The organism is Acidithiobacillus sp. (assembly GCF_027322205.1).
Lineage (GTDB): Bacteria > Pseudomonadota > Gammaproteobacteria > Acidithiobacillales > Acidithiobacillaceae > Acidithiobacillus.
The window spans coordinates 1-57,671 of record NZ_DAHVHY010000004.1 but is presented as its reverse complement, the minus strand read 5'-3'; the positions used below and the strand labels follow the sequence as shown (position 1 = coordinate 57,671).

The 57,671-nt window shown below is 58.9% G+C and carries 54 protein-coding genes, 1 tRNA gene, 1 other RNA gene and 1 pseudogene (1 of these 57 running past the window's edge); 20 read left to right on the top strand and 37 right to left on the bottom strand.

What is annotated here, in order from left to right:
* The 13 genes from M7F93_RS01635 to M7F93_RS01575 all read right to left on the bottom strand — a co-directional run.
* Window positions 1-146: the beginning of an O-succinylhomoserine sulfhydrylase gene (locus tag M7F93_RS01635; RefSeq protein WP_298168036.1), read on the bottom strand. 1,069 nt of this gene lie to the left of the window's left edge; only the first 146 of its 1,215 coding nucleotides appear in the window; it begins with the start codon at window positions 144-146; its stop codon lies beyond the left edge, outside the window.
* Entirely contained in the window at window positions 143-1,570 is a 1,428-nt protein-coding gene (gene purF / locus M7F93_RS01630) for an amidophosphoribosyltransferase (protein WP_366144654.1), read from the bottom strand. The genes M7F93_RS01635 and purF overlap by 4 nt, the downstream gene beginning before the upstream one ends.
* A 7-nt stretch (window positions 1,571-1,577) precedes the next feature.
* Complete coding sequence (locus M7F93_RS01625) at window positions 1,578-2,075, bottom strand: CvpA family protein (protein ID WP_298168030.1); 498 nt, start codon at window positions 2,073-2,075, stop codon at window positions 1,578-1,580.
* A complete protein-coding gene (locus M7F93_RS01620) occupies window positions 2,072-3,403 on the bottom strand; it encodes a bifunctional folylpolyglutamate synthase/dihydrofolate synthase (RefSeq protein ID WP_298168028.1) in 1,332 nt (443 codons plus the stop codon). Before M7F93_RS01620 ends, M7F93_RS01625 begins: the two co-directional genes overlap by 4 nt.
* On the bottom strand, window positions 3,384-4,268 hold the full coding sequence (gene accD / locus M7F93_RS01615; RefSeq protein WP_298168025.1) for an acetyl-CoA carboxylase, carboxyltransferase subunit beta: 885 nt from the start codon (window positions 4,266-4,268) through the stop codon (window positions 3,384-3,386). Before accD ends, M7F93_RS01620 begins: the two co-directional genes overlap by 20 nt.
* Window positions 4,265-5,083 carry a tryptophan synthase subunit alpha gene (gene trpA / locus M7F93_RS01610; protein ID WP_298168023.1) on the bottom strand — a complete coding sequence of 273 codons (819 nt, stop codon included), beginning with the start codon at window positions 5,081-5,083 and terminating at the stop codon, window positions 4,265-4,267. Before trpA ends, accD begins: the two co-directional genes overlap by 4 nt.
* Entirely contained in the window at window positions 5,080-6,279 is a 1,200-nt protein-coding gene (gene trpB / locus M7F93_RS01605) for a tryptophan synthase subunit beta (protein ID WP_298168020.1), read from the bottom strand. Before trpB ends, trpA begins: the two co-directional genes overlap by 4 nt.
* Before the next feature lie 10 nt (window positions 6,280-6,289).
* The gene (locus M7F93_RS01600) at window positions 6,290-6,901 is read right to left on the bottom strand and encodes a phosphoribosylanthranilate isomerase (protein WP_298168017.1); all 612 of its coding nucleotides are present in this window, start codon (window positions 6,899-6,901) and stop codon (window positions 6,290-6,292) included.
* Between the two features lie 60 nt (window positions 6,902-6,961).
* On the bottom strand, window positions 6,962-7,777 hold the full coding sequence (gene truA / locus M7F93_RS01595; protein WP_298168014.1) for a tRNA pseudouridine(38-40) synthase TruA: 816 nt from the start codon (window positions 7,775-7,777) through the stop codon (window positions 6,962-6,964).
* Between the two features lie 12 nt (window positions 7,778-7,789).
* The gene (locus tag M7F93_RS01590; RefSeq protein ID WP_298168010.1) at window positions 7,790-10,093 is read right to left on the bottom strand and encodes a motility hub landmark protein FimV; all 2,304 of its coding nucleotides are present in this window, start codon (window positions 10,091-10,093) and stop codon (window positions 7,790-7,792) included.
* 62 nt (window positions 10,094-10,155) lie between these two features.
* Window positions 10,156-11,178, bottom strand: coding sequence for an aspartate-semialdehyde dehydrogenase (locus M7F93_RS01585; protein ID WP_298168008.1), 1,023 nt, complete (start codon window positions 11,176-11,178; stop codon window positions 10,156-10,158).
* Between the two features lie 7 nt (window positions 11,179-11,185).
* Window positions 11,186-12,262, bottom strand: coding sequence for a 3-isopropylmalate dehydrogenase (gene leuB / locus M7F93_RS01580; protein ID WP_298168005.1), 1,077 nt, complete (start codon window positions 12,260-12,262; stop codon window positions 11,186-11,188).
* A complete protein-coding gene (locus tag M7F93_RS01575; protein WP_298168002.1) occupies window positions 12,259-12,816 on the bottom strand; it encodes a hypothetical protein in 558 nt (185 codons plus the stop codon). The genes leuB and M7F93_RS01575 overlap by 4 nt, the downstream gene beginning before the upstream one ends.
* A 73-nt stretch (window positions 12,817-12,889) precedes the next feature.
* Here M7F93_RS01575 and mobA point away from each other — a divergent pair, with 73 nt between their 5' ends.
* The 3 genes from mobA to moeA are packed head-to-tail and all read left to right on the top strand — an operon-like array spanning window position 12,890 to window position 15,236.
* Window positions 12,890-13,504 carry a molybdenum cofactor guanylyltransferase MobA gene (gene mobA / locus M7F93_RS01570; protein ID WP_298167999.1) on the top strand — a complete coding sequence of 205 codons (615 nt, stop codon included), beginning with the start codon at window positions 12,890-12,892 and terminating at the stop codon, window positions 13,502-13,504.
* Window positions 13,501-13,995, top strand: a complete 495-nt coding sequence (gene mobB, locus M7F93_RS01565; protein ID WP_298167995.1) for a molybdopterin-guanine dinucleotide biosynthesis protein B — start codon at window positions 13,501-13,503, stop codon at window positions 13,993-13,995. The genes mobA and mobB overlap by 4 nt, the downstream gene beginning before the upstream one ends.
* Window positions 13,996-13,997: 2 nt before the next feature.
* The gene (gene moeA / locus M7F93_RS01560) at window positions 13,998-15,236 is read left to right on the top strand and encodes a molybdopterin molybdotransferase MoeA (RefSeq protein ID WP_298167992.1); all 1,239 of its coding nucleotides are present in this window, start codon (window positions 13,998-14,000) and stop codon (window positions 15,234-15,236) included.
* Between the two features lie 6 nt (window positions 15,237-15,242).
* Here moeA and M7F93_RS01555 read toward each other — a convergent pair whose 3' ends face one another.
* On the bottom strand, window positions 15,243-15,890 hold the full coding sequence (locus M7F93_RS01555) for a phospholipase D family nuclease (protein ID WP_298167989.1): 648 nt from the start codon (window positions 15,888-15,890) through the stop codon (window positions 15,243-15,245).
* Window positions 15,891-16,565: 675 nt separating this feature from the next.
* On the opposite strand from M7F93_RS01555, the gene M7F93_RS01550 reads away from it, so the two are divergent.
* The gene (locus tag M7F93_RS01550; protein ID WP_298167986.1) at window positions 16,566-17,060 is read left to right on the top strand and encodes an SCP2 sterol-binding domain-containing protein; all 495 of its coding nucleotides are present in this window, start codon (window positions 16,566-16,568) and stop codon (window positions 17,058-17,060) included.
* Between the two features lie 75 nt (window positions 17,061-17,135).
* Here the strand turns inward: M7F93_RS01550 and gatB are convergent, their stop codons facing one another.
* From gatB to secB, 17 genes are all read right to left on the bottom strand, one after another.
* Entirely contained in the window at window positions 17,136-18,566 is a 1,431-nt protein-coding gene (gene gatB / locus M7F93_RS01545; RefSeq protein ID WP_298167983.1) for an Asp-tRNA(Asn)/Glu-tRNA(Gln) amidotransferase subunit GatB, read from the bottom strand.
* A 2-nt stretch (window positions 18,567-18,568) separates the two neighbouring features.
* Window positions 18,569-20,041 carry an Asp-tRNA(Asn)/Glu-tRNA(Gln) amidotransferase subunit GatA gene (gene gatA / locus M7F93_RS01540; RefSeq protein ID WP_298167981.1) on the bottom strand — a complete coding sequence of 491 codons (1,473 nt, stop codon included), beginning with the start codon at window positions 20,039-20,041 and terminating at the stop codon, window positions 18,569-18,571.
* 10 nt (window positions 20,042-20,051) lie between these two features.
* Entirely contained in the window at window positions 20,052-20,339 is a 288-nt protein-coding gene (gatC, locus tag M7F93_RS01535; protein ID WP_298167978.1) for an Asp-tRNA(Asn)/Glu-tRNA(Gln) amidotransferase subunit GatC, read from the bottom strand.
* A 2-nt stretch (window positions 20,340-20,341) separates the two neighbouring features.
* Window positions 20,342-21,148 (bottom strand): MlaA family lipoprotein, encoded by an 807-nt coding sequence (locus M7F93_RS01530; RefSeq protein WP_298167975.1) that lies wholly within the window; start codon window positions 21,146-21,148, stop codon window positions 20,342-20,344.
* Entirely contained in the window at window positions 21,145-21,813 is a 669-nt protein-coding gene (locus tag M7F93_RS01525; protein ID WP_298167972.1) for an HpnM family protein, read from the bottom strand. The genes M7F93_RS01530 and M7F93_RS01525 overlap by 4 nt, the downstream gene beginning before the upstream one ends.
* Window positions 21,814-21,859: 46 nt before the next feature.
* On the bottom strand, window positions 21,860-22,963 hold the full coding sequence (hpnH, locus tag M7F93_RS01520) for an adenosyl-hopene transferase HpnH (protein WP_298167969.1): 1,104 nt from the start codon (window positions 22,961-22,963) through the stop codon (window positions 21,860-21,862).
* Between the two features lie 139 nt (window positions 22,964-23,102).
* Window positions 23,103-24,125 carry an HpnL family protein gene (locus tag M7F93_RS01515; protein ID WP_298167967.1) on the bottom strand — a complete coding sequence of 341 codons (1,023 nt, stop codon included), beginning with the start codon at window positions 24,123-24,125 and terminating at the stop codon, window positions 23,103-23,105.
* 1 nt (window position 24,126) lies between these two features.
* Entirely contained in the window at window positions 24,127-26,829 is a 2,703-nt protein-coding gene (locus M7F93_RS01510; RefSeq protein WP_298167964.1) for an MMPL family transporter, read from the bottom strand.
* Entirely contained in the window at window positions 26,810-27,733 is a 924-nt protein-coding gene (hpnK, locus tag M7F93_RS01505; protein ID WP_298167961.1) for a hopanoid biosynthesis-associated protein HpnK, read from the bottom strand. Before hpnK ends, M7F93_RS01510 begins: the two co-directional genes overlap by 20 nt.
* Complete coding sequence (gene hpnJ / locus M7F93_RS01500; protein ID WP_298167958.1) at window positions 27,687-29,117, bottom strand: hopanoid biosynthesis associated radical SAM protein HpnJ; 1,431 nt, start codon at window positions 29,115-29,117, stop codon at window positions 27,687-27,689. Before hpnJ ends, hpnK begins: the two co-directional genes overlap by 47 nt.
* Window positions 29,114-30,274 (bottom strand): bacteriohopanetetrol glucosamine biosynthesis glycosyltransferase HpnI, encoded by a 1,161-nt coding sequence (gene hpnI / locus M7F93_RS01495; RefSeq protein WP_298167953.1) that lies wholly within the window; start codon window positions 30,272-30,274, stop codon window positions 29,114-29,116. Before hpnI ends, hpnJ begins: the two co-directional genes overlap by 4 nt.
* Before the next feature lie 39 nt (window positions 30,275-30,313).
* Window positions 30,314-31,303: a hopanoid-associated sugar epimerase gene (gene hpnA / locus M7F93_RS01490; protein WP_298167950.1), complete on the bottom strand. Its 990-nt coding sequence runs from the start codon at window positions 31,301-31,303 to the stop codon at window positions 30,314-30,316.
* The gene (locus M7F93_RS01485) at window positions 31,300-32,007 is read right to left on the bottom strand and encodes a phosphorylase family protein (RefSeq protein WP_298167947.1); all 708 of its coding nucleotides are present in this window, start codon (window positions 32,005-32,007) and stop codon (window positions 31,300-31,302) included. The genes hpnA and M7F93_RS01485 overlap by 4 nt, the downstream gene beginning before the upstream one ends.
* On the bottom strand, window positions 31,989-33,920 hold the full coding sequence (gene shc / locus M7F93_RS01480; protein ID WP_298167945.1) for a squalene--hopene cyclase: 1,932 nt from the start codon (window positions 33,918-33,920) through the stop codon (window positions 31,989-31,991). The genes M7F93_RS01485 and shc overlap by 19 nt, the downstream gene beginning before the upstream one ends.
* Window positions 33,917-34,984, bottom strand: a complete 1,068-nt coding sequence (locus M7F93_RS01475; RefSeq protein ID WP_298167942.1) for a phytoene/squalene synthase family protein — start codon at window positions 34,982-34,984, stop codon at window positions 33,917-33,919. The genes shc and M7F93_RS01475 overlap by 4 nt, the downstream gene beginning before the upstream one ends.
* A 158-nt stretch (window positions 34,985-35,142) precedes the next feature.
* Entirely contained in the window at window positions 35,143-36,165 is a 1,023-nt protein-coding gene (locus tag M7F93_RS01470) for an NAD(P)H-dependent glycerol-3-phosphate dehydrogenase (protein WP_298167939.1), read from the bottom strand.
* A gap of 3 nt (window positions 36,166-36,168) precedes the next feature.
* Window positions 36,169-36,618, bottom strand: coding sequence for a protein-export chaperone SecB (secB, locus tag M7F93_RS01465; RefSeq protein ID WP_298167936.1), 450 nt, complete (start codon window positions 36,616-36,618; stop codon window positions 36,169-36,171).
* 149 nt (window positions 36,619-36,767) lie between these two features.
* On the opposite strand from secB, the gene M7F93_RS01460 reads away from it, so the two are divergent.
* The 4 genes from M7F93_RS01460 to M7F93_RS01445 all read left to right on the top strand — a co-directional run bounded on the left by M7F93_RS01460 (window position 36,768) and on the right by M7F93_RS01445 (window position 39,876).
* Window positions 36,768-36,843: transfer RNA gene (locus M7F93_RS01460), tRNA-Glu, on the top strand.
* A gap of 203 nt (window positions 36,844-37,046) precedes the next feature.
* Window positions 37,047-37,487, top strand: a complete 441-nt coding sequence (locus tag M7F93_RS01455) for a hypothetical protein (RefSeq protein ID WP_298167934.1) — start codon at window positions 37,047-37,049, stop codon at window positions 37,485-37,487.
* 207 nt (window positions 37,488-37,694) lie between these two features.
* A complete protein-coding gene (locus tag M7F93_RS01450) occupies window positions 37,695-39,407 on the top strand; it encodes a proline--tRNA ligase (RefSeq protein ID WP_298167931.1) in 1,713 nt (570 codons plus the stop codon).
* The gene (locus tag M7F93_RS01445) at window positions 39,400-39,876 is read left to right on the top strand and encodes a universal stress protein (protein WP_298167928.1); all 477 of its coding nucleotides are present in this window, start codon (window positions 39,400-39,402) and stop codon (window positions 39,874-39,876) included. The genes M7F93_RS01450 and M7F93_RS01445 overlap by 8 nt, the downstream gene beginning before the upstream one ends.
* A 9-nt stretch (window positions 39,877-39,885) precedes the next feature.
* Here the strand turns inward: M7F93_RS01445 and M7F93_RS01440 are convergent, their stop codons facing one another.
* Both M7F93_RS01440 and M7F93_RS01435 read right to left on the bottom strand, forming a co-directional pair.
* Window positions 39,886-40,506 carry an ABC-type transport auxiliary lipoprotein family protein gene (locus M7F93_RS01440; RefSeq protein ID WP_298167924.1) on the bottom strand — a complete coding sequence of 207 codons (621 nt, stop codon included), beginning with the start codon at window positions 40,504-40,506 and terminating at the stop codon, window positions 39,886-39,888.
* A gap of 49 nt (window positions 40,507-40,555) precedes the next feature.
* Window positions 40,556-41,494: an MlaD family protein gene (locus tag M7F93_RS01435; RefSeq protein WP_298167921.1), complete on the bottom strand. Its 939-nt coding sequence runs from the start codon at window positions 41,492-41,494 to the stop codon at window positions 40,556-40,558.
* Between the two features lie 111 nt (window positions 41,495-41,605).
* Here M7F93_RS01435 and M7F93_RS01430 point away from each other — a divergent pair, with 111 nt between their 5' ends.
* Window positions 41,606-42,301: a protein-L-isoaspartate O-methyltransferase family protein gene (locus M7F93_RS01430; RefSeq protein ID WP_298167917.1), complete on the top strand. Its 696-nt coding sequence runs from the start codon at window positions 41,606-41,608 to the stop codon at window positions 42,299-42,301.
* Window positions 42,302-42,407: 106 nt separating this feature from the next.
* Window positions 42,408-44,222, top strand: a complete 1,815-nt coding sequence (locus M7F93_RS01425) for a M61 family metallopeptidase (protein WP_298167914.1) — start codon at window positions 42,408-42,410, stop codon at window positions 44,220-44,222.
* Here the strand turns inward: M7F93_RS01425 and M7F93_RS01420 are convergent.
* The 4 genes from M7F93_RS01420 to M7F93_RS01405 form a co-directional block, all read right to left on the bottom strand.
* Window positions 44,217-44,780: a 5-formyltetrahydrofolate cyclo-ligase gene (locus M7F93_RS01420; RefSeq protein ID WP_298168064.1), complete on the bottom strand. Its 564-nt coding sequence runs from the start codon at window positions 44,778-44,780 to the stop codon at window positions 44,217-44,219. The two genes, M7F93_RS01425 and M7F93_RS01420, sit on opposite strands and share 6 nt — an antisense overlap.
* Window positions 44,781-44,833: 53 nt before the next feature.
* Window positions 44,834-45,014, bottom strand: a non-coding RNA gene (ssrS, locus tag M7F93_RS01415) — 6S RNA.
* Window positions 45,015-45,023: 9 nt separating this feature from the next.
* Window positions 45,024-45,344 (bottom strand): cell division protein ZapA, encoded by a 321-nt coding sequence (locus M7F93_RS01410; protein WP_298168061.1) that lies wholly within the window; start codon window positions 45,342-45,344, stop codon window positions 45,024-45,026.
* Between the two features lie 16 nt (window positions 45,345-45,360).
* Window positions 45,361-45,600: a hypothetical protein gene (locus M7F93_RS01405; RefSeq protein ID WP_298167911.1), complete on the bottom strand. Its 240-nt coding sequence runs from the start codon at window positions 45,598-45,600 to the stop codon at window positions 45,361-45,363.
* Window positions 45,601-45,687: 87 nt separating this feature from the next.
* Between M7F93_RS01405 and mrdA the strand changes: the two genes are divergently transcribed.
* From mrdA to M7F93_RS01355, 10 genes and pseudogenes are all read left to right on the top strand, one after another.
* On the top strand, window positions 45,688-47,598 hold the full coding sequence (gene mrdA, locus M7F93_RS01400; protein ID WP_298167908.1) for a penicillin-binding protein 2: 1,911 nt from the start codon (window positions 45,688-45,690) through the stop codon (window positions 47,596-47,598).
* A 12-nt stretch (window positions 47,599-47,610) separates the two neighbouring features.
* Window positions 47,611-48,219, top strand: coding sequence for a 50S ribosomal protein L25/general stress protein Ctc (locus M7F93_RS01395; RefSeq protein WP_298167905.1), 609 nt, complete (start codon window positions 47,611-47,613; stop codon window positions 48,217-48,219).
* Window positions 48,220-48,225: 6 nt separating this feature from the next.
* The gene (gene pth / locus M7F93_RS01390; protein WP_298167902.1) at window positions 48,226-48,795 is read left to right on the top strand and encodes an aminoacyl-tRNA hydrolase; all 570 of its coding nucleotides are present in this window, start codon (window positions 48,226-48,228) and stop codon (window positions 48,793-48,795) included.
* A gap of 9 nt (window positions 48,796-48,804) precedes the next feature.
* Window positions 48,805-49,896, top strand: a complete 1,092-nt coding sequence (gene ychF / locus M7F93_RS01385) for a redox-regulated ATPase YchF (RefSeq protein WP_298167900.1) — start codon at window positions 48,805-48,807, stop codon at window positions 49,894-49,896.
* A gap of 26 nt (window positions 49,897-49,922) precedes the next feature.
* A complete protein-coding gene (locus M7F93_RS01380) occupies window positions 49,923-51,371 on the top strand; it encodes a DUF3375 domain-containing protein (RefSeq protein ID WP_298167897.1) in 1,449 nt (482 codons plus the stop codon).
* Between the two features lie 2 nt (window positions 51,372-51,373).
* Entirely contained in the window at window positions 51,374-51,994 is a 621-nt protein-coding gene (locus tag M7F93_RS01375; protein ID WP_298167895.1) for a DUF4194 domain-containing protein, read from the top strand.
* A complete protein-coding gene (locus M7F93_RS01370; RefSeq protein WP_298167892.1) occupies window positions 51,987-55,355 on the top strand; it encodes an ATP-binding protein in 3,369 nt (1,122 codons plus the stop codon). Before M7F93_RS01375 ends, M7F93_RS01370 begins: the two co-directional genes overlap by 8 nt.
* Window positions 55,352-56,527 carry a DUF3322 domain-containing protein gene (locus tag M7F93_RS01365; RefSeq protein WP_298167890.1) on the top strand — a complete coding sequence of 392 codons (1,176 nt, stop codon included), beginning with the start codon at window positions 55,352-55,354 and terminating at the stop codon, window positions 56,525-56,527. Before M7F93_RS01370 ends, M7F93_RS01365 begins: the two co-directional genes overlap by 4 nt.
* A 69-nt stretch (window positions 56,528-56,596) precedes the next feature.
* Window positions 56,597-57,142, top strand: coding sequence for a helix-turn-helix domain-containing protein (locus M7F93_RS01360; protein WP_298167887.1), 546 nt, complete (start codon window positions 56,597-56,599; stop codon window positions 57,140-57,142).
* Window positions 57,139-57,671: pseudogene (locus M7F93_RS01355) on the top strand (hydrogenase 4 subunit B); the annotation flags it as partial. The gene M7F93_RS01360 and the pseudogene M7F93_RS01355, both read left to right, overlap by 4 nt.

The window sequence follows — 57,671 nt, the reverse complement described above, 5'->3', positions numbered from 1 at the left end:
TCTGCCGAGTCAAAAACAAAGCTGGAAGTCGGGAAGATGGCCTCGCTGTGCTCCTGTTCCTCGGTGCGGTGGATGCCGGCCCGGATGGCGAGGGTTTCCGGGCGCAGTTGCACTGCCCAGCCAGGGTTGGAATCCTTGGGGTTCATCGCAGCTCCTTGATCAGATGCAATTGCCGCGAGCCGTGTCCTTCCGGCGTCGGCAAGGGGTAGTCATCACTGAAACAGGCATCGCAAAAACCCTGTTCACGCCCGCCCACTGCCTCATACAGCGCCCCCAGACTGATGTAACCCAGGCTGTCGGCACCAATGATTTTGCGCACCTCTTCTATACTGTGCTGGGCGGCAATGAGCTGAGAGCGCTCCGGGGTATCAATGCCATAATAGCAAGGTCCGATGGTAGGCGGCGCGCTGACCACAAAATGCACCTCGCGCGCGCCGGCAGCCCGTACCAAACTGACAATCTTAGCGCTGGTCGTACCGCGCACAATAGAATCATCCACCAGGATCACTCGCTTGCCCCGCAGGATGTTGGGCTGGGCATTGAGCTTGACCTTCACCCCGAAATCGCGCCCGCGCTGTGCCGGTTGGATGAAAGTGCGTCCCACATAGTGGTTACGGATCAGACCCAACTCGAAGGGCAGACCGGAAGCCTCCGCGTAGCCCATAGCCGCGGCGACACCGGAATCAGGAACGGGCACCACCAGGTCTGCCTCCCGCGGATGCAGACGTGCCAGCGCCTGACCGATGCGTTTGCGCGCCGAGTACACATGGATACCATCGAGCACACTGTCCGGACGGGCGAAATAGATATATTCAAAGACGCACATGCGCCGACCGACGGGCACAAAAGGCTTGCGGCTCTCGATACCCTCTTTGGAAATAATGATCAGCTCGCCCGGCTCGATGTCGCGAACGAATTCCGCCCCCATGAGGTCAAGAGCGCAAGTCTCAGAGGCCAGCACAAAGCCACCCGAGTCAATCAGTCTTCCCAGTACCAGTGGCCGAAAGCCCATGGGATCCCGCACCCCAATCAGCCGGCTCTCCGTCAGACAGACCAGCGAATAGGCGCCGGAAACCTGCCGCAGTGCTGCTGCCAGGCGAGTACCCGTATCATCGCCCGGCACCCGTGCCAACAGATGCACGATAACCTCGGTGTCCATATCCGTGTGGAATATAGCCCCTTCCCGCTCCAAGCGGGTGCGGAGTTCAGCCGCATTAACCAGATTACCATTGTGACCGACGGCAAAGGCGCCATGGCGATAATTGATAAATACCGGCTGGGTATTCCGCAGTACGGAACCCCCTGCAGTGGAATAGCGCACATGACCGATTGCCTGTTCACCGGGCAGCTTGCTGATCTGCTCCAGCCCGAAGACATCGGCCACCCGCCCCATACCGCGCTGCACATAAAGCTTGCCCTGATCGCCAGAAACAATACCCGCCGACTCCTGCCCCCGGTGTTGCAGGGCATAGAGGCCGAGATAGGTCAGATTGGCGGCTTCCGGATGACCAAATACACCAATGACCCCGCATTCATCATGAAAATGATCGTCATCCACGATATGCTGCATCATATTGTCATTTTGCAATTTTTTGCGACTCCAAATAGGACACGGCAGGTGCCGTCAACAATTGCGACCAGTGTTTCACCGGCTCCTGTGCCAACCAGGAATTCTCCCACCAAGGAGACTGGGACAAAGCCGAGGACTGCACCAAGGTGACCACAATGGCAATCAGCACCAGTCCCCGCAAGAAACCAAAGAAAGCCCCCAAAAAGCGATCCGTCGCCCCGAAACCAATGCCATATAATAGCTTACGGACCAGGAAAGCGCACAGAGTACCAACGATCAGACAAGCAAAAAAAAGGATAAAAGAAGCCAGCGGCACCTTCCAACCTGCTGGGATCTGAGACGACAACCGGGGCGCCAGCCAACTTCCGCCCCAATTCCACGCCACATAAAATCCGCCAACCCATGCCACCAGTGAAAAAAACTCGCGCACCATTCCGCGGAAAAGCCCCCAAAGAGCGGACAGCACCACCAGACCCATGGTAGTGACATCTACCCAGAACATCATGCCGGGTCACTCTGCAGCCACGCCATGGGCAACTGCTTGACGAGGTGAAAGGAACCGAAACAGAGCAGAATATCGCCACCCGCCAGAGTCGTTTTCACCGCCTCCAGGGCCTGTTCCATGTCGACATCTACAGACACCATTATCGCATTCATTCCCTCCAGCATGTCGCAAAGCTGCGCCGCCGCAGCCGCACGTGGCGTATCGGTGATCTCCAGCACATGCCAGGCATCCACCCAGTGCAACAGTGGCGCGAGCGTCCCGGCCATATCTTTGTCAGCAAGCATACCGACAATGGCGTGACAACGCGCAGCACCTTTTCGCGCGGCCAGCAATGTCGCCAGTTGCCGCGCCGCTTGGGGGTTGTGGGCGACATCCACCAGCAGGTCAGGGCCGCCCTGACCCCAGGGCTGGCGCCACTGGCAGCGTCCCGGCAACTCCGGCGCCTGCGTCCATGCGGAGATCGCCGTATCGGGCACCGGCAGCTTCGCTTCCAACAAGGACAGTGCTGCCACCGCCAGAGCCAGATTAGCCCATTGTGCCGGCGCTGCCCACAAGGGCGCAGGCACCTGTTTCTCCTGCCCGAATCCTGACCACTTCCCGAGCAGAGGATCAATACGAAAGTCCCGCCCCAACTGCTGCAAGGGTACGTCAGCGCATATCGCCGCTTCCAATACCGAAGCGCAGGGGTCTTCCATATCCCCATAGAGGGCAGGCACCCCGCGACGGAAGATACCCGCCTTTTCCCGACCGATGGACGCGCGATCGGACCCCAGCCAGTCCTGATGATCCAGGTCCACGGTGGTTACGATGCTACAATCAGGGGTAAAGGCATTGACCGCATCCAGACGTCCCCCCAGGCCGACTTCCAGAATCGCCACATCGACTCCGGCAGCCAGCATCATCCGCACCGCAGCGAGGGTCGTTATCTCAAAATAGGTGAGCGGAATCTGGTGTGCTGCGTCGGCTATTTCTGTAAGTAGCTGATGCCATAGGAACTCGGGTGCAGGTCTACCATCCAGCCGCAGACGTTCGGTAAACTGCCAGAGGTGCGGACTGGTATAAGCGCCAACGCGATAGCCCGTCTGGCGATAGAAGGCCTCCAGATAAGCCACCGTGGAGCCCTTGCCATTGGTGCCCCCCACCAAAATCACCGGCATGGGCAAACGTGCGGGAATCTTCAGTGCCGCCAAAGCATCCAGCATCCGCTCCAGACCCATGGCGATTTGCTCGGGCGGCCCGGCAAGTTCAACGACCCGGTCACTGAGGGTATCCGGCAAAGACGCCATCGGTCGCCAGCGTGCCCGGCTCTTAATGCGCACTCTCGGCATGAGTCAGCATCCCCAGCATCTCGCTCACTACCGTGCGCATCTGGCGACGATCGACAATCTGGTCAATGGCGCCGTGCTCCAGCAAATACTCTGAGCGCTGAAAACCCTCCGGCAGCTTTTCACGGATGGTCTGCTCGATCACCCGTGGTCCGGCGAAGCCGATCAGTGCCTTGGGCTCCGCAATCAGGATATCCCCCAAGGTGGCCAGACTGGCAGAAACGCCGCCCATAGTCGGGTCGGTGAGCACCGAGATGAAGGGCACCCCTGCCTTGGCCAGTCGCTCTACGGCGGCGGAAGTCTTGGCCATCTGCATCAGCGAAAAGAGCCCCTCCTGCATCCTGGCCCCACCGCTGGCACTGAAGCAGACCAGTGGACAACGTTCCGTCAGCGCTGTCTCCGCCGCCTTGGCAAAACGGGCACCCACCACCGAGCCCATACTGCCACCCATAAACTCAAAGACAAAAGCGGCGACTACCACCGGACGCCCTTCGAGGAGTCCGCGCATCACCACCAGGGCATCTTTCTCCCCGGACTTGGCCTGGGCCTCCTGCAGACGATCCTTATAGCGCTTCTGATCCTTGAAACGCAGGGGATCCACGGGAACATATTCCTTCGCGATCTCCAGGCGGGGCTCCGTATCAAGGAAGAAATCCAGACGCTGCCGGGCACTGATCCGCTGATGGTGTCCGCAATGGGGACAGACGAACAGGTTCTCCTCCAACTCTGTACGATAGAGCACCGCCTGACAGGTGGGGCACTTGGACCACAGACCCTCGGGTACGGTGCGCTTATTTTCGGTTGCACTGGGGGTCTCTATGGACGCTTTTTTGATTTTGGGCGGCAGCACCCGATCAAACCAGCTCATGCACTTCTCCTTTCCGTTGTTCGCACGGCCTGGGCCAGGGGCTTGATGAAGCGGATGGCCGTCGCAACGGCTTCCTGATCCGTCGCACATTCCGCCAGTTGATCGACCAGTGCACTGCCTACGACCACCGCGTCGGCGCTGGCCGCCACCTGCGCCACCGTCGCCGCATCACGAATGCCAAAACCGATGGCGACAGGCAGGCCCAGTTGCTGACGCAGGTTCTGTACCCGTTGCAACACTGCTGCCCAGTCCGCCTGGGCTGCGCCGGTAATGCCGCGCAGAGAGACATAATACACAAAGCCACTGCCCATACTGCGGACAGTCACCATGCGTTCCTGGCCGCTGGTCGGCGCCAGCAGGAAAATGGGATCAATACCGCACTGCTGGAGGGCAACGGCTTCGCCGCGCCCCTCCTCCGGGGTCAGATCCACCAAAATGACCCCGTCCACCCCCGCCGTCGCGGCGGCCTCAGCGAACGGGGTGATGCCCATGGCTTCCACCGGATTCAAATACCCCATAAGGATGATGGGCGTGTAGCTGTTGGTCGTGCGGAATTCGCGCACCCACTCCAGAACCATACGCAGCTTCACTCCCCGCGCCAGCGCCCGCTCACTGGCGCGCTGGATGCTGGGACCATCGGCCATGGGGTCGGAAAAGGGCATCCCCAGTTCGATGGCATCGGCCCCGGCAGCGACCAGCGCGTGCATCAGGGGCACGGTCGCGGTCAGCGAGGGGTCACCCGCCGTCATAAAAGGAATGAGGGCGGCACGACCCGCATTCTGTAGTTGAGCAAACAGCCCGGCCAGACGACTCATAAATGAATACCCTCAAGAGCGGCGACGGTGTGAATATCCTTATCGCCTCGCCCGGACAGGTTAACAATAATGGTTTGATCAGAGCGCATGGTCGGCGCCAGACGGAAGGCATGGGCCAGTGCATGGGCGGTTTCCAGTGCCGGAATGATGCCCTCGGTGCGGCACAGGCGATGGAAGGCGGCCAGCGCTTCTGCATCGGTAGCGGCCACATATTCTGCCCGCCCGCTATCCTTCAGATAAGCATGTTCAGGCCCCACCCCCGGATAATCCAGCCCCGCCGAGATGGAGTGCGTCGGCAGTATCTGGCCGTCCTCATCTTCCATCAGGTAGGTCCGGTTACCATGCAGCACCCCTGGACGTCCGGTGGTCAGAGGGGCTGCGTGTTGTCCAGTGCTGAGACCCAGACCACCCGCTTCGACCCCGATCATCCGCACCGCCTTATCTTCGATAAAAGGATAAAATAGGCCGATGGCATTACTGCCTCCCCCCACGCAGGCGATCAAGCAATCGGGGAGTCGCCCCGTCAGTTCAAGGCACTGGACCCGCGCTTCGTCGCCGATGACCCGGTGGAAGTCCCGCACCATGACCGGATAAGGATGCGGTCCCGCCGCCGTTCCGATCACATAAAAAGTGCTTTCGACATTGGTTACCCAATCACGCAAAGCTTCGTTGAGCGCGTCTTTGAGGGTACGGGTACCACTGCTGACCGCCGTCACCTGCGCACCCAGCAAACGCATGCGAAACACATTGCTGGACTGGCGCTGGATATCCTCCTCGCCCATATACACTAGGCATTCCATGCCATAGCGAGTCGCGACCGTCGCGGTGGCGACGCCATGCTGTCCTGCGCCCGTCTCGGCGATTACCCGTTTTTTGCCCATGCGCCGGGCGAGCAAGGCCTGACCGACGGCATTATTGATTTTGTGCGCACCGGTGTGGTTGAGATCTTCCCGCTTGAGGTAAATCTGCGCACCACCCAGTTCCTTGGAGACGTGCTCCGCATGATAGAGCGGGTTGGGACGACCGACGAACTGGCGCAACTCACTGTGCAGCTCGGCACGAAACTCAGGATCCCGTTGCGCCTCCTGGTAGGCATGTTCCAGTTCCTCCAACGCCGGAATCAGGGTTTCTGCAACAAAACGCCCGCCATAAGGACCATAGTGCCCGGATGCGTCCGGCAAAGCATAAGTTCCCATGTTCTCTCCCTCAGATACTGCGCACCCGCGCGACAAACTGCGCCATTTTGTCATGATCTTTGCGTCCGGGCGACAGTTCCACCCCGCTGCTCACATCTACCGCATAAGGCCGGGCGATAGCGATAGCTTCGGCAACATTCCCGGCATTCAAACCGCCGGCTAAAATCCAGGGTTTACCCAAATCCGGCAGTTGCCACCAGTTGAAGCTCTGGCCCGATCCGCCCCACACTCCCGGCGCTGCACAGTCCAGCAGCAACCCTTGCGCGTCATGATAAGCATCCACCACTGGTCGCAAATCTTGCGCTGCCGTCACCCGCAGTACCTTAATATAAGGTCGGCCAAAATTGCGACAGAAGGATGGCGATTCATCACCATGAAATTGCAGGACATCCAAAGGGCACCACTGCAGAGTAGCTGCCACTTCAGCAGTATCCGCGTTGACAAAAAGGCCGACGCGCGTAATGAAGGGCGGCAAGGCCGTGAGAATTTCCTGGGTACACGCAGCATCCAAGGCCCGCGGACTTTTACGGTAGAACACCAGTCCGATGGCATCCGCACCGACGGCCGCCGCTGCGCGCGCGTCCTCTGCATTTGTGATACCGCATATCTTGATACGCACCATCGGTACATTCTAACACCGCGGCATGCAGAAAGCATGAGTGCAGCCATTCGGTCGCGCCCGTTACACCCCCATCAAGAAACCGGCATCCACCGCATCCACCGGCAGCCCGAACTCCGCAGGATAACGCGGCGCTACAAAATAGAGACCGCTCGGCGGGGCCGTAACGCCAGCTTGGCAGCGATCGCGGCGGGCCAGCACCTCCGCTGCCCAGTCCACGGGTCGGTCGCCTCTGCCAATGGCAATCAGCACCCCCGCAAGATTACGCACCATATGATGCAGGAAACCGTTAGCCTCGGCATCAATGGCAATCAGATCGCCCCGGCGAGTGACCTGAAGTTGACACAAATTCCGTATGGGACTTTTAGCCTGACAGGCAGAGGCGCGAAAGGCGGAAAAATCATGGATACCTACCAGAGTTTGCGCTGCTGCCTGCATGGCTTGCACATCCAAAGGGCTATATATCCAGGCGGTGTGATTCCGCCATAGTGCGGATTTTTCACGACGATTGAGAATCACATACCGATAACGCCGCGCCGTGGCGGAAAAACGGGCGTGGAAACGGTCCGGGACGATCCGGGCCCAACGCAGAGCCACCCCTTTGGGCAGGAAGGTATTGGCGCCACGTACCCAGGCCTCGGGGGGACGCACGACCGGGCTGTCAAAATGCACCACCTGACACAGGGCATGCACCCCCGTATCGGTACGCCCGGCGACGATAACGGTGACCGGACACTGGGCCACGCGACTCAGCGCTGTTTCCAGAACACCTTGTACGCTTTCCTGATTCAACTGCCGTTGCCAGCCACAGAATCCATTGCCATCATATTCAAGCCCCAAGGCCCAGCGAGTACCGGGCCTTGGCACGACTAATTCCACTTCCAAACCCGGTTAAAAACTTTTCAGCAACTGCCTGGCTTCTTCCTGTTGAGCGCTGCTACCTTCCTGAGTCACTTCTTCGAGCAGATCGCGCGCTGATTCGCTGTCTCCCATTTCCACATAGGCCTTGGCCAAGTCGAGCTTGGTGCCGACTGCATCCCAATCCGCAACATCCATGGTAGCAGATGGTTCCCCGGTATCAGGAAATTCCGCTGGTGTGGCGTTAGAAGCGGGCAGAGCGGGCGTGGATGGCTCATCATGCCGGGTCAAGCCGAACAGGGGCGCGACCGATGGAGATTCCCGCGCTGCAGACGATTCTTCTGATTTTGAATCGATATCCAGCGTCCCATTGGTTCCGTGTATCTCATCCATCAACCGGAACTGCTCGTCAATGTCTTGCAGAAGCCGGGCTTTTTCCTCCGGCGGGAATGCGCTTTCTTCTGCCGCTGCAGTCGGCTCCACAGGGGCATGGTCAAAGTGGAAATCCAGCATATCCAAGGGAGCGTGTGCCGCGGACTCTTCCACGGGCTCAGCAGGCAACGATATCTCAGTAACAGGCTCGGGAACTGTCGCCGTCGTCTCCGCGGAGGCGGCAAAGAGCGCATTACCGGGAAAGAGCCGGACCCCTTGTGCAGCCACTTCCTGCCACGCAGCATTATGCGGTCCGAAACGCCCCCGCATGCGCTCAGCGAGGTCCAGATACTCCTCATGGCGATCCAGGTTGGCATAAATATCGAGTAGTTTGACGTACAGTTCCTTACGCCGCGGATTCTCTTCGAGAGCTTCATTGAGTACGATGACTGCTTGTTCTGCCTTACCGTAGGTCAGGTAGAGATCGGCTTGTTCAAGCGGATCGACTTCGGCACCCGTGTATGCATTTTTGGCACTTTCCGGATACTCTGCAGATGGGGCAAGATCTGACAGAGCATCGAGTGCGGGTACGCCGACCACGGTAGACTGAACATTCGACGGCGGCGATACAACGAGAGGAGGCGCTGCACTAAGCACCGGCATGGGAGACTGGGGTTGGGACCCCGCCCCCTTAGGTGCAGGTGCCGCACTCAAAGTAGAAACCCGCTGCGAAATCTCGCGCTGACGCCGTTCCGCCTCTTTTTGACGACGCAGCATCCAGAGAAACAAAATCAACAGAAGAATATTGCCACCTAACGATATGAGCAACGGAATATTACTGAAAAGACTGCTGTTACCTGTCGCCGTCCGTGAAAGGGTCGCGAGTTGTGCCCCCTGACTGGCCAACAGACGCTCCTCTGCACTCAGACGCTGGCCCAGGCTGGCCACCTCCGCCATCAACTTTTGATTATCATCACGAAGCACAGCAACCGGCATCGGCACCTGCAACTGACCGGCGCTGGCAGCGGACACCACGCTGGCTACGGAAGCAGTCACCACTGCCGCAGGCGCACTGGAAAGCACCAGATGCGTCGCGTTACCAGCGGATTTTACCGCTGATACGACCGATGCAGAAACGGCACCTGATGAAGGTATTGCAGTCGGCGCAGCAGGCGTAGTAGCGACAACAGGCACGCCGCTCCCAGCACGCTGGGCGGACAACCAAGCGCTGGCCTGTGCCGGTGAAGCGGACTGCACCTGCGCCAGACCAGGCACCGTCAGGATGCTCCCGGCATAGAGGTACGCAGGATTACCACCCTTGAAGGCTTGCGGGTTAGCCTTCACCAGAGCGGCCATGACCTGGTCGAGGGTGACCGCATTATTGCGTGTAATATATTGGGCAATCTGGAACAGAGATCCATTGGCGGGCACCGGACCATAACGACTTACCTTGGACCAACCATGATAAATAGGTGCAGGTGCTGCATGACGGATGGGCTGCGACATTGTCGGAAATGCCGACGAGGTACCAGACGGAGGAACAGGTGCAACTGATCGCAGCGTGGGAGCCAAGCTATTCCCGGCACTATATGCAGCGTATTCGCGTACCATCTGTCCACCCGACCAATCGAGCTGCACCAGGAAATGCAGCGCAGGCTGGTTCAGCGGTAGTGGACTGCTGATCAATATAGACGGTCTGTTACCACTTCGCACCGTAAAATGCCAGTGATCCAGTGCGCCCGCCTTGGGAAGATTGATCATTGCGAAGGCGCTGGCAGGTGCCAGACCGGCACTGAGGCTAGCTTCACTTTGCGGGTTCAGCGACTGTATGGAAATTTCTGCACGGAAAGGCTCTCCCGGTGCCGAAAGCACTTGCAACTCGCCAAGTCCCAGCGCCTGCGCCATACCCGGCAAGAGGAGACCCATGCCAGCCATGGCCCACAACCAGTTCTTCTTGTCCATCATTATCTTCCTCATTTTGGTAACAGAAGCGCAGTTCGGCAAGCTTATGGTTGCCAATAACGTCTCTATAAATAGTCGCGAATCAGCAACTCTGCAATCTGTACACTGTTCAGCGCCGCCCCTTTGCGAATATTGTCAGCCACTACCCAGAAATTGATTCCACGTTCATGGGAACAATCGCCGCGAATGCGACCCACATAGGTGGCATCCTGCCCTGCCGCATCCAACGCTGAGGGCCAGGCAGCAGTGCTGCGATCATCGACAACAATGACGCCTGGTGCCTTTTCCAACAACGTGCGGACGGTCTCTGGCGTAATCAACTCGCGGGTTACTATGTTGACCGCTTCGGAATGACCGTAAAACACGGGTACCCGCACACAAGTGGCAGTCAGCGCAATGTCCGAAATCTCCAGGATCTTACGGGTCTCCCAAAGCATCTTCATCTCTTCCTTGGTGTAGCCGTTATCCTGAAAAACATCTATTTGCGGTAGGCAGTTGAAGGCGATCCGCTTGGAAAACACCTCGGCAACGCCCTCTTCATGACGGAAAATCGCCAGGGTTTGCTGCCCCAGTTCTTCAATAGCCCGCCGGCCCGCACCGCTGACCGCCTGATAAGTCGCCACCACCACCCGCTCGATACCTGCCGCATCGGCAATAGGCTTGAGCGCCAGCAGCATCTGGATAGTCGAACAATTGGGGTTGGCGATGATACCGTGGCGCCGGTAATCGGCAACCCGCTGCGGATTCACTTCGGGCACCACCAACGGGATTTCATCGTCATAGCGGAACTGAGAGGTGTTGTCGATGACTACACACCCCGCGGCCACCGCCTTTGGAGCATACTCTGCGCTGACCTTGGCACCGGCAGAAAACAGCCCGATATCGGCTTGCGACCAGTCGAAAGTCGCCGCATCTCGCACCAGAACCTGCTTGCCCGTGAAGGGCAGGCGCCCACCCGCCGAATGGCTGCTGGCCAGCAGATAGAGTTTATCCACCGGAAACTTCCGCTGCTCGAGAATCTGCAGCATGACCTCACCGACAGCTCCGGTAGCTCCCAGAATAGCCACGTTGTATCGTGATTTTTGCATCTGCGTATCAATCCTTCAGGTTCAGGGCGTTGACCACCGCGGCACCCATGGCTTTGGTGCCAATTACCGGCGTCCCCGGCGCTGCAATATCCGCCGTGCGCAAGCCCTGATCCAGCACTCGCTGCACCGCCGCTTCCACTCGCTGCGCCCAGGGTTCGGCGTTGAGGGAATGCCGCAGCATCATCGCCACCGACAGAATCGTGGCCAGGGGATTCGCCTTGTCCTGCCCGGCTATGTCCGGCGCCGAGCCATGAATAGGTTCATACATCGCCCGACCTTCACCCAGTGAAGCCGAGGGCAGCATCCCGATAGAACCGGTCAACTGACTGGCTTCGTCAGAAAGAATGTCACCGAACATATTGCCGGTCAGCAGCACGTCGAACTGTGCCGGGGCACGGATCAGTTGCATAGCGGCATTATCCACATACATGTGGCTGAGCTGCACATCGGGATAGTCCCGCGCCACTTCGGTGACCACCTCGCGCCACAGACGCGTGGCCTCCAGGACGTTGGCCTTGTCCACCGAGCACAGCTGCCTACGGCGTCCCTGGGCGGCGCGGAAGGCCACATGGGCGATACGGCGGATTTCATCCTCGTCATAGACCATGGTGTTAAAGCCGCGGCGCTTGCCGTCGACCACTTCCAGACCGCGCGGCTGACCGAAGTAGATGTCCCCGGTCAGCTCGCGCACCACCAGGATATCGACATCACGTACCAGCTCCGGGCGTAGCGGGGAAGCATCCAGCAACTGCGGAAAAATCTGCGCTGGGCGCAGGTTCGCATAGAGGTCCAGGCCTTTGCGCAGGCGCAGCAGTCCCTGTTCCGGACGTTTGGCGGGTGGATACGCGTCCCAGCGGGGGCCGCCCACCGCGCCCAAAATGACCGCATCCGCCTCCATGGCCAACTGCAAAGAGGCTGCCGGCAAGGGATCATCGCTGGCGTCCAGCGCGGCCCCGCCCACTGGGCCTTCGCTACAGCGCAGGCCCAGGTAGGCGGCCTGATCCACGGCATCCAACACTTGCCGGGCAGCCGCCACGATTTCCGGACCAATGCCGTCACCGGCGAAGATGGCTATTTTTTTCATACCAGATCCTTTTTCATCACGACGCGAATAATAAAAGGGTTTTCCGTCCCCGGATGGGGGTTTTCGGGAATATGGGTAAAGGGATAGACCCCGGCACCAAGGCCGTGGGCATCGGCATTGACGATGGCCTGGTCTTCCGGGGTGGCCGTTTCCGGCTTACGCAGAGTCAGGCGCAGCCCCGCCGCGCCTTCGCGCTCCCGGGCGGCTTCCACATACATGCGCCGAGTAATCTCGGCGTGCAGCACCCGAAAGAAACGCACCACGGTGTCGGCATCCACGCCAAAGCGCACCTGCAATCCGGCCCTTGCCGCCAATTGCTGGGCGCTGACGCGCGGCATGTCCCGGAGGAAGTCACCACCCCGCGCCGTCTCCAGCAGAATCCGACGCAGCTCGGGATTTTCCGGCAACAGACCGAATCCGTTGTAGTGCAGAACAAAAAGGGGCTCCGGTAAGGGGAGCTCCGCCACCCGATCCTGCGCCGGGATACCCGCATCTATCACGACTCCGCTGGACGGGGCGACAGGCTCCATCTTGCCCCGCAACCAATTCCACATAACCGCTCCGGGTTTTCCTCAGGAAAGAATTGTGGAAGGATAGCATAGGCATTGCCAGCAAGGCACGACACCCGTGAACCCGTCCATCAGCACCCCGGCACCCATATACACACCCAATGCGCGGAACGCACAACAACAGCTGCCGGTCACCGGAATCATTCTGGCCGGTGGCGCCGGTCGTCGCATGGGTGGTGCGGATAAAGGCTGGCTGAACTGGCAGGGAAATCCCCTGATCGAGCGGGCCATCGCCATCCTGCACGGGGATTGTACCGACATCGTCATCAGCGCCAACCGCAATCTGGAGCGTTATGCACAATGGGGGTATCCGGTCGTCTCTGATCTGACGGCAGATTTTCAGGGTCCGCTCATGGGCCTGGCCGCCGGAATGCATGCCGCGACGCAAGCCTGGGTAGCCAGCATCCCGGTAGACGGTCCCTATTTACCCCAGGATATCGTGCGCCGCATGTGGCAGGCCAAAGGCGGACATGACCTCGTGGTAGTGCGCAGCGCCAAGCATTGGCACGCTGTCATCTGCCTGTGCCGCTGCGATCTGCTGCCCCAGCTACAGCGTTATCTGGACGGCGGCGGGCGGCGAGCGCAAGGCTGGTTCCAGGACATTCCTTTTGCCGCTCTTACCCTGTCGGCCGACCTGCTGCGTAACTGCAATCATCCAGAGGATATGACATGAAAACGCTCGGTGTGGTAGGATATAGCGGTAGCGGTAAGACCACCCTGCTCTGCGCCCTGATTCCCCTGCTGCGCGGATATGGACTGAAGGTCGCCGTCGTCAAGTCGACCCATCATGATGTGGACTGGGATGTACCGGGAAAAGACAGTTACCGTTTACGGGAGGCAGGTGCAGATACCGTATTACTGCAGGGTCCGAAACGCTGGTTTATGAGCACACCTGCTCCGGCAGAAGTCAGCCTGGAGACCATCAGCGCCAGCCTGCAACCACTGCCAGACCTTCTCCTGATGGAGGGGAACAAGGCACTGGCGGTGCCGAAAATCGAAGTGCACCGGCCAGGTCTCGGGCGTCCCCTGCTTGCGGCAAATGACCCCTGCATCATGGCCGTGGCGACAGATAGCGTTCTGGACATTCCCGGCGTTCAACTGGACCTGAATGCGCCGTCCGCCATCGCGCAATTCATCCGGCAATGGATAAAAAAGGAAGATTAAACATGGCTCACTGTTGTGGTGGTAACGAACATGATTCCCTGGCTAAAAGCGTCGCCGATGCACGGGATGCCATCCTCGCGGCCAGCCTGCCGGTGCAAGGTACCGAAAATATCCATCTCGTCCATGCGCTGGGACGGGTACTGGCCACTAACATTCACGCCCCAGCCAACGTGCCTGCCTGGTCCAATTCGGCCATGGATGGCTACGCCCTGCGCAGCATGGACGGCGATGCCGTACGACGCATCATCGGCCAGTCTTTTGCCGGGCATCCCTTCAAGGGGCATGTCGGTGCCGACGAGTGTGTACGTATTATGACCGGCGCCGTGGTCCCGGAAGACGCGGATGCCGTACTCGTTCAAGAGCAGGCAGAAGTCCACGCTGATCAAGTCACTCCGCAGGCGATCAGCAGGACGGGAGCGAATATCCGCCAGTCCGGTGAGGACCTGCAGGCCGGAGCCCTGGCCCTTGAAGCCGGAACCTGGCTGCGTCCCGCCCAAATCGGGCTGCTCGCCAGTCTGGGCGTTGCTGAACTCGCCGTGTATCGCCGTCTGCGGGTCGCATTTTTCTCTACCGGCGATGAGTTACGCCCATTGGGCGGCGCGCTGGGTCCAGGACAAATCTACGACAGTAACCGTTATGCCCTGCACGGCATGCTGCAACGCCTCGGCTGTGAAATTCTCGATCTCGGCCGTATCGCCGACGATCCTGAGCAGCTCGAACAGGCACTGCACAACGCCGCAACCATGGCCGATATGGTGATCAGCACCGGCGGCGTCTCGGTGGGCGACGCCGACTACATCGCCGAACTCCTCGGCCGCTTCGGCACCATCAATTTCTGGAAAATAAACATGAAACCAGGGCGTCCTCTGGCCTTCGGACAACTGGGCGATGCCATATTTTTTGGTCTGCCCGGCAACCCTGTTGCCACCGTGGTGACGTTTTACCAGTTCGTACGTCCCAGCATCCTCAAGCGCATGGGCAAAACGACACCCTGGACCGCTCCGCTGCTACGGCTTCCTTTGGCAGAAGATCTCAAGAAGAAGGGGGGACGCACCGATTTCCAGCGCGGTCGGCTGCTGCAGACCCCCACTGGACTACAGGTGACGGGGATTGGTCAGCAGGCCTCGCATATTATGAGTGGACTGGCCCATGCCGACTGCCTGATCATTCTCGCGGCCGAAGCGGAGCATGCCAAGGCCGGCAGTCTGGTCGATGTACAGTTGCTGGAAGGGCTCGTCTAGGCTGGCCTAATCCAGGCCGTGGCGCGCCGTGTAGGGCGTCGAGTGGCTGAGATGAAAGCGGAAGTTGTCAGCGTAGAGCTGCTGTAGTGCAGGACTTCCGCGAAATATCAGGAGATTTTCGGCGTTGGCCTGCTCTGCCGCCTTACTGAAATTAAAGCTGCCCATGATCAGTGTTCCCGAATCGATCACCATCACCTTGTTATGGGCAATAGCGTGCTGGTCATCAATGTAAACGGACACACCCTGGTTAGCGAAAAAATCGGCCACCGAATATTTCTGGGTGCGCTGACTCTTGTCCAGCACCACCTTCACCTCGACGCCTCTTTTGGCGGCATTGAGCACGGCCTTGGCAATCGGCGCGCTGGTGAAACTATAGGCTTGCACCCAGACCCGTTGCTTCGCCTCGCCGACCGCCTGCACAATGGCCGCCGTCGCCCCGCCCGGCGGCGAGAAAGCCACTTCAATCGTCCCTTGCGCCGGCACCGTTACTGGCGTGTGCGGCAGTGCGGCGGTGGCCGCTGACCACTGATTTTGCCCCCAGCTTTTCAGCGATTGCCAGCCAGATCCAAGCACATCGGCCTGTGCCCCTGCGGCAAAAGACGCCAGCAACAGTCCACAAACCGGCACAATGCTTGACCACTTTAGACCACCCATGGACGCTCCTGCTTATTATTCTCTTGGCTCGATAGGATCTGAAGCAAGACGAGGCCGAATCGCCAAAAAAATCTCCTGAATATTCAGGGATCCCTGTCATTTAATGGCGGAGGCGGTGAGATTCGAACTCACGAGGGGTGTTAACCCCTGCCGGTTTTCCTTACCCGCTATGGTTTTCGCCACAGGGCCACAAGGACCCTTTTGGAGTCTGGATCATGCCTTCACCCTGGCCGCGAGGCTGTAGGTGGGAACCGTCTGATCTCTACACCTTCCGGAACAATCCCGGCTTGGCTCGGCGTTACCTCGGATATACCAGGGGCTTCGCCGAATTTGATTCCTGCCACCCTGCCCGTTTCCCGGCAAGGGCTCGATTTGGGGACAAGACCGGTGCAATCAACCACTCTGCCACACCTCCGTGGCCCAGTAGTTTAACGAAAGTGCTGCCCGATGGGAATGGAGGCAACACCCCCCCCACTAAAATCTTATATAATGATTTTCTGCTTATTTATCGAGCAATTAAAAATACCTTGGTACCAGCAACACCCACCAGAGGCTATACTACTTATGCGCTCATCTTGGAGCGCGGCGATAGTAATATGCAATATGGAGGAGAGGTCGATGTTCAAAAAAATGACAATAGCTACCATCTTGGGGCTTGGTTTGGCGGGGTCGACAATGGCTGTGGCAGCCGGCGCCCCCTCTGCGGCAACAAACAGCACTACCCAGGCCCCCGCCACTGCTCCGGCTTTTATGTCCCCTGCCTGGGCGCAAAATCTCTGCACTGCCTGGAACAACAGCCCAACATTAACCGACAAGCTGGCCGGTTCCTGGGCCAAAAACAATGGTGGCAAAGGTTACAAGGTAATGGAGGTTTCTGACTCCAACATGAAGACCACCCCGCCCGTGCAACTCGAAATCGCCCTGAAGGGGGGCAAAGCCGAATGCATCTATGGCGGCCCCATCAAAGTCACCAAACTTAACTACAATTACGACTACAAGATGTGGGCTACCACCCATAACTGGCACCACATGGGTTCACCCATGATGGCCATGATGTGGGGCGACTTGAATTTCAAGGGTCCGAAAATGGAAGCCATGGAGAACATGGGTCCATTCAGCGCCTTTCTGAAACTGGTCAAGGACGTACCGGCAACAGTTCCGGTCTCCTGATCGGCTGACTCAACAACAAAGGGGCACTCTGGCGGTTCCAGGGTGCCCCTTTCACATGAACAGATCTCGCTTGCACTAACCTTTCTGCAAACGCTCCAGCAAAATAGCGTTTACCTGATCAGGATTGGCTTTCCCCTGACTGGCTTTCATCACCTGACCCACAAAGAAACCCAGCAGTTTGTCCTTTCCGGCGCGGAAATCGGCCGCCTGTTGTGGATTGGCCGTCACAATGGTATCCACCATCGCCGCAATAGCCGCCCCATCGGTGATCTGCCGCAGACCCCGACTATCAATAATAGCGTCCACCTCGCCACCACGATAGAAAATCTCCTCAAAAACTTCTTTGGCGATTTTTCCAGAGATCGTCTGATCCTCGATTCGCTGAACCAGCAGACGCAGTTTTTCTGCAGGCACCGGGCAATCCTCAATCTCAATACCCGCCTTGTTGAGGGCGCCGAGCAGATCGCCCATGACCCAGTTCGCCGCCAGCTTACCATCCACACCGGCGGCCACCTGCTCGTAGCAATCTGCCAGGACACGGCCGGCGGTGAGCACCCCCGCATCGTAGGCCGTTAGCGCGTACTGACGCATAAAGCGGGCACGCTTGGCATCAGGCAACTCAGGAAGGGTGTCCCGTACCCGTTCAATACGCGACTCGGCCAGCACCAACGGTAGCAGGTCGGGGTCGGGAAAGTAGCGGTAGTCGTTGGCTTCTTCCTTGCTGCGCATGGAGCGGGTTTCGTCGCGATTGGCGTCATAGAGACGGGTTTCCTGCACAATTTGACCACCGCTCTCCAGAATATCGCGCTGGCGAACGATCTCGTATTCAATCGCCTTTTCCAGAAAACGAAAGGAGTTGAGATTCTTAATCTCTGCCCGGGTCCCGTATGCCGCACCCGGCCGCCGCAGAGAGACGTTGGCGTCACAACGGAAGGAGCCTTCCTGCATGTTGCCATCGCAAATATCCAGATAACGCACCAGGGCATGCAGTTTCTTGAGATACGCCACCGCCTCGACCGACGACCGCATATCCGGCTCCGACACGATTTCCAACAACGGTGTGCCCGCACGATTCAGGTCGATGCCGGACTGACCGATAAAGGCCTCGTGAAGTGATTTACCGGCGTCTTCTTCAAGGTGGGCACGGGTGACACCCACAACCTTTTCCACCCCGTCAGCCAACTGCACCGTCAGCGACCCCCTGCCGACGACGGGCAGCTCGTACTGGCTGATCTGATAGCCCTTGGGCAGATCGGGGTAAAAGTAGTTTTTGCGAGCAAAAATACTGCGCCGATTCAGCTCCGCGCCAATCGCCAACCCCAGAGCAATAGCCTTATCTACTGCTGCTGCATTGAGGACCGGCAGAGCACCGGGCATCGCCAGACAGACCGGGCAAGTGTGCGTGTTAGGCTCCGCTCCGAAAGTGGTCGGACAACCGCAAAATATTTTGGTGGCGGTATTGAGCTGAGCGTGGACTTCCAGACCGATGACAACTTCCCAGTCCATACTCAAACCTCCCCCGCCTGCAAGGACGGATGTGTGCGATGCCATTGGGTTTCCCGTTGATAGCGATGCGCCACATTAAGCAAGAGGTCATCGGCGAAGTAATCCCCCATCAACTGCATGCCAATAGGCAACCCGGCCGCCGTGAAGCCACAGGGAATGCTTGCCGCAGGAATACCCGCCAGATTCACCGCAATGGTATAAATATCCGCCAGATACATGGCTACCGGATCCGCATTTTTGGCCCCCAGCGGAAAGGCCGGAGTCGGCGTGGTCGGTCCGACGATCACATCCACTTCCGCAAAAGCTCGCCGGAAATCCTCACGAATCAGGCCGCGCACCTGCTGGGCCTTGCGATAATAGGCATCATAGTAACCTGCAGAAAGTACATAGGTACCCACGAGAATACGTCGCCGCACCTCCGCACCAAAGCCCTCATACCGGCTATGCTGATACAAATCGGCCAAGTCGGCAGGATTCGCCGTCCGATGGGTATAGCGCACCCCGTCAAAACGCGCCAGATTGCTGGAGGCCTCGGCTGGGGCCAATACATAGTACGTGCTCACCGCATGGGGATTATTCGGCAAGCGAATGGACCGCACCGCAGCGCCCTGCCGGGCGAGCTCCGCAATACCCGCCTGCACGGCGGCAGCCACCTCTGGATCAAGACCAGCACCGAAAAACTCCTCCGGAACCCCCACCCGCAAGCCTTGCAAAGGGCGATCCAGCCCGCGCAAAAAATCACTGGCGGCGGCCGGATGACTGGTAGAATCGCGCGGATCATGGGCCGCCATCACGTTCAGCAACAATGCACAGTCCTCGGCGTTACGCGCCATAGGTCCGCCCTGATCCAGGCTGGAAGCAAAGGCGATCATGCCGTAACGGGAGACCCGACCATAAGTCGGCTTGATGCCCGTGATACCACAAAAGGCGGCTGGCTGGCGAATAGAACCCCCGGTATCCGTGCCGGTCGCCACTGGGACCAGACCCGCCGCCACTGCAGCAGCAGAGCCCCCGGAAGAGCCACCGGGCACCATACCGGTATGCCAGGGATTACGCACCGGACCAAAATGACTGTTCTCGTTGGAGGAACCCATAGCGAATTCATCCATATTCAGCTTACCCAGCATAACCACGCCCTCTGCCGCCAGCCGCTCGACCACAGTGGCGTTGTAGGGCGCGACAAAGCGCTCCAGCATCTTGGAACCACACGTGGTACGCACTCCCGCGGTGCAGAAGATGTCCTTATGGGCCAGAGGAATGCCGAGTAAGGGACCATCCTCACCGGCCGCACGCCGCGCATCCGCCGTCGCGGCGGCGGCGAGAGCTTCACCCTCGGTAACCGTGACAAAGGCATTCAGCATCGGATTGAGGGCAGAGATCCGCTTCAGCAGCGTCGTAGTCAATTCTACGGAAGAAAAATCCCGCTCTTGCAAACCCTGGCGGAGTTCACGCAGGGAGGATTCGTGGAGTTCCAAAATGTGGCTCCTACTCGATAACTTTGGGGACGAGAAAAAGCCCATGATCAGCCGCCGGGGCGCTGGCCATAAGTACCTCACGCTGATCATGATTGCCGACCGTGTCCGGACGCAAGGGCTGATCCAGATCCAGGGGATGGGCCATGGTTGGGACACCCGTCGTCCCAATCGCACGTAGTTCTTCCACCAGCTCCATGATACGTTCCAACTGATCGGCCACTGCGGGTATTTCTGTCGGCGGCAGCGCAATACGGGCCAGATGTGCCGTGCGCCGCACACTATCCTGATCGAAGGCCATGATTATGGATTTCCTTTTTTGCTTTCGTGACTCTGAGTGGTTTGATCTGGCGTGCCGACCACTGGTGGCGGCAGTTCCAGACCCTCCAACAACTGGTTTTTATTGACGGCACCACCGGAAATCAGGTACTGCTCATGCTGTTCCCAGGCATTACGCATAAACACATAAGGATTAACCGCATCCTGGACCATACGAATTTTAGGCCCATCGATATAGCCCGTGTTGACAATTCCCATACCAGTCAGGGCGTACTGCGCCGGAGCACTGGTCAGATAGTATGCTGGTCCGACAAAAATCGTCATCGCCAGACCAGGCAAGCTGCGTAGTGAGCTGGGTCCGTAAAATGGCAGAACCAGATAGGGACCCTGCGGCACTCCCCAGACACCCAGCGTGACCCCCAGGCTATTGTCATGTTCGGGCAGATCCAGATCATTTGCCACATCGAAGAGTCCACCCAGGCCAAATACCGAATTGACGAGGAATCGGCTGAGGTCTTCCATGCCCTGCTGACCACGCCCCTGCAGGAAGTCGTTGATAAAAATATAGGGCATATCCACATTGGAGAATACATTGCTGACCCCATCGCGGACGAAATCCGGGGTCACGGCTTTGTACCCGGTGGCTACCGGCTCCAGCACATAGTCATAAAGACCCATATTCAGATGAAACATCGGCTTATTGATGACCGCCAAGGGGTCTGCGGAAGATCCTGCAGCACTCTGAGGCCCATTTACCGTGGCACAGCCCGATAACGTCAACACGCCAAAGGCCAGCGTCACCCCTGACAAATACGCAACTGATCGCTTCATTGGGACCCTTTGGCGTAACCGGCAATTTGCGCTTTCAGGTGTGCAATCAGTGCGGCAAAACCCTTTTTCTGCACGGTTTCGGTATACTCCGCCCGCTTCAGGGAGAGATCGCTGACCCCATCCGCGACGACATTAACGATACGCCACTGATCTCCCTGTTTCTGGAGAATATAATCAAAGCGATGCACCTTACCATTGCGCTGTGTAAAGGTACTGAATATCCCTTCCGTACCGTGCTGCAAAGTTTCGCTGCTCACGATAGCAAAACGTTCCCCATTGAAGCTGTCGAAACGCGCTGCATAAGTGGCTGCGGTGTAATCGGCAAGCACTTCGACAAATTCTTTTTGCTGTCCCGGATTAAGCTTATTCCACAGGGCGCCCAGTGTCAGGCTGGCGATTCGCGGATAATCAAAAACAGTCTGTACCACTGGGGCGACAATGCGGTAACGACCACGGTAACCCAACCGGCTGCCACCCTGCATGGATTTGATGAGAGCAGCATCCAATGCATTGATGGTTGCTTCCGGCGTATTCGCAAGGATCGTCTTATCCGCTGATGTTGCAGACATGGATGCCGCTGGCGCGGTCACCGCCGCTGCGGAGAGCGCCGGGGTGATGCCCGTCACCGCACAGGTTAACAGCATTATTACAGACTTATTCAGCATAACTCCTCCGGATTCATTCCGATTTTATGAGGACTCGAAATTCATCTCAACGTTCGACGCGCAATGGGAAGACCGGGTGACCGGGACTCTGAGGAGGCGGCGACACTGGCATATCCGGCGCCATCGGCCCCTCCGTGCGCGGACCGCGCAGCGCCACTTTCAAGGCTCGCAGCGGATGGGTGAAGGTATCATTGACGGCTGTCGGCTCAAAACCGGAATGCACCTGACATTGGTCACACTTTCCATTCACTCCCACGCCATATTTATCCCACGGCGTTGTCTCCATCAACTCATTGAAAGTCTGCGCATAACCCTCGCTGACCAGCAGATAGCATGGCTTCTGCCAACCAAAAATGTTGCGGGTGGGATTGCCCCAGGGCGTGCACTGATAATTCTGGTTGCCTGCCAGAAAATCCAAAAACAGGCTGGATTGATTGAATGTCCAGTTTGCCTTGCGCTCCTTACCCATCCGGAAGATATCGCGAAAAAGCTGGCGTGAGGCACGCCGCTGGATAAATACCTCCTGCTGCGGTGCCCGCTCGTAATTGAACCCCGGCGAGATGGTCACACCCTCGACACCCAGGGCCTTGCAATCATCCAGGAAGCTCGCCACTTCTTCAGCACCTTCTCCCTGGAAGAGGGTGCAGTTGACCGTGACCCGGAAGCCTCTTGCTACGGCTTCGCGGATCGCCGCTGCGGCACGCTGATAAGTGCCGGGCTGACACACGGAATCATCATGACGATGTTCGTTGCCATCCAGATGCACCGAGAAGGTCAGGTATGGGGACGGTTGATAATCATCCATACGTTTTTTGAGGAGTAGCGCGTTGGTGCAAAGATAGACAAAGCGCTTACGCTCGACGAGGCCCTCCACGACGGCGGGCATATCCTTGTGAATCAGCGGCTCGCCACCGGCGATGGAAACAATAGGCGCGCCACATTCCTCAGCGGCGCCAATACACTCCTCCACAGAGAGACGTTGGTCGAGGGTTTCATCGGGATAATCAATTTTGCCGCACCCTGCACAGGCAAGATTGCAGCGGAATAATGGCTCCAGCATCAGCACTAATGGGTAGCGCTTACGCCCCCGCAATTTCTGCGCAAGGATGTAGCGTCCTACCCGATAGCTCTGAATTAAAGGAACGCCCATGATAAAATACCCCGCATCGCTGCAACGCAGCATGTAAGTAATGAACAACAACCTGCGCCCAGTATAACATACCAAAGCGTATGTGGGACAAGGTCACAAATGTTTAGGGTATTGGAACCCATAGTCAAAGACATGACGATCATGAAACGCTCTCCTCATTGCCATGCCTCTGCCGCCACTGAAGACGTATATAATGGCCTTCTGATGCTTGCCAAGACAAGAGTACTGGGATGCCCAGCACGATTTCCCGGAAACGCCGTGCCAGCGAAAAGGCCAGCGCCAGGTCGGGACCCACCCCGATAGCACTGCCGAAAAGGATAAAACCGCCCTCCTGTACCCCCAGTCCTCCAGGCACCAGAAAGGCCATGCTGCGCAGTGCCTGCCCCAGGCTTTCCATGAGCAGCGCCGCCCAGAAAGGGATGGGATGCCGCAGCAGCCAGAAGGTAAACCAGACCTCTGCGGTGCCTGCCAACAGACTCGCCAGTTGCCAGAAATTGGCCGGAAGCAGGCTCCAGTGGCGGGCGTAGAGTCTGCGAATTTCGGCATCCAGACATTGCGGATCGCCCATGAGCGCGAGCAGGTCCTTACCACCCAGAAGTTTTTTCATCAGCATCTGTAAAACAGTGAATAAACCCCAGTGCCGCTGCATCCAGACAAAGACCACCAGCAGCGGCAATACCAGCGCCAAAAGAAACACCACATCAAGTTGCAGATGGTGATCACTTACCTCGTAACTAAGCACCATGAGCCCCGCCAGCGTGAAAGCAAACTGGCTCAATAAGGTCAAAGTGACTTCGACCATAACACTCGCCCCGGCGATATAGCCGGGTACGCCATAGCGAGTCAAGAGACGTACACCGAGCAAATCACCGCCCACCCGTGCCACCGGCAGGAGACCATTGACCGCCTCGCGGACCAGCGCGACCCAAAGTAAAAACCAGTAGCGGGCGCGCGCTTCACCGCGCAGCAGCCACTGCCAGCTCAGCACATCCAGAGATTGCGGCAGCAGGTGAAAGGGGAGCAGCCAGAACAGACCACAGCCGGCTACCGCCAATAATTTCACAATGTCGAAAACACCGGCCTGCACGATCAGAAAGGCAGACAAACCCAGACCGAGCAGGCCAACCACCAAAAACATGAGATTGCCCGTCCGTTTTAACAAATCAGCTACCTTCATCCTGAGCGATACCATCTTCGCGCGGTGATGGGGTTAGGAGCAGCAGCAAAGCCGGAAGTATAATCAGAATGCACAGCAGCACAATGGCCAGCGCGAGGCTTAGTGTCTCACCTAAGCTGGCCATGCCGGGATCGCGGGAAACAGCCATACTGCCAAAGGCGCTGAGGGTCGTGAGCCCGCTAAAAAAGACCGCCATGGGCGTGGATGTGCCGAGTAAATGCGCCACATCCACCCCATTGCGCCAACGCACCACAATGTAAATGGCAAACGCCACGCCGAGGCCGATAAGCAACGGCAGAACGATTATGTTGCCCAGATTGAAGCTCAACCCGAACAAACGCATGGCCGCCACCGTGAACAATGCTGCCAGCAGTAACGGAATCATGATCAACAGAACATCCCGGTAACTGCGCAAAGCCAGGAGGAGCAGTAAGCTGATGGCTACCAGCGCAATAAAGGTAGCCTCCTGAAAAGCCCCGAGCACTGCCTCTCCGCCCTGAACCAGCATCACCGGCGTCCCCACGGCGTTCGGTTCCACCTTCAGCACGCTCTGCACAAAAGTTACCATCGCCCGGTTCTTACCGAGATTGGCTTTAGGGAAAATCTCCACCCGCGCCTGGCCAGAGGCTGCCATATAGCGATCCCGCAGGGACTCCGGCAAAGTCTGCAAAGTCACCGGGGCAGCCGACAAGGCCATGCCGAGTCGCCGCAACTCACCGGGTAAAGTCCCCATCACCCGTGTTTGCAGATCCGCGATCGCTTTATGGTCAGTGCCGTCCTTCGCCAAAAACTGCTCCAGATGACCAGCCAGCGCTGCAGCCGCCTGTCCGTCGTGTGTGCTCTCACCATCTTTTTGCGCGAGATTTCGCAATTTTGTTACCAGATCCGCGAGATTTGCGCTGGTATCCGACGTCGGTGGCCGCAAACTGGCGGGCATCAACAGTGAAAAGGGCGGCACCAGAATCTGCAGATTCTGCAAAATGGCCAACTTCTCCGCTTGATGTTCCGGGATATAGCTGGAAACCGTCAGAGCATGAGCCACCGTGGGCAACTGTTCCACCCGCCGGGCAAGGGCCTGGGCCGCAGCAAGATTAGGCGAGAGTACTTCAATGCGATAAGGGGCTGTCTGCGGATCAGCGAGGAGTTTTTCAAAAACGCGCACTCCCTCGGCATGGCTGTCGATCATGTGCAACGGATTAAAATCGAAGGAAGTGCGTAATGCCAGCGGCACTGATGCCAGCGCCAGCAGGGTCACACCACCCAGTACATAGTAGGCATAACGGTGGATAGGGTGACGTACCAAGGTAGGAATATGGTGCATGTGCGGATAGTACGTCGGCTTTGTACCGGTAATCACCATCGGCCAGAGGGTCAAAAACGCGGGCAGGAAGGTGAGTGTCATAAAAAGGGCAACGAGCATGCTGGTGCCGGAAATCAGCCCAAGATCGACAATACCCGCATAGCTGGTAGGTACAAAAGCATAAAAACTGAAGGCAGCCGCAACAGCGGCGAGACTTAAGGCACCACCCAGGCCATGCGTCACCCGCTGCATGGCATGCCGGTGGGGTGCGCCGTTAAAAATTTCTTCCCGGTAGCGCAGGCAGAACTGAATGCCAAAATCAACGCCCAGCCCGATGAAAAGAATGGCAAAGGCTACTGAAATAAGATTAAAGGGACCAATAAAAAACAGCGCCCAGGCGGTGGTTAAAATCATGCCCGCAATTAGCCCGATCAGTACCCCGGAGACCAGACGCAATGAGCGCAATGCAATGATCAGCAAAATAATTTCAAGACTGAGCGTCAGTGCCATGGAAACAGCCGCACCCTGACTCACCGTTTTCAATTGTTCCGCATCCAGTACCGCGCCGCCGGTCACCCCAACATCCACCCCATGTGCAGCGTTCAGATTAAGCGAGGCGAGGCCAGAGCGCAAAGTATGGATAGCCGCCGCGGCTGGTTCCAGAGACTGATAATTCAGAGCGGGCTGAATAATGATGAAGCGTTGCGCTGGCCCCACTTGGGCCAGGTCGCCCCCCATAAGTTCACTCCACAGGATTTCATAGGGCTTACCTTGCATCTGTGCGGTGAGCGCCCGATCCATGGCAGAAAAAATGGCCGTTAATCCCGACAGATGGACACCATTGGTCAAGCGTTGATCGATCGCCATGCTTAACAGGTCACTGAGTCCGTTCAGGCTGGGATCTGCAGAGAGTCTGGCAATGAGCGGCTGGGCATCGGTGATGCGGTTGGCGAAATCCTGTACTTTTTTCGGGGAGAGGTAGAGTAAACCGTTGCGCTGAAAAAAAGCCCCGCCGCCGGGCACATACACGTCATGAAAAGACTGGGGACGGGCACGCAGCCAGACGCTCAAACGGTCGACCGCCACATCTGTGAGATTCCGGTTTTTACCCTGCAGGACGACCACAATGGTGTTTTTATCTTGAGGAAAGGCTTTTTGATAATCCACTTCACGCTGCTGAAAGGGCAGATCACGAGATAAGGCATGGCTGGTATCGGTATCGACGGAAAAATGGCCAACCGCATAAACCAGAGCGAGCAGCGTAGCCGAGGCAATGGCCACCAGCATCCAGACAGCGCGCCGCACCGCAAGATCCACCAAAGCCACCAAAGCCTGGGAGATACGCATCCCAGCACGCTGCAGAAAACGATCAACGGACAGCAAAATCACCAAAAGTACCCTTCACGATATCTTGATTGCGTAAATAATCTTTTACCCGAGGACTCATTAATGCCGTCCACTCGACGTGCTGCTCATACTCCGGCATCAGGGTATGCAGCGCAAAGGTCTGTGTTGTTGCCGGATGGAAATAGATTTCTGCAATTCCTGTCGCGGGCAGGCAATGGAGCATTCGGAGCAGGCGCGTTTCATCCATATGACCCGTGGCGTCCAGACCGTAGAGCAGATCATTATGCATGACCTGACGACGGTCCAGTTGGCGGCGCATGCGCGCCAGCCAGGGGTATAGAAAAAAAGACCACAGTGCAGGCGCCAAACCCTTTGCACCGCCACAGCGCGCTGCCTGCAAAGGTTCCCAAGGCAAGCGCACCGCCCGCAAACCAAACTCCGCCCCAACATCCAGCATCAGCGTCAGTACCGTGGGGTGCAAATGCAGATGCTTGTGGGCATTGGCGTGATCCAGTGCTAAACCGGTGGCCGCAAAAGCCACAAATTGGGCGTGAATCTCAGCCGCCAGTTGTTTTCTCACCCGGGGCAGAAAGAAATAACGCAGCCCGCGCCGCCAGAGATCAGCCGCAAAACGCCCCTGCCCATCTATCAAATCAGGCACTTGCTCCGGGGGTAGCAGGGGTGCACCGTCTACCAGTGTAAGATGCAGACCTACGCCCAGTTGCGGCAGTTTTTGGGCACGGGCAATTGCATCCTCAGCCGCTGGGGCTGCCACCATAAGACTGGCGGTGGTCAACACACCATCACGATGTGCCGACTCCACTGCTTCATTCACCGCCAGATCCAAGCCGAAGTCGTCGGCGTTAAAGATGACCCGCCGACCGCCGACCTGCCCCACTTCAGCCGTGACGCTGCCGCAGGAAGCGAACGAATTCGACGCCCTCACGCAGACGCCGTTTCATCATCTGGGTGCTCTTGAGCATTTCGCCCGTGATTTCGGCGATCTTACCCGCGCGGAAATAGAAACGCTTGTACATCATCTCTACCGAATCAAAGATTTCCGTATGATTAAGATGCGGGTAGCTCATGGGGCTGATCTGCACACCACGGTCATTGACCAGATGGGCTTCATCCTCGTCTGTCAGCCAGCCTTCCTGCTTGGCCTGATTGTACATGAAAGTGCCCGGATAGGGCGCGGCCAGCGAGACCTGAATGGTATGGGGATTGATTTCCTTGGCGAAGTCGATGGTCTTTTGAATGGTCTCCTTCGTCTCACCGGGCAGGCCGAGAATGAAGGTACCATGAATCACAATCCCCAACTTATGGCAATCGGCGGTAAATTTACGCGCTGCCTCGATTTTGATGCCCTTTTTGATATTATTGAGAATCTGCTGATCACCCGACTCATAACCCACCAGCAGCAAACGCAAACCGTTTTCCTTGAGCACCTTGAGGGTCTCATAGGGCACATTGGCCTTGGCATTACAGGACCAGGTCACCCCCAGCTTGCCAAGGCCGATGGCGATCTCTTCGGCGCGGGGGCGATCATCGGTAAAGGTGTCATCGTCGAAGAAGATTTCCTTAACCTGCGGAAAGTTCTTCTGGATGTAGCGCACCTCGTCAATGACGCTGGCGGCACTGCGCGTGCGATAGCGATGTCCGCCAACAGTCTGCGGCCAGAGGCAGAAGGTGCACTGCGAGCGGCAACCACGCCCGGTGTAAAAAGAAATATAGGGGTGCTTCAGATAGCCAATGAAATAGTCTTCAATGTGTAGATCGCGCTTGTACACTTCGGAGACAAAGGGCAAGGCATCCATGTCTTCAATCATGGCACGATCGGGATTATGGACGATCTGACCATTGCTGGAGCGATAGGTGATGCCGTCCACTTCACTGAGGGGCCGCCCTTCCGCTATTTCCTTGAGGGTATAGTCGAACTCTTCGCGGGCCACAAAATCGACAGCAGCGGAAGCCTCTTGCAGGGATTCTTCCGGCTCTACCGCCACCTTGGCGCCAACCATACCGATCAGCATTTTGGGGTAGTGCTCCTTGAGCAACTCGGCCATGCGTACATCTGAAGGGAAAGACGGGGTGCTGGTGTGAATAATGCACAACTCATACGCTGCCGCCACCTGCAAGGTCTCTTCGACACTGACATCCCCTGGAGGGGCATCCAGCAAACGACTGCCGGGGATCATGGCGGCGGGTTGGGCCAGCCAGGTGGGGAACCAGAAAGAGCGAATTTCCCGCTTGGCCTGATAGCGCGAACCGGCGCCACCGTCAAACCCTTCAAAAGAAGGGGCTTGCAAGAAAAGCGTTTTCATCGTCATTGTTTTGCTCCGTCATGGCCATCCATCCGCCCGTCGGCGCCGATGGCAAATTGCGACCCTCGCCAGGCAATTCGCCGCGCGAAAAGGGCATGAAACCAAATCCACAGGCCCAGGAAATCTCCCAGCAGGGCCACTCCGAAAGAACTGTCTGCACTGAGTTTGTGCTTAATCTGCCTATGGTACACGAGGCGCAAGACAAGAACCACACCTAACGGCAACCCGCCCCAGAAGCCCATCCAGGGAGACAGCACCAGCACCAAGGGTAGCGGATAGCTCAAAAAAGAGAAACTGTACCCCAGTGGCTGTACCGCCCGAGTGGTGCGCGACCAGCGCAACGCATGCTGATAAAACGCGCGAAAACCGGCCTCTTGTACTATCGTATCGACCACGTAGTTCGCCAGCCAGGTACGTTGCCCCAGCTGACGGCTATAGGCGCCGAGCCAGTAATCATCCGCCAGATGATCCGCCAACCGGGGCAGTCCGCCAAAGGCCTCCAGGGTGACACGACGCAAGGCCATGGTTGCCCCGCCACAGAAGATATTGGGACCCAGGCGCGCGGCCACCAGCACCGAAGGCAAAAACAGACTGTTCACCTGACTGGCCAGCACCTGCGACCAGAATGTCACCACCGGACGCGCCCGATAGAGGCAAGTGACCACCCCCACATCCCCATTTTGCAGGGGCGCGCAAATCTGGCGCAAATAATGGGGGCCAACAGCGATGTCCGCGTCGCTGATCACCAGATTGTCATAACGACAGGCGGCGAGGATGCCCGCCAGATTATTGACCTTGGGATTACTGCCGATGTGCGCTTCTGAACACACCCAGCGCAGGGACAAGGCCGGAAATTCGGCTTGCAGACGTTGCACCACAGCAATAGCAGGATCGGTCGGGCGCTGCACGCCAAAAACAATTTCAAAGATTGGGTAGTCCTGGTTACAAAAACTGCGCAGCGCGGGGTAAAGATAATCCGCATCGCCATACAGGGGCTTGAGCACACTGATGCCGGGCCAGTCGCACACGGCCTCTTCTGTGGCGCCAGCATCGCGCTCCGGCAACAACGGATGCCAGTGCCCCATCGCCCAGAGCGCCAGCAACAAATAGGCGATGGCGACCAGAGAAAGCAGCGCCGCCGTAGCCCCTAGCCACCAGAGCACAAATTCCCCAAACCCGCACCGAGCAAATGGACAGACATGCTATAAATAGCGGTACTCAGCAAACCATTGTACGGCATCCCGCAACGCTTCCTCTGCAGGACGATGGGTATAATGCAAGACCTGCTCCGCCTTGGCCGATGAAAAGTACATTTTGTGCGCGGCCATACGCAGTTCATCGACGGTCACCAGCGGCGTCCCCTTACCGCGCAGCCGTACCATGTTCTCTGCGCCCCAGGCCAGGGGATAAAGCAGGCGCCGCGGAATACGCAGCCACGGCGAGTGATGCCCGGTGAGGCCGGCAATGCGGGTGAGGATCGCCGCCAGCGGGAGATTATCGCCACCGAGAATATAGCGCTCCCCCGCCCGACCATCGGTAAACGCCTGCCAATGGCCCATGGCCACATCATCGACATGCACCACATTCAGACCGGTATCCACATAGGCCGGCATACGGCCCGCCGCGGCATCGCGCACCATCCGCCCGGTGGGGGTCGGCTTGCGATCCGCCGGGCCTATGGGCATCGAGGGGTTTACGATGACGATGGGGGCATCTTCATCCTGGCACAGAGTACGCAGGGCCTCCTCCGCCAGAAACTTGGAGCGTTTATAATGACCGATCATCTCGCTCAGATGAGAGGGCACTTCTTCATCCGCCTCCCGGCCATCGGCATAATGGCCCAGTACGGCAACACTGCTGGTATAGACGATCCGTTCGACACCCGCGTTGAGCGCTGCGCGCACCAGGCGTTCGCTACCCCCTACATTGGCGGCGTACATGGCATGCGGCTCAGGTACCCAGATCCGGTAATCCGCTGCCACATGAAAGACCGCCTGGCAACCGGCGACCGCGTTATCCAGAGTGAGGCCATCCGTCAGGTCACCGACCGCCAACTCCACGTTCAGTCCTTGCCAGTTGCTCGGATCGGCACCAGCACGATGCAACACCCGCACTTCCAGCCCCTCGGCCAGCAGTCGGCGCAACACCGCACCACCCACAAAACCCGATGCACCGGTCAGCAAGGCCTTCATGCCACCCTCCCCGCCTGCAGACCCGGCGCAACCGCGCGTAAAGTTTTCAGCGCCTTCTGCATCTGCGCGCCCAAACGCATCAAATCAACGCACGCAGCAGGGTGGCGCAATAACCCGCGCATGAGTTTGCGCGCCTGCAGACCACCGTACGCATCGACCCCCCCCGTGGCTGCGTCTGGCAGGAACTGATCCGCAGGATCCACAATACTGCGGATCACCACAAATGGCTTGCCTGCAGCACCGGCAACCGCAGCAATGGCACCACTTTCCATATCTACCCCCTGTGCTGACGGATAATCCGACAAGTAGGCTGCTTTAGCCGCCACCGAACTGCAAGGAGTAGCTACCGAGAGTAGCCCCCCAGCGTAGGCGGGAAAGGACAGGGATTGCACCAGAATCGTACGCCATGCCAAATCCACCGACCAGGTCTGGCTGGCCCAGAACACGACTTCCGGCAACAGCAAATCTCCCGGCTGCCGTTCCAGCTGCAAGGCACCCGCCGTACCCCAGGAGACCAACCCATCGACACCCGCAGCAAGCAGCGTACGCGCCGCCGCCATCGCCCGCTCCGGCCCCATGCCCGAGACCACCAGCAAGAGCTGCGCGTTCACCTCTACCACCACATCATGGCGCAGGGCACCGGCATGGAGAGCCTGCGCCTCCGCGTCCAAGGCCACCACCACCCCTAATCGCCGGCGATACATCCCAAATTCCGGTAACGAGCTAGCGCCCAGAGCGGAAAATACAAGCTGTAGCCATGATAAATCAGGTAAAAAACTTTGGGGAATCCGGGCGCATTGAAGAAAAGGTCCGGCCAGCAACCATCCCCTTCCTGGTGCATCTGCAACCAGGCCATACCACGATGCAAGGCGGTACTATCCCGATCTCCCGCCGCCATCAGGCCGAGGCAGGCCCAGGCTGTCTGCGCTGCAGTAGAAGTCTGACCCATACCGGCAAGCCCGGAATCGCCGTAGGAGTCATTGTTTTCACCCCAGCCGCCGTCGCTCTGTTGTACCGCGCGCAACCAATACGCTGCACGTTCCATGGCAGGCTTCAGAGAAGGATCATCCAGCTCAGCCAGCGCCATAAGCACGGACCAGGTCCCGTAGATGTAATTGGTCCCCCAGCGCCCGAACCAAGCCCCCGATGACTCCTGTTCACGCAACAGGTATGCCACGGCACGCCGCAAAATGTCGCGATCCCGTGGTCGCGCCAGATGTGCCAGAAAGGCCACGACCCGCCCGGTGACATCGGCTGTCGGCGGGTCCAGCAGTGCCTTGTGATCGGCAAAGGGAATTTCGTTGAGGTAATAGTGCGTATTATCCACATCGTAAGCCGCAAACCCGCCGTTACTGGATTGCATGCCGGCCAACCAGTTCGCCGCCCTTTCGATACTGTCGCGATCTTCCGCACGCCCAGCCCGCGCCAGTGCCCAACCCACCGCTGCCGTGTCATCCAGATCCGGATAATAAGGGTTAGCGTATTGAAAGGCCCAACCACCGCCCGCCAAATTGGGCCGCTGTTCCTGCCAATCGCCGGGTTCGGCACCAATTTGACGGTCCTTGAGCCATTGGATACCGCTTTGCACCGCCGGAGACACCTCACCATCCTGCTCCAGCAACGCATGGAGCGCGAGGCAGGTGTCCCAGACCGGTGACACACAGGGCTGACAGTAGGCGTCGGTTGCCCGCTCCACCACCAATTTACGCAGGGCTGCCCGCGTTTGCTGGCGATAGACATGGTCGGATGAATAACCGAGCAATTCCAACGCCTCGTGCGCGTTCACCATAGCCGGGAAAATGCCATTGAGGCCATCCTCCCCGTTGATCCGCGCAATAAACCACGCCTCCGCCCTCTTCAGGGCACGGCGCCGAATACTCCGGGGTATCCAGTCTTCCATCAACCGCCAAAATCGATCCAGAGACAAAAAGAGATGCGCCACAATGCCTTGCCGGGCATGGCTGAAGTAGTCCGCAATCTGTTCCGGCGGCCGCCGGAACAGTTCGCGGATGTGTACTTGCAAGGGATTCTTGGCCCGCGCCTTAAGGCTACACAAAATAAACAGCGGCACCATCACCGTGCGCGACCAGGATGCCACCTTGTAAATACCAAAGGGGAACCAGCGCGGCAACAGCATGATTTCCACCGGAATAAAGGGCACGGCCCGCCACGGCACCTGGGCAAACAGTGCCAGGGTAATGCGCGTGAACACATTGGCGTGTTCCGCCCCGCCATGCGCCAGGATGGCTTCACGGGCGCGCCGCATATGCGGCAACTCCGGATTATCCCCTGCCAGCTTGAGGGCGTAATAAGCCTTTACCGAAGCACTCAGGTCAAAAGGACCTCCGTAATAAAGGGGCCAGCCGCCGTGATCCGCCTGTTTATTGCGCAGATAGACGGCGATCTTGGCCTCCAGAGCCCCATCGCGCTCGTCCATGTAGTGCTGCATCAGAATATATTCGGCGGAGATGGTGCAATCCGCTTCAAACTCGAAGCACCAGTGGCCATCTTCCGCCTGCAGACCGCTTAGGGCGGTACGCGCTTCAGCAATGACCCGATCCAGCGGCGTGCGAAACATGCGCGCGCCGTAGCGCATGGGTTGCAGGATACGATTCATGGTCGCCCTGCGGCAGGAGACAGCGATAGCGGTTTGACACCCACCCGGAAGCTCAGTTGCAAGAGCATGTCGGAGCGATGCAGCAGGCGCGACAGGAACACCACCCGATGCACCGTGCTCCGGCTGATTTTCACTTCGCTCCCAGAAGCAAAAACGGGGTTTTCGGAGATCCGCCGCAGCGTTAACACCGCCATGGCAATAGCCCAGAGACAGAAATCGCGCATCCCCGTCTGCTCGGCCGGAATCAGCAGCGTATAACGCAGCGCATTCTGCAAATGCCCGGCGGCAATACCCAGCAGTTCACTGAGGCCCGCCGCAAAAGCCGGATCATGGCTGCCGGGTTGCACCGCGGCAATATCGCAACCATGACGCTGGAACACTGCGCGTGGCATCCAACTCACACCGCGCTGCCAGTCATCCCAGATATCCTTGAGGATATTGGTCATCTGCAAGCCCTGCCCAAAAGACACGGCAAGCTGCTGCATCTCCGCATCATGCGGCGCCAGTCGCGGCTCATAGTCCACAAAAAGGCTGGTGAGCATTTCGCCGACGACGCCCGCCACTACGTAGCAGTAGCGATCCATCGCCGCCATGTCCGCAAGCCCCTGCAACGAAGCGTGCTGCTGAAACTCCGCCATCCCCATACCCATGATCCGCACGCAGCGGGACAGCGCAGACTGCTGCGTCGGAGTGAAACTGTGGGTAATGGCAACGACCTCAGGGGTATGACGAATCAGATCGTGCTCGGCTTCCGGCATCGCTGCCGACAGAGCCGCCCCAAATGCCGCGGCGAAAGCGGCGGCATCGCCCGCACCCTCCACCACCTTGAGAAACTCCGCCTGCCAGTAGGCCTTTTTTTCCCAGGGCAAATCCGGATCGTCTTCGATAGTGTCGGCAATTCGGCATAACAGGTAGCCATTACCGACCGCGTCCCGCAAGGCTTCCGGCAACTGAGGAATCGTCAGGGCAAAAGTCCGCGAAACAGCCTGAAGACTTTGTGCCTGATACGCCAAAGCCTGCGCCAGCGCTGCCGTCAACATGCGGTCTTGTCTGGTGACATCCAAACTCCTTATTCTATTTATCCGGGTGTGCAAAACACCCTGTCATCTGGCGGCAATGTAACGATCCCAGGCCCATTCTGCAAGTCTTGCAGACCCATGGCCCCATCCTGCGCAGACGCACACGATGCACTGTCATCACCCAATCCGGGCTTACGCACCCGCTAGCGCGAGGAAAACGCGGCATCGGACGGCATATGCAATTCGGAACGCAGGGCGCGGCGCATCAGCACATCGCTCGCAGCGCGCGGCGCCGTGCCCTCAAAGAGCACGCGATATACCTGCTCGGTGATCGGCATATCCACGCCCAGACGCTGTGCAAGCTGGAACAAGGCTTGCGCGGTACGTACGCCCTCGGCCTCTTCACCAATCTCGCGCAGCACCGCTTCCAGACTCAAGCCGCGGCCCAGGCCGATTCCCACCCGGCGGTTCCGCGACAAGTCGCTGCTCGCGGTGAGGATCAAGTCACCGGCACCGGCCAGGCCCATGAAGGTCTCGGTTCGCCCCCCCAGCGCCGTTCCCAGGCGATGCAATTCTGCCATCCCGCGGGTGATGAGCGCGGCACGCGCACTGTCGCCATTCCCCAACCCATCAGAAATGCCAGCAGCAATCGCCAGCACATTTTTGATCGCCCCACCCAGACAGACCCCCGCTACATCATCACTGGTGTAGACCCGCATCTGCGCACTGCCAAAGGCCTCGGCCACCCGCTGAGCATGGACCAGATCGGTGGACGCTGCCGTCATCGCCAATGGTTTTCCCAGAATCAAGTCGTGGGCAAAACTCGGACCAGAGAGCACCACCAACGGCGCATCCGGCACGGTTTCCTGCAATACCTGATCAAGGCGCAAAGCCGTCTGCGTCTCCAGCCCTTTACTGGCGAGGACCAGCAAAGTAGCGGGAGGCAGACAGGAGCGCAGACTCGTCATCAGACCGCGCAAGGCATGGCTGGGTATGGCGAGCACTATACCCTCACTGTCTCGTACCGCAGCGGTGAGGTCCACAGTACAGCGCAGACCTTCAGGCCGCGCGCCCTGCGGGAATATGGGAAACAGATCCGCGCGGACGGGCTGGCAAGGCAGACGCTCGGCGCACCGCCCCCAGAGCTGCACGGCATGCCCCTGCCGAAGCAGATAAACCGCCAGGGCGGTCCCCCAGTGACCGCCCCCCAGCACCGCCCAGCGCATGGTTTATTGCGTCGTATAGTTCTGTTGCTGGACCTGTGCCTGCTGATACAGTGCCTCGAAATTGACCGGATGCAGGTGCAGAGGCTGGAAACCACCGCGGCCTACCATATCCGCCACCACTTCCCGCGCGTAAGGGAACAGTATCGTCGGACAATGCACGGCTATCAGGGCGGGTATGTGCTCCTCCGGAATATTCTGAATGCGGAACAAACCAGACTGCTGAACCTCCACCGCAAAGTAAGTGCTTTCGCCCGCCTTCGCCTTGACTGTGACTGTCAGCGTCACTTCGGTAAGGCCATCCATGCCCTCCACTACGTTACTGGCGGTATTCAGGCCCACATCTACGGTCGGCGCCTCAGTTTGCACAAAACTCAACGGCGCGTTAGGCGACTCAAAAGAGATGTCCTTCACGTAAATGCGCTCGATCATAAAAACTGCTTCTTGTTCGTCCATAAGTCCTTTCATCCTGGATTTTTGAGTTGCGAGAGGCTTAGTCTACCCGAAGATGCACCCGCCGGGCTACGCGTGTGCATCCGCAAACACCGGTGAAACAACACTTGCCCCGTGCGTCCGTTCTGTGTAGGATTCTCAGCGCTGTCCAGGTCCCCATCGTCTAGTGGCCTAGGACACCGCCCTTTCACGGCGGTAACTGGGGTTCGAACCCCCATGGGGACGCCAATAAAAACAACAAGATAGCCAATGTTGTACGGTTATCTTGATTAAAACGCTGCACTTCGCTACAGGTTGCTGGTGCAGTATGGCAACGATGGGTGGATGAAGTTGGATCGCGTTTTATTGGTGGATGACGTTACAGCACAAACAGCAAATCCGCAAGATACTGGTCGTTACGCAGTAACGAGCCGTTCACAAGGCGGTGGGGTTTGTGGGTAAGGCGGAATGCGGCTAAACTCTCCAGCATGGATATTCAAGAAACCATCGACAGTCTGCGCAAGGTGCTGGAAAGCGTCATCGCTCCCGGCGTGGAATTCTTGCGCCTGCGGCTTGACGCGCTGGAAAAGGATCTGCGGGAGAATGGACAGGGCATCGATCGTCTGGATGCCCGCGTGGATCGTCTCACCGGAAGAATGGAAGAAGGGTTCTCCCGCATGGATGCCCGCATCGATACCTTGAGCTCAAGTATCAATGCCCGAGTGGATCACCTGACCGAACGCATGGAAGAAGGCTTTTCCCGCATGGATACCCGGCTGGATGCCCTCACTTCCGCCATTCTGAACATGCGGCAACCAACCTATCCCGATGCCGTGCTTACACGGCTGGAAAAGCTGGAGCGGGAAATAGAGAATATGCGAAAGCAGGCTTAGGTTTAAATCACCAGGGCGGCGGGACACTCTCCGTTCTGCCCAAGGCTTCCAGAATCAGGCGCGCAGATCTCCCACCGCGAATCAGGTCGGCAAAATGCATCGCGTCACCATCTCCATTTGATCCGTCGCCAGACTTGGCGCGCACCGCCCCTTCCTATGTCTCCTGCCCTTTCTTACACTGTATGCTACGACTCAACAGGACTTTTTATGCGCGCCAGTCAGATATTCGTCCCCACCCTTAAGGAGACACCCGCCGAGGCGGAGCTCATCAGCCACCAGCTATTGCTGCGCGGGGGTTTTATCCGCCGCCTGGCTTCTGGCTTGTACACCTGGATGCCCTTGGGTTTGCGAGTGTTGCGCAAGGTGGAGCGGGTGGTGCGCGAGGAGATGGACCGCAGCGGCGCGCAGGAACTGCTAATGCCGCTGGTGCAGCCCGCCGAGCTGTGGCAGGAGTCGGGGCGCTGGGAGCAGTACGGCCCGGAGCTGCTGCGCTTGCGGGATCGTCATAACCGCGATTTTTGCTTGGGACCCACCCATGAGGAAGTCATTAGCGATCTGGTACGGCGGGAGATTCACTCTTACCGACAACTTCCCGTCAATTTCTACCAGATTCAGACCAAGTTTCGCGATGAAATCCGCCCCCGCTTCGGGCTGATGCGCGGACGTGAGTTCATCATGAAGGATGCCTATTCCTTCCATATGGATCACGCTTCGCTGGAGATCACCTATCAGACCATGTATGAGGCCTATCAGCGGGTGTTCACCCGCCTCGGGCTGAACTTCCGTGCGGTGGAGGCGGATAACGGGGCTATTGGCGGCAAGCGCTCCCATGAGTTTCATGTGCTGGCGGATTCGGGGGAAGATGCCATCGTCTCATGTCACCACTGCGCGTATGCCGCCAACATGGAAAAGGCCCAAAGTCGCCCGGAACCCGCCGGGACGGAGGCACCGCTGCCTGCCGGGCAGGTGCAGACGCCGGGCATCCGCACGGTGGCGGAGCAGGCAGAACATCTGGGCATCAGCGCCGCCAACATCGTCAAGACCGTGTTGGTGGTCGCCGACGGCAAGATAGTCATGTTGTTGTTGCGCGGCGATGACGAGTTGAATCTGATCAAGGCCGGACATGCGCTGGACGCGCAGAACGTGCAACTGGCCAGCCCGGAGGAAGCGATATCGGCCACGGGCGCACCCTTGGGCTTTATCGGCCCCAAGGACCTGCGGCTGCCTATCCCCATTATGGCGGATCACCGCGCCCTTGGCGTGGCCAATTTCAGCACCGGCGCCAATGCGGCGGAACTGCACTGGATCAATCTGAACTGGGACCGGGATTTGCCGCGCCCGGAAGCGGCCGATCTGCGCAATGTCCGCGCCGGGGATGGCTGCCCCCATTGTGCCACGGGCACTTTAAGTATCCGTCGTGGCATCGAAGTGGGGCATGTCTTTCAACTCGGGGAACTCTACAGCAAGAGCATGGGTATTACCGTGCTGGACGAGACCGGCCGCGACACCCCTGTGACTATGGGCTGCTATGGTATCGGTGTGTCGCGGGTGGTGGCAGCGGCGGTGGAGCAGCATTTTGATGATCGCGGCATCACCTGGCCAGTGGCCCTGGCGCCCTTTGAAGTCGGCATCGTCGCCATCAATGCGCGCAAGTCGCCGGAAGTGGCCGCCGCCGCTCAAGCCCTGCATGATCGCCTGGAGGCGCAGGGCTACAGCGTACTACTCGACGACCGCGATGAGCGTCCGGGGGTACAGTTTGCCACCATGGATCTGATCGGTCTGCCTCATCGCATCGTGGTCAGTGACAAAGTGCTGGCACAGGGCGTTTGGGAATACCGGGCGCGACGCGCCACCGAAAACGTGCTGCTGGACGAAACGCAACTCATGAACCACCTGTGCAAGGAGCATCCTCGTGGATAAATCACCCGTAAAGACCCCCATAAAGCATATTTTGGTGGCCGTCGATTTTTCGCCGATGGCCCTGTACACCGCCCGGATGGCGGCGCAAGAGGCCCAATTACACGACGCCCGGCTCACCATGCTCCACATTTTCAACCCGCAAATGCTCAATCTGCAGATGCCGGAAGAAATTCTGCCGCCGACCCTGGATCTGCGCGAAAAGCTGCTCCATCTGGCCCATGCCGAGATGGAAAAACTGCGCCAATCCATAGCCGAAGACGGCATCACACCGCGGGTAGAACTGGAGGAAAGTGGGGAGAATATCGGGAAGGCGGTGATTGCCTTCGGCAAGGCTCATGCAGTGGATATGCTGGTAGTGGGCAGTCATGGCCACGGCGCCATTGGCCGATTGCTGCTGGGTTCCGTCGCCAACAACATTATCCATTACGCCAGTTGTCCGGTGCTGGTGGTCAAGCACCAGGAGGAGTGAAGTAAAACCCTAAGGCCGGAGCGCAGACTTCCCGGTGCCTGCCACCTGCGCGGCCCAACCACTCACCGCTGTGACAAAACGTTCACTTGCCCCGGCCATGGCCACGGCACCGCCCTGCGCACTCGCACGGGGAAGCGTCTCGGTGAAACGAAAACTGTGCTGGGCAGCCACCTGATAATCAGCAGTATTCACCAGCGTCGCGGTCCCGGCGACCAGTGCCTTGCCCGCCTCCGGCCCGCTGAAATTCACCACGAAGTCCGTCAGTCTGACCTGCAACAGCCAGGTCGCTGTGCCTCTGGACTGCCCCGCCAAAACCGCCCGCCACTGGCCGGAGTCTTCCAATTGATGTTGCAAGCGGCTGGCAATCATCTGCGGCGGGGTGCCGATCCAGCGGGCATCCCGGTAGGCCAGCAGGCGCTGTGGCTCCTGATAGAGCAAATGATACTGGTAGGTGTCCGCTTTCAGCCAATGCGCGGCGCTGACCCGAGCCAAACGCAACACGGGCAGCGCCGTCGTTGTGCCCGTATTGCTGGCCGGAAGGGCGAGATGCGGCGGCGTGATATCGTAGGGCACCCGCCATGGGACGCTGGTGGCGCAACCAGCGACAAGCAGAACCAGGCCTGCCAGCATTATGCGCTTCCCTGCTGATGAACATTTAGAAAAAGGGTGTCGCATGCGCTCAGTTTCCTCCTGCGGAAAAGCCCGACTCACCCGGTCCCGGCGGCGGGCCACGATCGCCGTAGAGCAATGATTGCGGGGAACGCTGCAGCGAATGGCTGAGATCCTCTAACGCCGCACTGCTGGTCATCAGGCTTTGGGTGAGGCGATCCACCTGCGGTAAGGTGTCGTAATTGAGGGTATTTGCCGCCCGCTCTCCAGCAACACTGAGTCCACGCAGTGACTTGGCAGCCTCCGCCGTATCCGCCAGCGGCGCTTGCGCCGCCACGGTCAGCGCATCAAGATGGGCAATGAGCAGATGGCTCGCCTCCATGGTGGACCGGGTGGCAGCGACCATGGCAGGCAGTGCTTTAAGGGTCGGCAATAATGCGGTCTCGATTTGCACCAACTGGTCTGTGGCCTGATCCACATGAATAAGCGTCTGCGCAAAACGTGTGCGATTATCGTCAGTTAACAGTGAAGTCAGGCGGACAGCCAACTCGTTGCTGCGATTCACCAGCGATTCGCCATTACGGGACAGCACCTCAAAAAAGCTGGGATGCATGGGAATTTCAGCCGGTCGCCCGGACACCCTCGGCAAAGGCGCGAAATTAGTACCATGATCGGTCAGGGACAAATAACTCAGCCCGGTCACCCCTTGCGGTGCCAGTTCGGCGAAGGTCGCGCGGGTAATGGGTGTCGCCTTATCCACAATGATCTGCACCCTGATCATGCGCGGATTCGCCGGATCCAGACCAATCGCGGTTACGTCTCCCACCCGCACCCCTTTGAAGCGCACCGGTGCCTGAAGGGTGAGACCCGCAACGCTGTAGGGGGAAATCACGTCGAAGACGATGCCCGGCCGCGCACCACGATGCATCCACATGCCGACTACCGCCACTCCGACCCCCAGAACGGCCAAAAAAATGAGTGCTACCAGCGCGTGTGCACGGCTTTCCAAGAAGAGCTCCTTTGCAGTACCTAAAGGCTATTGGAGCACAGGACGGACGCCAAGCCAATCACCCGCTTGCGGGCGCGCCCGTAGGCGGTGGATTGACTTGCCACAAGACCCATGCCTAAATGGCGGAAAACCACTGGAACCCTGATTTTCTCTATGGACTTTGATGCCCTCCGCCGTACCATGATTGACACTCAGATTCGCACTTGGGATGTACTCGACCCCCGTGTGCTGGCCACTGTTGCGCAAGTGAAGCGTGAACTTTTCGTGCCGACCCCATATCGGCATTTGGCTTTTGCTGATTTTAATTTGCCTTTGGGGCATGGCGAGATCATGTGGACGCCGAAGATGGAGGCACGGGTCTTGCAGGAACTGGATCTGCGTGAACAGGATCGGGTGCTGGAGATCGGTACCGGAAGCGGCTACCTGACGGCACTGATGGCACAACTCGCGGGGATGGTACACAGTGTCGAGGATCGCGCCGAACTCTCCCGAACGGCAGAAGGCTGTTTGCGGGTGCAGGGCGTGCATAATGCCCACCTGCATGTTGGTGATGGTTCCCTTGGTTGGGCAGGGAATGCCCCCTATGATGCCATCTGTATCACCGGATCCTTGCCGGTGCTGCCGGATGCCTTCAAAGAGCAACTAACCATCGGTGGGCGGTTGATCGCCATTCTCGGCACCGGCCCCGCCATGCGGGTGCGGCGGATCGTCCACTCCCAGCCAGGCATCTTTGAAAGCTCGGAACTCTTCGAGACAGAAGTTCCGCCCTTGCGTCACAAGCCGCTGCCGACCCGCTTCGTATTCTGAGCAATCATGCATATTCAATCCATGCAGAGCATCGTCATCGCCATTGATCTGCAGGGAGGGGGCTGGCAACCGGTGGTGGCCGCCGCCTGGCGTTAGGAGTGCTGCCTTGAGTTCTGTCCCACTGAATTACCAGATCAGCGCCGAGCCGCAGGCACACCTTTTTCGAGTATCCCTGAGTATTTCCGCACCGGACCCGGAAGGACAAATCCTCGCCCTGCCCGCATGGGTGCCCGGCAGCTATACTATCCGCGACCTCGCCCGCCATGTGACACAAATCCGCGCAGCGCGTAATGGGCAGGATGTCGCCCTGCACAAAACCGGTAAGGACCGCTGGCGTCTCGCGGCGGGGCATGGCCCGGTCGTCATCCATTATACCGTGTACGCTTTCGACCGCTCAGTACGCACGGCATATCTGGATGATCAGGGGGGCTTTTTTAACGGCCCGGCCATTTACTTGCGGGTCCTGGGGCAGGAAGACCAAGCGCATGTAGTCCTCCTGGAGGGTCCGGAAGATTGGCAGGTGGCCACCGCCCTCCCCCGGCAGAGCGGTGCGACCTGGGGCTGGGGCCGCTTTATTGCCTCTGAGTATCGCGCCTTCATTGATCATCCGCTGCTCATGGGCAGGCTCACTCTGCTGGACTTTTCGGCAGGAGGGCGGCCCCATCACCTGCTCATTCAAGGAGGCCATCAGGCAGACCTGCAACGGCTGGGTCCCGACCTGACGCGCATCTGTGACTGGCAGCAGCGTTTCTGGGGCGATGCCGCCTTTGCCGAGTACCACTTTCTGTGCATGACCAGTACTGATGGTTATGGGGGATTGGAGCATCGCGCTTCCAGCGCCCTCCTTTGCGCCCGGGATGACCTGAGTGGCCGCAACGACGACCATTATCAGCGCTTCCTGGGTCTGGTCAGTCACGAGTATTTCCATAGCTGGCTGGTGCAGGCCATTCGTCCCGCGGTGCTCGGCACCAGTACCCTGGACCGGGAGGCGCTCACCCGCGACCTCTGGATATTCGAGGGTATCACCTCCTACTATGATGATCTCTGCCTGCGCCGCGCCGATCTGACCACGCCCGCGCAATACCTGCGCGGCGTCGGGAAGGAGCTGACCCGTCTGCTGCGCCGCCCCGGACGTTTCCTGCAAAGTCTGGGGGAATCCAGTGAAGATGCCTGGATCAAGCTCTATCATCCGCACGTCAACAGCGCCAACTTTGAGATCAGTTATTATAACAAGGGCGCCCTGCTGGCCCTCTGTCTGGACCTCAGTTTGCGCCTGGAGAGTGCCGGCAGCCAGAGTCTCGACACCTTGCTCGTCCGGCTGTGGCAAGATTACGGCCGCACCGGCAAAGCACTGCCGGAAGGCCAATGCATCAATCTGGTCGAGGCGCTCGCCGGGCGGACGCTCGCTGCGCGTTTGGAGGCTTGGATTACCGAGAAGACCGACCTGCCGTTGCGCGCGCTGTTGGCGGAAATGGGCATTGCGCTGCACCTGCGCGCCGCCAACGGCCCGCAGGATGAAGGCGGACAGGCCTGCGAAAAAACCCCGCAGGTCTGGCTGGGTGCGCACTGGCGTCCGCACGCGCTGGGTGCTCAGTTGCGCCATGTGCAGAGTGGCGGCCCGGCAGAGCAGGCAGGGTTGTCTCCGGACGACATTCTCGTCGCCATTGATGGCGTCCGGACTACAGCGGAACAATTACCGGCACAACTGGATGCGGCTCCCGCGGGCGCTGCGCTACGTGTTCAGTTCTTCCGCGATGATATTCTTAGGGAAACTCAACTGACCCCCGCCCCGCCTCCACAGGATACGGTCTGGCTGGAATCGCTAGAGGATGTGGATGATGTCGTCCTTGCGCGTCGCCGTGCCTGGCTAGAGGGAGCAACGGCAACAGCGGAAAATCGTTGCGCTTCCGTTCCATCATGATCTGATTCTGTAGCAACCCATTTCCGTACAGACAATGCCCAGGGGGATATCCCAGGGCTCTCTGGGCACATGGGGCACTTCCTGAAAAGCATGACCTACCCCGATCAGCCGAGGTCGCCGCCAACTGCGACGGTGGGGCAGATGCGCCAGACTGCGATCATAGAAGCCCCCCCCCATCCCCAGACGATAACCTTCGGCGTCAAAAGCCACCAGCGGCAGGATCAGCAAATCCAGTTCACGCACAGAACAGTGCTGGCGGGGAGACACCTGCGGCTCGGGAATGCGAAAGCGATTATGGCGCAGGACTACATTGGAGTGAAGGGGCGCAAAGCGCAGGCTGCGCGCAAAATGCCCGGCGAGCACGGGCAGATAAAAATGCTTATTGGCCGCAATGGGATGCTGCATGATCGGCAAGGGACTGATTTCACCCTGCATGGGCCAGTAGAGGCCGATATGGCGAGCCCGCTGAAAGTGGTTGAGACGCACCAAATGGTCAGACAAGGCCACGGCTGCGGAATATAATGCCTCGGCGGAAAGGTCACGCCGCTGCTGACGCATGCGTCGGCGTAATGGGCTTTTCGCGGGTATATCATCCGGCCCTGAAAACAAAAGAACCCCCCGCCTGGGTCGTGCAGCCCGCTACCCCCAGAACCTGATGTACAGGTGGGAATCCACACACCGCTTCAGGCCACTCCGCAAGGGAGCTGCACACCACGATGATGACTGAGAATTCCCTGGATAGACAATGTTGGTTCAGGAATCATCTCGGCTACTCGCGCCCCGCAGGAGGCTGGAACCAAGCTACTCCGCCCCCTTACCCATGTCAACCAGCCAGCGCAAGCGGGCCTCCACAGCATCGAGTTGATCATCGCGCGCCTGCAATTCCTGGCGCGCACGCTGCAGATCTGCTGCTAGATTAACCGCCACCATCAGCGCCGTGCGCTCCTTACCAATCGTGCGGCCTCCGGCCCGGGTGGCTTCGAGCTGCTGATTCAGTAATGCCACCGCCTCCAGCAGCAGTACCTGCTCTTCAGGTTGGCAGGGCACCTGATAACTTTGCCCCAGCAAAGTGATAGTGACGTGATGGGTGGTGGAACTGCGGGTTGTTTCTGGCACGTTCATCTCCATCAGTATGGTTTTATGCTTCGTTTTCCCACTGGCTCACCTGCGCGAGCAACTCACTCAAGCGCCGGCATATCCCTTCCTGACGTTCCCGCAGCAAGACATTTTCGGCATCGAGCATCTGGATTTGTTTTTGCAGACCCTGCAGCGAACGCTTGTCACGCCCGTCTCCTTCCAGATGACGACGCAATCCGCGATAATCCGTTACAATGCTTTCCAGCTCTGCGAACAGAGATTCAAAACGGGACTCCAACACTGCGCCACCCCATCTCACCAAGGATTTTGCTTCCGAGTGTACGAAGCGCCCCAGTCATTTGCAAACCGAACCAGGTCGTTCCCGATTATGCCTCTTTCTGATCCTGACCAGCATAGCAGCTTCCGCTTCCGACTCGGCGTCGCGACGGTGCTGATGCTATTGGCGATTCTCGCCGTGGCATTACGTATTATGGACCTTGAAATACTACATTTTTCCAAGTTCCGCACACTGGCTTACGATAATCATGTAGCTCTCGTCCCCGTCGCCCCGCCCCGCGGTCTGGTGCTTGCCGATCATGGTGCGGCGCTGGCGGAAAACCAGCCTACCTATGCCCTGGAAATCACCCCCGACCAGGTGCCCCATTTGCAGGAGACGTTGCAGCGTCTGCAGCAGATGCTCGGTCTGAGCGCAGACGATATGCGCCAATTTCAGGATTTGCGCCTGGGAAAACCGGATTTCGATCCAGTGGTCCTCAAGACCAATCTGACACCAGCGCAGATCGCCGCTGTAGCCGTACGCGCGCTGGACCTACCCGGCGTGCGAGTGGTCGCCTTGCTGCATCGCTATTATCCCTATGATGCACTTTTCTCCCACGTCGTCGGCTATGTCGGCCCTGTTACTGCCGCCGATCTGCAGGATTTTCACGCCCGCAATTATGTCGGGCGTAATTATATCGGCAAGAATGGCCTGGAGCGCTATTACGAGCGCCAACTACGCGGCACCATGGGCTATAGGATCAAGGATATCGACGCGCGCGGGCTACAGGTGGGTACGCTGCGTGAGATGCCGACGCACCCCGGAGATAATTTGCTCACCCATCTGCGCCTGCGCGTGCAACAGGCGGGGGCAGCAGCTTTACAAAAAGGCAAGGGGTATCGCGGCGCCATCGTCGCTTTGGACCCTGACAATGGCGCCGTACTGGCCATGGTCACCAGCCCCAGCTTCAACGCCAACTGGTTCGTGGACGGCATCAGCACGGCCCACTGGCAGAGTCTCCTGGATAACCCAGGGCGGCCGCTGATGAACCGTGCGGACAATGGTCTCTATCCACCGGGATCCTGCGCCAAACCCTTCTATTCCATAGAGGCGGTGCAGGAAGGCGTCATCACTCCGGATTTTCATACCTTCTGTGCGGGCAATTATCAGCTCGGCGGCCACACCTATTGGGACTGGAACCGTGCGGGATTCGGCAACACCGGCCTGACCAAGGCGCTAGCCTGGTCGGTAGACGTCTTTTACTACAAGCTCGCAGTGAAAATGGGCATCGCCCTGCAGGACAAGGCCCTGTGGCGATTTGGCTTCGGCAGAAAAACTCCCATCGATCTGCCGGGCGGTGCCAGTGGTCTGGTGCCGACTCCGGCCTGGAAGCGTAAGCATCTGCATGCGCCCTGGTACACGGGAGATTCCGTCATTCTCGGAATCGGTCAGGGTTATTTGCTGGAAACGCCATTGCAGTTGGCCCGCGCGGTCGCCGCCCTCGCCAACGGCGGCTATCTGGTTCAGCCCCAGGTCGCCAAAGCGCTCATCAATCCGAATACCGGCCAGACAACACCCATTCCTCATGCGCCACCTGTTAATCTGCATATTTCGGCGGCGGCCATGCATGCCATCCATAAGGGTATGGAGGCCTGTGTCACCACCGGCACCTGTCATACCATCAGCATTCCCGGCATTACCATTGCCGGGAAAACAGGCACGGCACAAGTACCGGTGGGTTATAAAAATGGCCACACCGTCTATAACAACGACTCTCTTTTTATCGGTTGGGCGCCGGTGCATCACCCCAAAATCGCCGTCGCCGTGGTAGTGGAATATGGCGGGCACAATGCCTGGCAAGCCCTGCCGGTGGCTCGCGCGGTGATCAAAGCCTATTTGCAGCCCGATGAAAAACCACCAGAAAAGGTTGCCGAAAAACCCACAGCGCATTATGATGCGCCCCTTGCTATTGGGGAGAAAGGTCCTGTCAACCCTCGCCCCGCTCATTCCATGACACCATAAGGAGTCCAAAAAATGACAGATTTTGCGATTGCGGCCGAGCCGCGTGAAGAAAATGGCCGCCGGGCCAGCCGCCGCCTGCGCCGTACCGGTATGGTGCCCGCCGTGCTGTACGGAGACGGCAAGCCGGCGCTGGGTCTCAGCATTGAAGCCCGCCTGCTCCGCAAACTGCTGCCCGATGACCGCGCCTATACCAGCGTCATCACCCTGGAATTCCCCAAAGGGAAAGAAACCGCGCTGATCCGCGACATTCAGATGCATCCCTACAAGGAAGAGGTCCTGCATATGGACTTTTTACGTGTTCATGCCGGTGAGCGGGTGCATTTGCACGTACCTATCCACTTCCTAAACGAGACGACCTGTGCTGGTATCAAGGCCGGCGGTGTACTGCACCGCGCCCTGGTGGAAGTGGAAGTGGAAGCCCCGGTGGGCCGCCTGCCAGAGGCCATTGAAATCGACATTGGCAAGCTGCTGGTGGGGGAAAGTCTGCACCTGTCCCAGATCACGGTGCCCGAAGGCATCATCCTCCTGCCCCTGCAGCATGAGGATGACAAGGAAATCGTCTCCATCCACAATCCGCGTACTGGTGCCGAGGCGGAAGAAGCCCCGGAGACCACCGCCTGAGGCCTTATGGACTGGTTGTTGGCGGGCTTGGGTAACCCCGGCGCGGAATATGCCCGGACCCGCCATAATGCCGGTTTTTGGACGCTCCAGACCCTTGCGGATCGGGTCGGGGCGTCTTTGCGTATGGAGAAGCGCTGGCATTGCCTGGCCGCTACGGCACGCGCTTCCGGACTGGAACTGGGGCTGTGTATGCCTCAGGATTTCATGAACCGCAGCGGTGGCCCGGTACAGGCTATGGCCGCCTTTTATAAAGTGCCCGTAGAACGGATTCTGGTGATTCATGATGAGCTGGACCTGCCCCCAGGTACGGCACGGCTGAAACGCGGTGGTGGTCATGGCGGGCACAACGGCTTACGCGATCTCGACCATGCCCTGGGCACCCGCGATTACTGGCGGCTGCGCATCGGTATCGGCCATCCGGGGCACAAAGATGCGGTCATCGGTTATGTGCTTGGCGCTCCGACGGCAGCGGATAACGCCCTGATTGACGAGGCGATTGAACGCAGTCTCGGCGTACTTCCCGATTTTCTCAGCGGCCGCACGGATGCGGCACAAAAAACGCTGCATAGCGATTAGGAGTTTCTTATGGCTTTGGCCTGCGGCATCGTCGGCTTACCCAATGTCGGCAAATCCACCCTTTTCAACGCCATCACCAGGGCGGGTATCGCGGCGGAGAACTATCCCTTCTGCACGATTGAGCCGAACGTCGGTCTGGTGGCGGTGCCGGATCCCCGGCTTGAGACCCTCGCAGAGATCGTCAAACCACAGAAGGTACAGCACGCCACCATGGGGTTCGTGGACATCGCCGGGCTGGTGGCGGGCGCGGCACAGGGTGAGGGTCTGGGCAACCAGTTTCTCGCCCATATCCGTGAGACAGATGCCATTGCCTTGGTCACTCGCTGCTTTGAGGACCCCAACGTGGTCCATGTGAGTGGCCATGTAGACCCGGTGGCGGATCTGGAGGTGGTGCTGACGGAGCTGATTCTGGCTGACCTCAGCACCGTGGAGAAGGCCCAGGCGCGGGTGGCGCGGCAGGCCAAGGGGGGCAACAAGGACGCGGTGGCTGAAGTTGCCGCCATGACCCGCCTCCTGCCCCACCTCAATGAAGGCAAGCCGGCCGCCAGCCTGAATCTGAACAGCGAGGAGCAAGAGCATCTGCGCAGCCTCTGCCTGCTGACCATGAAGCCCCTGATGGTCATCGCGAATGTGGCCGAGGACGAGTTGCAGGATGGTCCCTGGCGGGCGCCGCTGGAGGCTTGGGCCGCTGAACAGCACGCCAGCGTCGTCCCGGTTTGCGCCGCCATTGAGTCAGAACTGGCAGAACTGGAGCCGGAGGAGCAAAGCGCTTTCCTGCAGGACTTGGGGCTGGAGGAGCCCGGCCTCAACCGCATCATCCGTTCGGCGTACCACTTACTGGGTCTGCAGACCTACTTCACTGCCGGCGTCAAAGAGGTCCGCGCCTGGACCATCCCGGTGGGCGCCACGGCGCCACAGGCGGCGGGGGTTATTCACAGTGATTTTGAACGTGGCTTCATCCGCGCCCAGACCATCGCCTATGACGATTTCGTTCGGTACAAGGGCGAACACGGGGCAAAAGAAGGGGGCAAAATGCGCGCCGAGGGCAAGGAATATGTGGTACAGGATGGAGATGTGCTGAATTTTTTGTTTAACGTGTAGCGGAAAGATCGGGAAAGCTGAAAGCCATGGACTTCATCACCCTCGACGCCCTGCGCAACTACCATCCGGCGTGGCGCTTGCTGCGCTCGGACCATGCGCCGCTGGTGGCGAGTTTTCTGCATCGGGTCTTCGTACTGCCCAATGTACGCATCATTTCCGCCGCCGATCTGGCCGGGGCACTGGAAGATGAGCTCTATGCCCTGCGCCAGCGGCTGGGGCCGGAAGCGTTTCCCAAAGACGCACTCGACTATCTGAATGACTGGGCCAATCCGGAAAAATCCTGGCTACGTAAGTTCTATGCGCAAGGCAGTGACGAACCTCAGTTTGACCTGACGCCGGCCACGGAGAAGGCCATCGCCTGGCTGAACAGCCTCACAGCACGACAGTTTGTCGGGACAGAATCGCGCCTACTCACCCTCTTCGACCTGCTCAGACAGATGAGTGAGGGCAGCGAGAGCGACCCCGCTATCCGTATGGCCGAGTTGCAGAAACGGCGGGATGAAATCGACGTGGAAATCGCGCGGGTGCTGGCAGGCGACATTACTCTGCTGGATGACACCGCCCTCAAGGACCGCTTTCAGCAATTTACGCAACTGGCGCGAGAACTGTTGGGCGACTTCCGCGAAGTGGAGCATAACTTCCGCTTGCTGGACCGGCGGGTGCGCGAGCGCATTGCCCTTTGGGAAGGCGCCAAAGGGGCATTGCTGGAGGAGATCATGGGAGAACGCGATGCCATCGCCGATTCCGATCAGGGGCGCAGCTTTCGCGCCTTCTGGGACTTTCTCATGTCCAGCCAGCGGCAGGAAGAACTGACGGCGATGCTCGACCAGGTACTGGGGTTGGGGCCGGTGGCGGCACTCCGACCCGACGCCCGCATGCGGCGGGTACATTACGACTGGCTGGAAGCCGGTGAACACACCCAGCGCACCGTGGCGCAACTCTCCCAGCAACTGCGGCGCTTTCTGGACGATAAGACCTGGCTGGAAAACCGGCGCATCATGGACATTCTGCACGGCATCGAAGCCAAGGCGCTGGCCCTGCGCGATGATCTACCGACGAGCGATGTCATGGAAATGGCGGAGCTGAGCGCCCGCATTGAACTGCCCATGGAAAGACCTTTGCACACCCCCACTCTCAAGCCCCTGATTGCGGCAATCGCCCTGCAAGCCGGGGAAGACGATGTCGATGCCGCAGCGCTCTACCAGCAGGTTTTCGTGGATACGACCCAACTGACAGGCCATATCCATCGCGCCTTGCAGGACCACGCCCAAATTACTCTACGTGAACTGACTGAATCCCAGCCCTTGCGCCAGGGGTTGGCGGAGCTGGTGGTCTACCTGCAACTCGGCAGCGTGACCTTCAAAACGGCGGTGGATGAGGACACACCAGAACAGATTCGCTGGCGCGCCCGCAACCGAAATAACGTTGTCGTCGAGAAAATGGCACAGTTGCCACGCATCATTTTTCTGAGGTGAGTATGGAAGAAGAAACCGCAAGCCTTTCCACACTCGTGATTCCCCTTCTCAAAGGCGTGATCTACCGGGAAGGCAATGAGCGCCTGTGGGGCGACCTGCTGAATCTGCACCCGCAGGCGCGGGATTATATCTCCGTACTTGGTCTGGAACTGGTCCTCGACGAAGCCGAAGGCTATGCCTTTCTGAAAAGCCGTCCGGAATCCGCTGATCCGGGCGTGACACCCCTGCCCCGCCTGATTGCCCGCCGATCTTTGTCTTTTCCGGTGAGCCTGCTACTCGCCCTGCTGCGCAAAAAGCTGGCGGAATTCGATGCCGGCGGCGACGACACTCGTCTGGTGCTGAGTCGCGAGGAAATCGTCGAACTGCTGCGGGTTTTCCTGCCCGACAGCAGCAATGAGACCCGTATCGTCGATCAGATCGAGAATCACATCAACAAAATTGTCGAGCTGGGTTTTCTGCGCCGCTTGAAGACCAGCAGCGGCCCGGCCAGCTTTGAAGTGCGGCGTATCCTCAAGGCCTTTGTCGACGCGCAATGGCTGGCGGATTTTGACCAGAGACTGGCAGACTATCAGGCACAATGCAGCGGCGTGGAAGGCCGCGCAGAGGACACTGCCAATGATTGAAGCGCAAGCGCTGGAACTGGATTTTCTCGGCGACGACACCCTCTCGGGTTTTCGCCTGCAACGGCTGGAAGTCTTCAACTGGGGTACCTTCGACCAGCGCGTCTGGACCCTCACTCTGGACGGCCAGAACGGGCTGCTGACCGGCGACATTGGCTCCGGCAAGTCTACCCTGGTAGATGCCGTCACCACCCTGCTGGTCCCAGCCCAGCGCATCGCCTACAACAAGGCCGCCGGTGCCGACAGCAAGGAGCGCAGCCTGCGCTCTTACGTACTCGGGCATTACAAATCGGAGCGCAATGAGGTGACGGGCGCGGCCAAACCCGTGGCTCTGCGCGGTCAGAACAGCTACTCGGTGATTCTCGGCGTCTTCCATAATGCGGGTTATGAATCCACGGTGACCCTGGCGCAAATCTTCTGGATGAAGGATGCCCAGGGCCAGCCCGCCCGCTTCTTTGCCATGGCCGAAAGCGATCTCTCCATCACCCGTGATTTTTCCGGATTCGGCACCGACATTGGCCAGTTGCGCAAGCGCCTGCGCGACGGAGGCATCGACATCGAAGACAGTTTTCCCAAATACAGCGCATGGTTCCGCCGTCGCTTCGGCATTGAAAACGACCAAGCCCTGGAACTCTTCCACCAGACCGTCTCCATGAAATCCGTGGGCAATCTCACCGACTTCGTGCGCAGTCACATGCTGGAACCCTTCGACGTCGCCCCGCGCATCGGCGCCCTCATCACCCATTTCGACAACCTCAGCCGCGCCCATGCCGCCGTGCTCAAGGCCAAGCGTCAGGTGCAACTGCTGACACCGCTGGTGGCCGACTGCGCGCAATACCGGAGCCTGGAAAACACGGTCGATGATCTGCGTCAGTGCCGCGAAAGCCTGCGTGCCCACTTCGCCGGACTGAAACTGGCCCTGCTGGACAAACGCCTCACCGGTATCAACGAAGAGTGGACCCGTCTGGATGCGCAGGTGCAACGGCTGGATCAGCGCCGCAGCGAACAACGCCTGGCCGTCGATGCCATCCATCAGGCTATCGCCCAGAACGGCGGCAACCGCTTGGAGCAGTTGCGCATGGAGATTCAGCGCGCCGGGCAGGAACGTGACCGCCGTCGGCACAAGGCGGACCGTTACGTTGAGCTTGTCGAGAAAATGTCCGCGACTCCCGCCGCAAATGCGGCGGCTTTTCAGGAACAGCGCGGTCAACTGGGCGAGCTCAGCGAGCGCCTGCGCGAGCAGGCGACGGGTCTGGAGAATCAGGAGCGGGAAGAGGATTTCACCGTTCGCAAAGGACGCGAGGAGTATGAACTCCGAAGCGTGGAAATCACCAGTCTGAAGCAACGCCGCAGTAACATCGACACCCGGCAAATCCAGATTCGCAGTACTCTCTGTGCAGCGCTGGGCGTGGACGAAGAAGAAATGCCCTTTGCCGGTGAACTCCTTCAGGTGCGGCCAGAGGATAGTGCCTGGGAAGGTGCGGCAGAGCGTTTGCTGCACAACTTCGGGCTGTCCCTGCTGGTGCCCGATGCCCACTACGCCGCTGTAGCGGCCTGGGTAGACAGCAATCAATTGCGCGGGCGCCTGGTCTATTTCCATGTGCGACCACGCAAGCTGGGCGAAATGCCCGAACTGCACCCGGATTCCCTGCTTCGCAAACTCTCTGTCAAACCTGATTCCCCCTTCTACGACTGGCTGGAGCGGGAAATGGTCCATCGTTTCGACGTGGCCTGTTGCCGCACCCCGGAGCAGTTCCGCCGCGAGACTCGCGCCATCACCCGCGTCGGCCAGATCAAAGACCCCGGCGGACGCCATGAAAAGGATGACCGTCACCGCATCGATGATCGCAGCCGCTATGTGCTGGGCTGGAGCAACGCCGCTAAAATTGCCGCGCTGGAAGCTAGCCAGCGCCAGCTCGCAACCTTTCTCAGTGAAGTCGGCAACCGCCTGAGCGCCATCCAGTCAGCCCGCAAGGGGCTGGGGGAGCGGCTACAGACCCTCGCCCGCCTAGAGGAATTCAACGACTATGAAGAACTGGACTGGGCAACCATCACCACCGAAATCGCCCGCCTGGAGGACGAACGGCAGGCGCTGGAATCAGCGTCAGACATCCTTAAGTCTCTGAATGTACAGTTACAGGACGCCTCCCAGAGCCTCAGCAGTACCGAGACCCAACTGGAAGCGGTCAAAGACAAACGTTCCAAGCTGGAACAGCGCCGGAGCGATACTGAAAAACTGCAGGAGGAAACCCAGCAACAACTGGCGGGAAACACCGCTGACCCGATTCTGTCACAAAAGCTGGAGGCACTGCGTAGTCAACCGGCCGGTGAGTACCAACTCACCATTGAATCCTGCGAGAGCCGCGAGCAGGAACTGCGCCAATGGCTGCAGAGCAAGATGGATAGCGAAAACAAAAAAATCGCTGGGCTGGCCGAGAAAATCATCAAGGCCATGTCTGCCTTCAAGGACACCTACAAACTGGAAACCGAGGATTTCGATGCCAGTCTGGCTGCTGGTTTTGAATATCAGAATCTGCTCGATACCCTGAACAGTGACGACCTGCCGCGCTTTGAGTCTCGCTTCAAAGAACTGCTCAACGTCAACACCATCAACGAGATCGCCAACTTTAACGCGCAACTTGCCCGCGAGCGCGAAACCATCAGGGAACGCATCACCCGGATCAACGAATCCCTGGCGCAGATCGACTATAACCCCGGTCGTTATATCGTACTGGAATCCCAACCCAGCCCCGACGCCGAAACCCGCGACTTTCAGACCGAACTGCGCAGCTGCACCGAAGGAACGCTGACCGGCTCCGAAGATGCCCAGTATTCCGAAAGCAAGTTTTTGCAGGTCAAAAGCATCATTGACCGCTTCCGGGGCCGCGAAGGCTTGTCCGATCAGGATCGCCGCTGGACCGCCAAAGTCACTGACGTGCGCAACTGGTTCCTTTTCGCCGCCAGCGAGCGCTGGCGCGCGGATGACAGCGAACACGAGCACTACACCGACTCCGGCGGCAAGTCCGGCGGGCAGAAGGAGAAACTGGCCTATACCATTCTCGCTGCCAGTCTCGCCTATCAGTTCGGTCTGGAATGGGGCGCGGTGCGCTCCCGCTCCTTCCGCTTCGTGGTCATTGACGAGGCCTTCGGTCGTGGCTCCGACGAGTCGGCACAGTACGGGTTGCGTCTCTTCCAGCAACTCAACCTGCAACTGCTTATTGTCACACCGCTACAGAAAATCCACATCATCGAGCCCTTCGTCGCCCACGTCGGCTTCGTGCACAACGAAGGTGGCAAGGACTCCAAATTGCGTAACCTGTCTATCGCGGAATACCGTGCGCACAAGGCAGACTTCGCCCCGTGAACTGGACCTCTGCGGCGGATGTCCGCAAGCAGCTCCAGCGGCTCTGGGAGCGCGGGGAGTTGCTGCGGGCACTGACCGCCGATGCTGCGCTTTTCCCCTTGCGGCTGACCCTGAAAAACCCGAATTCAGCAGAGCTGCCCGAACAATTCGCCGCCGTCCGTGACTGGATCTGCACCCTGACTGCCACCCCGAAGATTCGCATCGAATGGCGCGAGACACGGCACCGGGTACTCGGCGTACAACGGCTGCCCGCCGCCCTCTGGGTCGATACCGCAGACGATGCCCTCGCCCTGATCAGCAAGCAGCCCGATGCCCGGCGTTTTCTGGCAATATGGACATCAACGGCAGCCCGGCACCCTGCACTGCTGGATTGGCTGCACCGAAAACCGCTGCAGGCGCTGGACTACGCTGCCGTCTGGCCGCAACTGCTGGCGGTGCTGGACTGGGTGGCGGACCATCCCCGCCCCGGTATCTACCTGCGTCAGGTGGATATTCCCGGCATCCACAGCAAGTTTGTCGAAGCGCACCGCACCGTGCTGTCCGAACTCTGCGATGCTCTCCTGCCCGCAGAGGCCATCGCCCCAGAGTATCGAGGTGTCAGCCAGTTTGCTGCTCGCTACGGCTTCCTCGACAAAACGCTGCGCATCCGCTTTCGGCTGCTGGATGCCAGGATAACACTGCTCCCCGGTACATGCTGTCCCGACATCACCCTGGATGCCGCCAGCTTTTCCACCCTGGATTTACCGGTCCGCAGAGTCTTCATCACCGAAAATGAGACCAACTTCCTCGCCTTCCCCCGTATCTCCAACGCCATCGTCATTTTTGGCGCGGGTTACGGCTGGGACGCACTGTCCCAGGCCCATTGGCTTGGGCACTGTACTCTCCATTATTGGGGAGACATCGACACCCACGGCTTCGCCATCCTCGACCAATTGCGCAAGTACTTTCCGCAGGTGCAGACCTTGCTCATGGATGAAGCAACCCTGATGGCGCATCGGGATTTCTGGGGTGAGGAAGACAAGCCCACCATACAGGATTTGCCTCGCCTGACCGAAAGCGAGCGCGTCCTCTACGACATCCTCCGCGACAATCGCCTCCGCCCCGGATTACGGCTGGAACAGGAGCGGATCAGATTTGGCCGTCTACAGGATGCCATCGCCGCATTTCTTTAACGAGGCACGTTAATCAACCATCGTTCAAAATAGATTGCATGATGCATGTTTTAACGTACACTTCTGTGCATGGAACAAGTCTGCAAAAAAATTCGCCAACTCCGCGAGGATAAGGGTTGGTCCGTGCGCGGGCTGGCGGCACGTGCCGAAATTTCACCCAGCGCCCTCTCGCAGATCGAGACCGGGCAGAACTCCCCCTCCATCGCCACGCTGGAGAAAATCTGCGTAGCGCTGCAGATTCCTATCGTCGCGATTTTTGATGACGGAGAAACGGCAGGTTTACCATTGATCATGCGCGTCGGTGACCGCCGCAAGGTTTACAGCGCCGGTTCCCATGCTTCACTGGAACCGTTGACCCGCGGCCTGCCGCAAAAAAAGATGCAACCCTTGCTGATGGTGCTCGAACCCGGTGGAGAGTGTGGTGAACACCCCTACGCCAGCGCCGACGGCGAAGAGTTCGCCATTGTCACCCGCGGGACGGCCACCTTTGAGCAAAGCGGCATATCGACAGCGCTGAAAGAAGGCGACGCCATCTACTATGATCCGCGCCTACCCCACAACTGGCACAACCACGGTGACGGCGCGACTACTCTGCTGGTGGTGGTGGCCCAGTGATCTCCTGCCTGCCCCTGGATCTGGCCACCGGGGCATTACTGCTCTGGCTGGGCCTGGGGTTATCGGGTTTTCTGCTGGGCGGCTGGCCGACCCTCGCCTGCCGCCTGGTCTTCCCCCTCAGCAGCATGGTCGCCCTGCTCCTGACCACCGCCGGATTCACCGCGCTGACGGCCACCCCGGACCATCTGCAACTGCGCGGCCCCCTCCCCGCGCTGCCCTGGTCTTTCCAGATCGATCCCCTCTCGGGATTTTTCCTGATCCTGCTGGGACTGCTGGCCTGCGCGGTAGCACTGTTTGCCACCGGCTATTTCCGCTCCCTGCCCGGGCCGGCACTGCGCCGCTTGATGCTCCAATACCACGTTTTTCTGCTGGGGATGGGGCTGGTTCTGCTGGCGGCCAACGCCTTCACCTTTCTGGTCGCTTGGGAAAGCATGGCGCTGGCCTCGTATTTTCTGGTAGTGACGGAACATGAAAAAGCCGATAGCCAACGCGCCGGGTTCCTCTATCTGCTCATCGCCCACCTGGGCGC

What these genes read in the sequence shown, in the direction of transcription:
- M7F93_RS01485 (WP_298167947.1), bottom strand. Translation starts at nt 32,007, where the DNA reads ATGTATCGCCGGCGATTAGGGGTGGTGGTGGCCTTGGACGCGGAGGCG.
- M7F93_RS01420 (WP_298168064.1), bottom strand. Translation starts at nt 44,780, where the DNA reads ATGCGTCAGCAGCGGCGTGACCTTTCCGCCGAGGCATTATATTCCGCA.
- M7F93_RS01395 (WP_298167905.1), top strand. Translation starts at nt 47,611, where the DNA reads ATGACAGATTTTGCGATTGCGGCCGAGCCGCGTGAAGAAAATGGCCGC.
- pth (WP_298167902.1), top strand. Translation starts at nt 48,226, where the DNA reads ATGGACTGGTTGTTGGCGGGCTTGGGTAACCCCGGCGCGGAATATGCC.
- gatB (WP_298167983.1), bottom strand. Translation starts at nt 18,566, where the DNA reads ATGGACTGGGAAGTTGTCATCGGTCTGGAAGTCCACGCTCAGCTCAAT.
- M7F93_RS01450 (WP_298167931.1), top strand. Translation starts at nt 37,695, where the DNA reads ATGCGCGCCAGTCAGATATTCGTCCCCACCCTTAAGGAGACACCCGCC.
- M7F93_RS01410 (WP_298168061.1), bottom strand. Translation starts at nt 45,344, where the DNA reads ATGAACGTGCCAGAAACAACCCGCAGTTCCACCACCCATCACGTCACT.
- M7F93_RS01530 (WP_298167975.1), bottom strand. Translation starts at nt 21,148, where the DNA reads ATGAAGCGATCAGTTGCGTATTTGTCAGGGGTGACGCTGGCCTTTGGC.
- M7F93_RS01375 (WP_298167895.1), top strand. Translation starts at nt 51,374, where the DNA reads ATGGAAGAAGAAACCGCAAGCCTTTCCACACTCGTGATTCCCCTTCTC.
- secB (WP_298167936.1), bottom strand. Translation starts at nt 36,618, where the DNA reads ATGGACGAACAAGAAGCAGTTTTTATGATCGAGCGCATTTACGTGAAG.
- M7F93_RS01370 (WP_298167892.1), top strand. Translation starts at nt 51,987, where the DNA reads ATGATTGAAGCGCAAGCGCTGGAACTGGATTTTCTCGGCGACGACACC.
- accD (WP_298168025.1), bottom strand. Translation starts at nt 4,268, where the DNA reads ATGAGCTGGTTTGATCGGGTGCTGCCGCCCAAAATCAAAAAAGCGTCC.
- M7F93_RS01620 (WP_298168028.1), bottom strand. Translation starts at nt 3,403, where the DNA reads ATGCCGAGAGTGCGCATTAAGAGCCGGGCACGCTGGCGACCGATGGCG.
- M7F93_RS01555 (WP_298167989.1), bottom strand. Translation starts at nt 15,890, where the DNA reads ATGGGTGGTCTAAAGTGGTCAAGCATTGTGCCGGTTTGTGGACTGTTG.
- M7F93_RS01470 (WP_298167939.1), bottom strand. Translation starts at nt 36,165, where the DNA reads ATGCGCTGGGCGGTGCTGGGGGGCGGTCACTGGGGGACCGCCCTGGCG.
- moeA (WP_298167992.1), top strand. Translation starts at nt 13,998, where the DNA reads ATGGCTCACTGTTGTGGTGGTAACGAACATGATTCCCTGGCTAAAAGC.
- M7F93_RS01600 (WP_298168017.1), bottom strand. Translation starts at nt 6,901, where the DNA reads ATGGTGCGTATCAAGATATGCGGTATCACAAATGCAGAGGACGCGCGC.
- M7F93_RS01550 (WP_298167986.1), top strand. Translation starts at nt 16,566, where the DNA reads ATGGCTGTGGCAGCCGGCGCCCCCTCTGCGGCAACAAACAGCACTACC.
- M7F93_RS01440 (WP_298167924.1), bottom strand. Translation starts at nt 40,506, where the DNA reads ATGCTGGCAGGCCTGGTTCTGCTTGTCGCTGGTTGCGCCACCAGCGTC.
- purF (WP_366144654.1), bottom strand. Translation starts at nt 1,570, where the DNA reads ATGCAGCATATCGTGGATGACGATCATTTTCATGATGAATGCGGGGTC.
- leuB (WP_298168005.1), bottom strand. Translation starts at nt 12,262, where the DNA reads ATGAAAAAAATAGCCATCTTCGCCGGTGACGGCATTGGTCCGGAAATC.
- M7F93_RS01585 (WP_298168008.1), bottom strand. Translation starts at nt 11,178, where the DNA reads ATGCAAAAATCACGATACAACGTGGCTATTCTGGGAGCTACCGGAGCT.
- M7F93_RS01625 (WP_298168030.1), bottom strand. Translation starts at nt 2,075, where the DNA reads ATGATGTTCTGGGTAGATGTCACTACCATGGGTCTGGTGGTGCTGTCC.
- shc (WP_298167945.1), bottom strand. Translation starts at nt 33,920, where the DNA reads ATGAATCGTATCCTGCAACCCATGCGCTACGGCGCGCGCATGTTTCGC.
- trpB (WP_298168020.1), bottom strand. Translation starts at nt 6,279, where the DNA reads ATGGGAACTTATGCTTTGCCGGACGCATCCGGGCACTATGGTCCTTAT.
- hpnA (WP_298167950.1), bottom strand. Translation starts at nt 31,303, where the DNA reads ATGAAGGCCTTGCTGACCGGTGCATCGGGTTTTGTGGGTGGTGCGGTG.
- gatC (WP_298167978.1), bottom strand. Translation starts at nt 20,339, where the DNA reads ATGGCCTTCGATCAGGATAGTGTGCGGCGCACGGCACATCTGGCCCGT.
- trpA (WP_298168023.1), bottom strand. Translation starts at nt 5,083, where the DNA reads ATGAGTCGTCTGGCCGGGCTGTTTGCTCAACTACAGAATGCGGGTCGT.
- M7F93_RS01590 (WP_298168010.1), bottom strand. Translation starts at nt 10,093, where the DNA reads ATGATGGACAAGAAGAACTGGTTGTGGGCCATGGCTGGCATGGGTCTC.
- M7F93_RS01430 (WP_298167917.1), top strand. Translation starts at nt 41,606, where the DNA reads ATGCCTAAATGGCGGAAAACCACTGGAACCCTGATTTTCTCTATGGAC.
- hpnJ (WP_298167958.1), bottom strand. Translation starts at nt 29,117, where the DNA reads ATGACGATGAAAACGCTTTTCTTGCAAGCCCCTTCTTTTGAAGGGTTT.
- ychF (WP_298167900.1), top strand. Translation starts at nt 48,805, where the DNA reads ATGGCTTTGGCCTGCGGCATCGTCGGCTTACCCAATGTCGGCAAATCC.
- M7F93_RS01525 (WP_298167972.1), bottom strand. Translation starts at nt 21,813, where the DNA reads ATGCTGAATAAGTCTGTAATAATGCTGTTAACCTGTGCGGTGACGGGC.
- mrdA (WP_298167908.1), top strand. Translation starts at nt 45,688, where the DNA reads ATGCCTCTTTCTGATCCTGACCAGCATAGCAGCTTCCGCTTCCGACTC.
- M7F93_RS01360 (WP_298167887.1), top strand. Translation starts at nt 56,597, where the DNA reads ATGGAACAAGTCTGCAAAAAAATTCGCCAACTCCGCGAGGATAAGGGT.
- mobB (WP_298167995.1), top strand. Translation starts at nt 13,501, where the DNA reads ATGAAAACGCTCGGTGTGGTAGGATATAGCGGTAGCGGTAAGACCACC.
- M7F93_RS01380 (WP_298167897.1), top strand. Translation starts at nt 49,923, where the DNA reads ATGGACTTCATCACCCTCGACGCCCTGCGCAACTACCATCCGGCGTGG.
- M7F93_RS01575 (WP_298168002.1), bottom strand. Translation starts at nt 12,816, where the DNA reads ATGTGGAATTGGTTGCGGGGCAAGATGGAGCCTGTCGCCCCGTCCAGC.
- hpnH (WP_298167969.1), bottom strand. Translation starts at nt 22,963, where the DNA reads ATGGGCGTTCCTTTAATTCAGAGCTATCGGGTAGGACGCTACATCCTT.